Here is a 55,202-nt window from a genome sequence, read left to right as displayed (position 1 = left end):
TCTTGCATATCCTAAGTTTGGGTAAATTGATCTGTTTTTTTCATTTTTTAATGAAAACCCCATGATTATTAGTCTTTTGTTTTGATTTTTGTCAAAAAATAGCTTTACATGGTCAATTCCGGAAAAGATGCTTTTGTCAATAGGTTCGATAGCATAGAATTCCTCTTTTTTGAAATCGAAGTTGTTTTTGGAGGAATAATCAAAGTCATCTCCTGTAATTTGAAAAACAGTTTTTGGGGCAAAATCTTCTGTGCTTTTAAATTTAAGAGGCTGAAAATCGTTCTTTTGTAAATGACAGTCAATGCAGCAATATTTACTGTATGTATAACTCCCCAAGATTAAAGTTGTAATAATGCCTAAAATGTAAATCGTTCGTTTAGACATGGTTAGGTTGGTTTATGGTGAAATCAAATGTAATAAAAAAAAATGTTTTAACATTTTTTTTGTTACATTCGCAAAAAATATTCCAACACACACAACTAAAACAACCTATGAAACAAAATTATTTAGTTTTAATGTCGGCGTTAACACTGTCAGCATTAAGCATGGAAGCTCAAACGAGCAGGAAGTATGATCCGGGAGACGCGTATCAGAAAACAATGAGAATTGAAAGTCCAATTACCAAAATTCAAGCTCTTAAGGAGTTCGGAAAAAAATATGGACTTGATGAGAAAAACACATTTTTGGTTCAAACCGAAACTTCAGATTTATCAGGATTAACCCATCAAAGACACCAGCAGTTTTATAATGGATTGAGAGTTGAATTCGGAACTGTTATCACACACGAGAGAAATGGTAATGTGGAAAGTATCAACGGAGAACTTTATAATCCCTCAGGATTAAATCTGAAACCATCTTTAACGGCTGAGCAAGGTTTTGATATTGCCGTTAATTTCATTAATGCTGAAAAGTATTTATGGGAAGATGCTGTTTCATCTAAAATGATGGATTACAGCAAACCAAAAGGAGAATTGGTTATTTTTCCAGTTATTAATAAAGGAATATTGGTTCTGGCTTATAAATATGATATTTATGCTGCTACACCGGTTTCAAGAGATGAAATTTATGTTGATGCGGTTTCTGGAGATATTCTATATAAAAATCCTATAATAAAACATGCTGACCGATTAGTATCCAACGAGGAAATAAAAAGTAATGCAAAAAAAGTTGAAAGTATTTTGTCAAATCCATTGGCAACAGGTTCGGCAGCTACTCGCTACAGCGGAACTAAGAGCATAGAAACTACACTGGATGGCGGTTTGGCAAAGTATGTTTTGTTGGACAATACAAGAGGAGGAGGGATTGTAACTTATAATTCCGGAAAAACTAATACGTATCCGTCAACACATTTTACTGATACAGATAATACCTGGAATGACGGGAATTATACTTCAGGATCAGCTACGAAAGATAATGCAGCACTTGATGCACATTGGGGAGCAATGATGACGTATGATTTCTGGAAAAACATTTTCAACAGAAACAGTTTTGACGATAAAGGAACCCAAATTAAAAGTTATGTGCATTACGATGATACAGCATCACCACCAAACAGAGGAATGGAGAATGCTTTCTGGAACGGAAGTGTAATGTCATATGGAGACGGTTTCTCTACTTTTAATGGGCCTTTGACTTCGATTGATGTTTGTGGTCATGAAATTGGACATGCAGTTTGTACTTATACGGCTAATTTAGCTTATCAAAATCAATCGGGAGCCTTAAATGAAGGGTTTTCAGATATTTGGGGTGTTTGTATTGAACAGTATGGTAGAAACGGAAATTTAATTTCGCCTGTTGATACGGCATCACCTGGTTCTTCGGCAGTTTGGAGAATTGGAGAAGATATGACTACAAGTGGATATTTGAGATCAATGAGTTATCCCCGTACAAGATCGCAACCGGATACTTTTAAAGGAACTGGTTATGTAACGACTGCTGATGACGGTTCTTGTACGCCTACCGGTGGAAGTACTGGTAATGATTACTGTGGGGTACATACTAACAGTGGGGTTTTAAATCACTGGTTTTATATAGTTACGGCAGGGAAAACAGGAACAAATACTGCTCCGGTTCCTTTTGCTTATAATGTTACCGGGATTGGAATGACTAAATCTTCTCAAATTGCTTATTTGGCAGAACGTGATTATTTGACTCCTAACTCTACTTTTGTGGATGCGCGTAATGCGACTATTGCAGTGGCGAGTGCATTATATTGCAGTACCAGTAACGAGGTTAAAGCGGTAACGGATGCCTGGTATGCAGTTAATGTTGGTGCAGCTTTTTCATCACCAGCAAATGACGTAGCTTTAAAAAGTATTTCAGGTGGAAATATAAATGTTAACTGTGGAGCTGCTTATAGTCCTACAATTGTATTGGAAAACGGAGGAACGGCTAATTTAACAAGTGCTACCATTACTTATAATGTTGATGGTGGTACAAACTCAAACATTAACTGGACAGGAAATCTGGCAAATTGTTCTCAGGCAACGCAGGTAATTTCTGTTACTGGTTTGACCCGTGGATTTCATACAATTAATGTAACCATAACTACAGCAAGTGACGGAAATGCAACAAATAATACAAAATCTTTGGTGGTTGTTGTAAATGACAATGGTACAGTTGGTACTGTTAATACATTTGATAACTCTTCTGATGTTTTGGTTTCAATTGATTCAAATGGAAAAACAAATTCGGTTTGGGAAAGAGGTGCTGTTAATAAAACAGTATTGACTTCGACTGCAACAGGAAATTCAGCCGGATATGCAACAAAACTAGTGGGAGATTATCCTGATAAAACTACTTCTTATTTGGTATCTCAATGTTACAATTTATCAAATATAAGTAATGCAACTGTGAGTTTTGACATGGCTTTTGACTTGGAGTCGAACTGGGATATTATTTATTTTGAATATTCGACTGATTCAGGTGCTAACTGGAATGTTCTGGGAACATCTGCTGATGCGAACTGGTATAACAGTTCAAGAACGCCAAACGGAACTGATTGTTTTAACTGTATTGGTAAACAATGGACAGGAACTTATGCAGCAGCTCCTTCCGGAGGAACTGGAGTAAACGGAAATAAGAGAAATTATAGTCACAGCTTAACTTCTTTAGGAGCACCTGCAAATGCGATTTTCAGATTTACTTTTGTGTCTGATGATGCTGAAAATCTGGAAGGTGTGTTTGTTGATAATTTTGTGGTTCAGGGAACTTTAGGAAATAATGAAAACAGTTTTGAGCAGTTTGCGGTATATCCAAACCCTTCAAATGGTAAATTTAACGTTGTTTTATCGACATCAGATGTTGTAAATATCGGAATTTATGATCTTAGAGGACGCTCGGTTTATAACAAATCATTTGAAAGTACTGGATCAGTTTTCAATAAAGAAATTGACTTGAACTCACTTTCTTCAGGAGTTTATATTTTGAATGTGAACAGTGGCGGAAAGAGAGAAGCAAAGAGAATTATCATTGAATAATTGAAAGGCTTATAAATAAAAAAACTCCCAATTTGGGAGTTTTTTTATTTTCTGTGGAACCGGAGAGAATCGAACTCTCGTCCAAACAAGCAATCAAAAAGCTTTCTACATGTTTAGTTCCTGATTGGGTTTTCGACAAAAGGCGATGCCAGGAACAGCAACCTATTGCTTAGCTTTGTAAATGTCAGAAAGGGTTTAAAGCATTACCTTTCCTAGGTTTATTTTTACGGTTCTCCTTAATCAACCGCCACAAACCAAGGCTTTTGAGGAGAATCTAGCTTTTCCACCTTGTGGAAACTAGGCAAATCGTACTATAATTCGGATTAAGCAGCTAAAGCGTAATTATTTTCGCCGTGTAAAAGTTCGGGACATTATATTTATGAGCAACACCCCAATGCTCAACATGCTTACAGATTAATTCCACTCGCTGTCAAAACCAGTCGGCCCCAGTAAGACTGCAAATCTACATAATATTTATCAAATATTATTCCAAAAGTGCTTCTCCTTTTTTTCGGATATGAAAAGGATAATCTCCAAATAATCCGGTAGCTAATTTCATATAATATGTTTTTCGGGTGTATTTATTTGAAATACAGATCAATGTAGCTTTTTCTTTTTTCATTGTTACGTAAGCCGAGGTACTTCCATGCCACCATCCATTGTGGTAAAAAAGTTGTTTTCCGTCTTCCCATTCCAATAATCTGATACCCAAACCATAATTTCTGGTCCCACGGCTTTCATAACTATAGCCTTTATAGACTTCTTTTAATAAATTTTTGTTTAAAAATGACGGATTATAAGTTGCCATGTCAAACTTCAGTAAATCCCTGACAGTTGAATAAATGTTCTTATCTCCGTAAATGTCATCTAAATGGTTTAAAGGATATTGGATATAGTTTCCTTTATAAGAATTACTGCAGGTATCTCCATTCTTTTTCATGTCAAAAACAAAAGTATTTTTCATATCCAATGGTTTAAAAATAAGCTTTTTCATGGCTGTTCTGTAATCCATTTTGGTTATTTTCTCAATAATCAATGCTAAAATTGCATAATTGGTATTGCAATAACTGAAACGAGTACCGGTTTTAAATTCCAGTTGGATATTGTGTTTGTTGATGATTGGAATCAAATCACTGTTTTGCAGCGTATCTCTTTTGTTCCAGATTTCTTTTTTATCAACAAAATAGCTGTAATTACGTAATCCGGTTCTGTGATTCAATAAGGTTCTGATTGTTATATCTTCATAAGGAAAATCCGGAAGAATAGTATTCACTTTTTGATCTAATTGTATCTTTTTGGAATCAATTAGCAATAAGGTTGCTGTTGCTGTAAGCACTTTACTAACTGAAGCAATATGTAAGGGAGTATTTTGATCAATTGTTTTTTTATTTTTAAAATCGCTCATCCCATCGTATTTTTCATAGATGATTTCTCCGTTTTGTGCCACTAAAACAGCACCTGAGAATTTATTGGTTGCAAATTCCTTGTCATACAGGTATTGCATACTGTCTTTGATTTGTTGTTTTTTTGACTGGCTAAGTGTCGATTTATTTGAATCGTAAGGCTGAAGCGTGTAAATTCCGTTGATCTTAGTGTCTTCTTTTGTCTTGAGTGCTTCTTTCTTTTCTTTTGAACACGACAAAATAGTAATAGTTGCCGCTGCCATAGCGGTATATTTTAAAAAAGTTGAATAATTCATTGGTATTAGATAGAAAAGCAAATATAGTTAAAGTTATTTTTTTGATATAGTATTTGAATGCTAAATCTGTTGGTTTATGTCTTTTAAAAGTTATATTTGCAACAAAATCAAAGTAAATAGTGATTATTTATAAAGACTAATTAACCAAAACCAAATATGAAGTTCGGAATTATAAAAGAAAGAAAGAACCCACCAGACAGACGGGTGGTTTTTACTCCGGAAGAATTGGTGAAATTAAAAACACAATTCCCGCAGGCTGAAATTAAAGTTGAAAGTTCTGATATTAGAATCTTCCCAGACGAAACCTATTCAAATTTGGGTTTTGATGTTACAGAAGATGTTTCCGACTGTGATGTGTTAATTGGTGTTAAAGAAGTGCCTGTTGATGCTTTGATTCCTAACAAGAAATACTTTTTCTTTTCACATACGATAAAAAAACAACCTTATAATCGAAAGCTGTTGGTTGCCTGTCTAGAGAAAAATATTGAATTAATTGACCACGAAACAATTGTTAATAACACAAACCACCGTTTAATCGGTTTTGGGCGTTATGCTGGTATTGTTGGTGCTTACAACGGGTTTAGGGCTTTCGGTATTAAATTTGAATTATTCAATTTGCCAAAAGCTGAAACGTTACCAGATAAAGCAGCTTTGATTGAACGCTTGCGCCGTCCTGTGTTACCACCAATCAAAATTGTACTTACCGGTCATGGTAAAGTTGGAATGGGGGCCAAAGAAATTTTGGATGCCATGAAAATCAAAGAGGTTTCCATTGAAGATTACCTGGCAAAAACATATACCCAACCGGTTTATACCCAGATCGATGTAATGGATTACAACAAGCGTAAAGACGGACAATTATTGGGGAAAAAGGATTTTTATGATAATCCAACCGAATATACTTCCGATTTTGAACGCTTTACCAAAGTATCTGATATTTTTATGGCCGGGCATTTTTATGCAAACGAAGCTCCGGTTATTTTAACCCGTGAAATGCTGAAAGCAGCTGATAATAAAATTAAAGTTGTAGCAGACATATCATGTGATGTAGCAGGACCGATTGCCTGTACATTGCGTGCTTCGACTATAGCTGAACCTTTGTACGGATATTACCCAAGTGAAGATAAAGAAGTTGATATCAACCATCCGGCGGCAATCGTTGTAATGGCTGTTGATAATCTTCCTTGTGAATTACCTAAGGATGCAAGTGAAGGTTTTGGTGAAATGTTTTTAGAGCATGTTATCCCTGCTTTTTATAATGAAGATCAGGATGGTGTACTGGAAAGAGCTGCCATTTGTAAAAATGGTCAATTAACAGAAAGGTTCAAATACCTTCAGGATTATGTTGACGGTAAATAATAATAATTCTGATATTCATTCTTTGTAAAAAAGGATTTAAAAAAATAACGTATTGCAATTCTAAAGCCTCAATTTTTGAGGCTTTTTTATTTCTTTAATTTTGTATGAAAAATCGCATGCAAAAAATAGGTAATCCACTAAATCTGAATTAATTTTGGAAAAAATAAACAATCAAATGAAGAGAATAGCAATTTTATTTCTGTTCACATCTGTTTCTACATTTTCACAGTCTACAGATGAGGAACAATTGAAAGCCATTTACAATCAGGCTTTGACTAATTCAAAATGTTACGGCTGGTTGGATCATATGTCGAATAAAATAGGTCACCGTTTGTCAGGATCAACAGGAGCCGAAAAAGCGGTTGAATACACTAAAGCCCAAATGGAAGTTTTAGGAGCTTTTGATAAAGTATACCTGCAGGAAGTAATGGTTCCTAAATGGATAAGAGGTGAAAAAGAAACAGCCTATATTCAAAACGGAAAGAAAAAAACAGATGTGGCCATATGTGCATTGGGAGGTTCAGTGGCAACTTCTAAAAAAGGGGTTACTGCTGAAGTGATTGAAGTGCAAAGTCTGAAAGAACTGGAAACTTTAGGAACCGAAAAAATTAAAGGAAAAATTGTATTTTTCAACCGTCCGATGAATCCTGCTAATGTTGAGGCTTTCCTGTCTTACCGGGATGCAGGTGACCAAAGAAGATCAGGTGCTAAAGAAGCTGCTAAATATGGAGCTGTAGGTACAATTGTGAGGTCGTTGAATTTTAGATTGGATGATTTCCCGCATGCGGGTGCTACCAGTTATGGGGATTTGCCAAAAGAACAATATATTCCAACTGCTGCTATCAGCACAAATGGTGCAGAAATTTTGAGTAAGCAGTTAAAAGATAATCCGGGTCTGAAGTTTTTCTTTAAACAGTCCTGCTATCAGGAGGCAGATGTTTTGTCATATAATGTAATCGGAGAAATCAAAGGATCTAAAACACCGGATAATATTATGGTTGTGGGTGGACATTTGGATTCCTGGGATTTAGCAGATGGTTCACATGATGATGGTGCAGGCTGTGTACAAAGTATGGAAGTAGCTTCTATTTTTAAAAATATTGGCTATAAACCCAAAAACACTATTCGTGTTGTTTTATTCATGAATGAGGAAAATGGTGGAAAAGGAGGAGATAAGTACCAGGAATTGTCTCTTAAGAACAATGAAAACCACATATTTGCAATGGAAAGCGATTCGGGAGGATTCACACCTAGAGGTTTCTCGTTTGAGGCTGATGATAAAAGTTATGCTAAAATAGCTAAATGGAAATCTCTTTTTGAGCCTTATTTAATCCATGTTTTTGCAAAAGGGCATAGTGGTTCGGATATTCAGGATTTGAGCTCTAAACGTATTGTTAAAGCCGGATTGCGTCCTGATTCACAACGTTATTTTGATTACCATCATGCTGCCAATGATACTTTTGATGCGGTGAATAAAAGAGAACTGGAATTGGGTGCAGCGACTATGACCTCATTGATTTACCTGATTGACAAGTACGGAATATAATAAGTTTTGAAACTAAAAAAGAGAAGGCGTCTGATTTTAAAATTAGACGCCTTCTCTTTTAAGGTGTTACCAATATGTATTTTTCCACTAATTCATCTAAAAATTTAGTGCCTTTCGGATTTATTTTTTTGCATGATTCAACATTGTCATAAACTAATTTAGCATTGTTGGGGTTGTTAATTAAAATCATGTAAACTATTGATTGGACCCCTAAAGAATACTCGTCTTCTTCTGATTTTATCTGTCTGTATGCCTGATCAAGATAGAATTGCACCAAACTGTTTTCAAAACCTCCTTTCAAAGAATTCAAATGGGCGAGTAAACGAAGGGCATCAAAACTGTCAGAATCAATCTCACGTGCTTTATTGCACCATTTTTCAGCTTCATCCAATTCGTTTCTGTACAAATGAATGTAGGCCATATTTATGTAATCTGCTATTGATTTTTTATAATCTGAATTTTTCTGGATTTTTTCAATAATGTTTTTTTCTACATTGATTTCATCTTTTTTCATTAAATACAACGATGATAGTAATTCATAAGTTTCATTCGGATTATAATGTGCAGAACTTTTTGAATCAGGGAAAGCTGCTATTGCTTTTTTTGCATTTTCAATTGCTTTATCATAATCTTTAAGCAGGAAATTAAGCATTGCTATATTTTTGTTGGCGCTATATGGATTCAATTTCTTTTTAGCCATTAATTCCTGAAAATCCAGTTTTAACTGATTGATTTTTTCAATTTCAAAAGCGGTATAGTATGTCTTTATATTATTTTCTTCATCGAATTCAAATGTGAACATTTTTAAAGTTAAGCCTAAAACGTCAAGCATTTTTTTCATATGTTGGATTTCGATGTTTTTTTTGTGAAGTGTTGCATATTTTTCAATGTTTTTGTAATCAAATAATTCGTTATAATTTTTACTTCTGTTTTCAATTTTTTTTGACTCATCACCCAGATTGTCTAATTCTTCAAAGATGACACCCATGCCATAAAAAGTAAAAGCCAGTAATTGGTAGTCATTTTTCCCGTCATCCAAAACTGTTGAACATATTTTTTTTACTTTGGAATACCCCTTGTTCTGAACTAAAAAGATTGGGTAAAAAGATATTGCTAAAGAATCTTTTGGATTTATTTCCAAAGCTTTTTCGATATCAGCAATTGCATTATCTTTTTCCAGATTTGCTTTTAAAAGTCCACGGAATGAATAATAAAGGGCACTGTCTTTTTTTGTTTTGGATTTTAATACCAAATTATTGAAGGATTTTGTAAAATATTTCCGGGCAAGTCCTGCATTTCCTATATTGTTGTAATAGTTTCCCATATTGTTTAATAGGAATGCATTGAGAGAATCTTTGGCTAATTTTTTCTTAAGTTTTGCTAAATACTCATCATTATATTGAATAACGTTGAGATCTTCTAATTTAGCTACTGCATCATATGAAGATGCATTGTAAGAGAAATTTCTTGAGAGCGAAAACATTTTTTTTGTCAAACCAAGAAAAGCATTATGCTCACTTACCGGTACGCTTTTTTTAAATGTATAAGTTTGGCTTAAAAGGTTTTGATTAAAAAATGTGACAAGTAAAACCAGAAGAATTCTTTGGAGCATAAAAATAGGTATTTGTTGTTTTTACAAAGATGATGAAAAAACATGAAAATTCTTTTTCAAAATTGTGAGCCTTGAGCTGAATTGGTTTTTGTGGTTTTGTATATTAGATATATTGAATAAATAAAAAGGCCAAAAAGAGCCGAAAAAAATAAGGAATCCCTACTTGTAAGAAGTATTCCAATATCGAACAATAGTTTTTGCGGATTACTTAGGATATCCCAGCTATTGTATCTTAGAACCCTTCCTAAATAAATTCCAAAACCACATAAAAAACAAATTCCGGGAATTATCATAATTGTAATTTTTGGCGTAAAAAAATGTTTGATGATTTTTTCAAATTCCAGGATTGACAATATCCCCATAAAAAAGCCTGTAATGGAGAACGAACATAAAATAAGTATATCAAGCCATATGGTTGATTGGTCTGATTTGGTTAAGTGAACTAAATCGGTCACAATATAAAATGAATTGGGTAAGAAGAGAAGCCAGATGAATAAGGAAAAACCAATTTTGAACCCGATTTGTTTGTCTTGATTGTATTTCCTAGCAGCTAACAATAACACATATGGTATTCCAGCAAGAAACAGATTCCAAACAAGAAATAGCATATAAATACTTTGCGTAATTTTTACTCTTAGTAGTAAAAGAGTGATGCAATAGATGATAAAATAAGTTATTGAAATATTATAATTTCTGTTGGCGTTGAATAAGGTTATTATTGATTTCATATTAAGTGATATTAAAAGATTTGCGTAGTGTATTGGTAGGGACATTTAAAAGTTTTAAAAAATCGAGTTGGTGAAACATATGGGCATTTTTTCCTCTTCTGAATTCTTTTATGAAATTTTTTAAATTAAGAGGGTAGAAGAATGTCCCGGTTATAATGACTAAGTATAGGTACAGACTTTTTTTACCATTCCCAAGTAAATAATATTGCATACCAATCTCATCAATTACACAGACACCAGAATTAGTAAGCACATGGATGATATCATGATCTTCGAGTTTTTCCTGAATATCAAAAGCGTTGGATTCAAGGAATTTGCCTAATTCTGCTCCCAAAGAATCAGGAGGATAATTTAAAAGTTCAGTTTTTGTAATATTCCAGGGTTTATTCCTTTTGAATAGTTTTTGATACGGTTTTTTACTGATGTCGTACAATTTTTCGATTATCCGGTCTTTCATTTTAAAATTTAAAGTACTTTGAATTTCAAAGTTGATGATTAAAAAAATAGATTATCCTTTTGTGATTAGTTTTTCAAGTGCTTCGATGTGATTTTGAAAAGCTTCTTTTCCTTCTTTTGTAGCTTTGTAGCTGGTATTCGGTTTCTTTCCTATGAATTGTTTTTCGATTAAAATATACTTTTCGGCTTCAAGTGCCTTTGAATGACTGGCAAGATTACCGTCAGTTACCCCCAAAAGTTCCTTAAGTGTCGTAAAATCAGCACTTTCATTAACCATCAGAATGGACATAATACCTAAGCGGATTCGATGGTCAAAAGCTTTGTTTATATTTTGGATGATACTTTTCAAAAGGTATAGGTGTCGATTATGGTTTCTAATAATTTTGAGTCGGCGAGTTGTGAAGGTGCCACTACTTTTTCGTTCAAAGGTATATTATTTCCGTAACGTTCTTTTAAAATTTCCTGAACCTTTTCATTTTTCAAATCAAATGATTGCAGGGTTTGCTGCTTGCACAATTCAATACCGGCTCCTTCTTTATAAATTTTCCAGACTAATTCTGAACAATAAATTCTGTCGTCACTCCATTCAAAATAAAGGTCATAGTTTTTACCAATAAATTGGGTTCCAACATGCTTCATGTTAACCATTTTCTGATTATTGATTTGTAAAGTGTCTTTTAAACGTTTTACAAGATAGCAATTATCTTTTCCATGTTGGATCCAATCTTCGAAAGGTGTTATTTTGACCGGTTGAACCGCTTCAAGGACAAATTTTTTGTTGTCTCTGGTGAAAATGATTCCGCAGTGTGAAAATTTTGAACGTGTTGCAATACGTACAGCCTCACATTGTGCTGATTGTGAAGTCTGGAAAATAATATCACCGTCTTTTAAAGTTTCAACACTTTGTTTTTTAGTGTCGGGATTACTACCGCTTTTGGCACAACTGTACAAACCGGCAAATGTAATTAATCCGGCAACGATGAATCCGTATAGTATTTTTTTAGTCATTACTTTCTGTCGTATTTTAAGTACATTATTGTACCGTAAACAATGTGGCATAAACCGAAGCCAATCATCCAGAAATATAGCCCGAATCCCGAAAACTCAACCGCCAATAAACCTAAAATGATTTCAGTGATTCCCAAATAACGCACATCTCTTAAAGTATATTTACTTGCGTTCAGACAAGCCAGGCCGTAGAACAATAAAGTCATCGGGCCAATTAAAGCATAATATTCTTTTCGGATAAGAAGCATGGCTAAAATTCCGCCAGAAAATAACGGAATGGCAAAATTAATTAAAAGCCTTCTTGAAGTTGGGTTCCAGATTTTTTCACCCATTCTTTTCGCTTTTCGCGCGGTCATAATGTATGCAGTAACTAATGATGCTAACAAGACGATAACAGCGGTAAGGAAAATATTTCTGAAAGTTTCTGATTCAAATGTGATGTATCCTCTTCCGTGGTTAAAAATTAGCTGATTTACATACAATCCGCCTAAAATGGCATATATTCCTGCCAAAACTCCTGATAATCCGCTCAGGGAAATGAATTGGGAAGACTGTGACATCATTTGTTTGATATCTTTAATGTCCTGCAAATAATTTTTAGCTTCATCCATTTTTAAAGTGCTTTGAAAAACAAAGTAAAATATAAATTCGGGTATGACCAAATAAATAATCAATTATTTTTTTCCAAAAAAACATTTTATTTCCTGAAAAGTATCTTAAAGTATCCGGTTTGTCAGGTTTGGTTACTATAAAACAGTGTTGATTATCAATGGATAAATGATAAATACTCATTATGACGTGTCAGTTACAGCAGGAGAGGTGTCATAAAATTAGGGAAAAGTTGTGACAAGTTACTTTACAGGACTTAAAAGTCTTTTGGCTGAAACAAAAAGTCTTTTGGCAGGAATAAGAAGTCTTTTAACAGATACGAAAAGTTTATATTCAGAAAAGAAAAAACTATTGACAGAACTGAAAAATTTAAAAGCAGAAGGAAAAAGTCTTTTTACAGATAAAAAAAGTCTAATGAAAGGAAGAAAAAGTCTAATGAAAGGAAGGTAAAGTATGGTGGTAGAAGCTAAAAGTCTTTTGGTCTGAGTTTACTGTGTTAGTAAAAAAACAGCTTTCTTATATTCACTACTAAACCGTTGAATATAAGGAAGCTGTTTCAGAGGGGAAGGATATTAGTTATAAAACTTTCCTGAATCTTATTCCTTTGATCATTTCAAATTCGGGGCTTCTGGTGCCATAAACAGATTTAACGTACTTTTTAACTTCGGTGGCGACATCTACTAGCCCGATTTCGCTGTCATAAAGCGTTCTGTCTCTCATGATTCTGGAGTTACTGACATTAACATATGCGACTGAAACTTCCCTGTTTTTTGCCTCTAAATCAGATTGTTTAGAGGTCAAGGCAGTAATTTTCAATTCGGATTCGTTTGGTTTATAGCTGATTTCAGATTGTAGTACTGAAATAAGTCCATTAAAGTGCTGGACCTGCATGTCAAATGATTGTTGGCTTGTGCTGATCTTTACCGGGGCAGGTGTGTTAAGATCCGGAATTATCGTTGCGCTTAAAGCTCTTTTTCCCTGAAGTTTACGGTTGTAACCCTTGGCATCTTTGATGGTTTCCTTTGAGGCATGTGTAGCCTGTAAAGCATTTATGAGTCGGGTTGAAAGGGTTCTGAGATTTTGAAAGGCAAGAATCCTGTCGTTGACAGTATTGTTGTAATCGGTGTTTTTCTGGGTGACATCTGACAATTTAGCATGGGCATTTGTTGCGATGAGGTTTAGTTGTGGGATCTTCAGGGTTTCTTTGGAAGGGTTGTAGGTATTTCCATAACCTGAAACGAATTCGATAAGTGTCTGGAAATTAGCAAGATTTTTTGCGTGTCCTGTTTCTGCAGATGATGACATACTTTTTTCTTTTTTTAGTTTGTGTTTTTTTATTCTGTTTATATTATTTGAAAGAATTTTATTACAAATTGTATGCCGTTTTTTTTAGATGATTAGATTCTTAGATTATTAGATTGTTGGAATTAGGAATTTTCCTCCTGTATAAGTCATACTTTCTTTTAAGATGGGCGTTCGCGTGAGCGGGTGCAGCGGCATCCTTTTATGCAGCGCAGCGGAGTAAAAGATTGCTTCGCCAGTTCGCTTCGCTCGTGTTAGCGGAACACGCGGCCCGGAGGGACACGCCATTATTTGTCTATTAGAATTTTTAGATTTGCTATAAAAAATGGGCTGGGCCGAGATTTCAATCAGAAACCGGGCCCAACCCAAAACCAAGGATTAGTTAGTAATTTATTGTGTTTGCGCTATTTTATATATGCGATTTAATGAAATCGATGATTTTTTGGATGATTTCGTCGATTGCATTTTGTTCAGGACTGAAAAGCGTTCCGTCAAAATAGCGTGCATTTGTGCCGTCACCAGTTGGCGAGCCATGATGGGCATCGATAGATTTCCGCCAGAAGTCTGCATGGTTTTTCCATTCAGGAATATTAACCAGACCAGGTTCGGTAAACCAAAGGTTCCATGATAAGATATTGCCGGGTTGCAGCATATTACCGGAACCCAGATTGAAAGCGTCCATGACTAATTTGTTGAATCCGTCGACAATTGGGTCTTTGGTTAATTTGATATCACCAATCTCCACGGCGATGTTTCCGGTTGCAAAGGCTTGTGGATGTAAAGCAAAATCAGGATTAGGAAAAAGTGTGGATATACCACCTCTTACCGGGAAAATGGGTTGGTCAGGATTCCCCGGGAGATGGGTTTGAACCCTAATTGCATTTTCTTTGTCTAAAGGAAACTTCGGTAATGAATATTGAAGAAGTGGCCATATTTCGTTTATTTTATCGCCTTGTTTCTCACTTGGTGTGAACCATATTTTGCCTTCCACGGTCATATCGGCAGCCAGGTATTCATTTTTATTTGAAGGTTGTTCGTTTACCCAGCCTCTCTGTCCGGTAACGGTAACTTCAACATTTAGGCAAAGTTCGTCCTTAAGCCAGATACCCTGTTGCGGGCAAATAATCGAGTATACCCTTCCTTCATCTGTATAACCGATTCTGGAAATGTAAGGCGCGAACTGCTGGTAACATCTTTTGGGATCGGCACTTCCTTTTTGGGTTTCCCAACTGAATTCAGGCCATCTGACACCCATTTGGCGCTGAAGGAAATTAATATTGTCCATATTGCCGAGCATTGGCAATGAGGAAAGATCTGCTGTTGGATACTGCATAGGTGAGCCTTGAGGCGGAAAACCGCCAACCCATCCTGCCGGAATACCCGAATCTTGATTTGTTTGCATAGTATTTAGTTTATAGTTTATTTGAGTTTAAACTTCAAACTTAATACGATGTATTGTCTTACAAAAGAGTAGAAGTACGTGTTTTTTACTGAATAAGGCCGGTTTTAATGTTAATTATAAATGTATCAGTCTGAGATTAAGTTCCCGTGATGTAGTATCAATGGAAAGGTAAATGGATTCGGATTTGAAGCCTTTCGGTTTTTGGATGTATTCCAGAAATACCGAATCAGAATGCCAGACTCCTTTTATTTTAGAGGTGTCAATTGAAAACCATTTTTTATCATATTCATTGGTAATGGTATTGAAGTTGGCCGAAGAACGGATAGTTTTTTTGACATTTTCAAAATAGTCTTTGTCAAATCTGATATTGGCATACCAGGTATAATCCAGGTCAAAAGCTCCTTCTGTGTTGTGTACAGAGTCGGTTAAAACAACAAATTTTGAGGTATCAAGTTCAAGATTGACCAGATGTTTTAATTCGGAATGGATTGCCTGCTTTGAATTGTGAGGCTTAGAGCACGAGGTTAATGCTATAAGCCCAAGTAGGGTTACGATTAGTTTTGGGGTAAATTTCATGGGGCTTTGGGGAGTAGTTTTGGTTACATTTTCGATTTAATTAATGATGAAACAGTTGATAAAAATACTGATATTGAGGCAATAGTACGAATTGTATGGTAATTATTCCAAGGTTTTTCGAAAAGTTTTCGCATGAAAATGATTTCTTCCACTGTGGCTGTGCTGATTTGGAAATTATCGGGTTGATTGTTGAGAGGTATATTGCAGAAAATGGCTACACCAAAAAAGGCGGTGAGCTAGATGGTGATTGCAGCCGCCAGAGAATCAAAAGTGTACTTATATTTGTTTTCATGTTTATATAAAAGTGACTGTGATTATCTGAAGTATTGCAGCAGTATCATAGCTAATCCCAATATAATTTCAAAAAGCATGATAAAATTGAAATAACTACCGGCTGAGCCTACCTTGATGCGGGAATAGAACCGGCCCAAACCAGAAAAAATCACTACAACTCCGATGTAATAGATTAAATCACCGACTTCTTCAAAATGTAAAGTTACCCATGCCATAAGAAAAGTGAGTCCGAAATAAATACCGGCCAGAAAGCGGAAGAGGTTATCAAGAACGGGTAGCGGAGGACTATTTTCAGGTAAGAAAGAAGTACTTCCCTTGATGAGAAGGTTAAGTCCGCCCAGAAAGCAGATCAATGAAACGAGTCCGAGTAAGATTTGCAGTACCAGTTGCATATTTCAACGATTTAATGTTCAGAGACATAAATATACAAAGTTTTTAAAATTAGTGATTGGTAAAGAGTGATTAGTGAAGAGGAAGTTGGTAATTACAAAAAAAGACCCACATAAAAGCAGGTCTTTTTTACTTATCCAATCAATGGTAAGAAATATTTATTGAGTAAATTATTTATTTATTATAATTTCACTAAATGGTCTTTCCATTCCTGCGGAATTTCATTGATACCGTACACTTTAAGTTGTTCTTGGTTTTCAGCACTTGCTGTTGTGTTATTTTTAACCAAAGTCTCGTTAAGGTAATTCGTCTCAAGACGGTACATTGCTCCTGTAGCTGGGTCAATGATCAAAAATCCTAAAAGTCCGCCGAAAACTAAGTTACCGATATACCAGCCGTTTAATTTGAATTCAACCGGTAATGTTCTTGACTGGTAACCTTCTTTTTCGAATTTTACCTGATAACGTGCTTTTCCGAAGAAACCGCTTCCGGATTTAAGTTTTAATGTAGCAGGTGTCTGCCCGTTGTAAATTTCAATTCCTTTTTTGTCTGTAATTGAGATTTTGGCGTTATCAGGCACACTGTTGATGGTAATGGGCCAACTACTTTTACTGACAATTGAGGCACAACCTGTAGTCATTAAGAATACTGCTGAAAGAGCGATTGTGGAAATTTGTTTCATTCCTTTCATTTTAAATTTTTCAATAATTTTACCTACTTCTGTTTAAGGTCTTTTTTCGGTTTGTTCCGACCGTTTTTTTTCATTTATGATTCACACATCAATGTACTAAACAATGAAGTGGGAATGTATTTTTTTAATAAGTTTGAGAATCAGTGTATTGGAAAGATGGTGGTATTGTAAGATAATTGAGATAGTAATGTTTTCTTCATGTACTTATAGATTAATTTGAAGAGCTTTATTGTGAAATTCACCTAAAGGCTTGTAAATTCAGGGCTGCAAAATTATAGTAAAATGTAATATTGAGCAAATTCTCCGTACTGTTTATAAGAATAAAAGAAGTATTAATACAAAGTTTAGATTTGGATTCGTTGTTTTATATACTTTGAAAATGAAAAAAGGATAAGCTTTTACACTTATCCCTTTTACTTACCAAATTAATGGTAAGAAACAACTATGGCGTAAATCAATGGTTTATAATTTTACTAAATGATTTTTCCAATCTTGTGGAATCTCGTTTATTCCGTACACTTTAAGTTCTTCCTGATTTTCAACTTCGGCAGTGGCGTTGTTTTTAATCAAAGTTTCGTTAAGGTATTTATTCTCCAATTTGTACATGGCCCCGGTTGCCGGATCGATAACCAATAAACCTAAAACCCCACCTACCAATAAGTTACCAAAATACCATTTGTTTAATTTGAATTCTACTGGAAGCGTTCTTGACTGGTACCCTTCTTTTTCAAATTTTACCTGATAGCGTGCTCTGCTGAAAAAGCCGCTTCCGGATCTTAGTTTCAATGTAGCCGGTGTTTGTCCGGTGTAGATTTCAATTCCTTTTTTGTCGGTTATTGAAATTCTTGAGTTTTCCGGCACACTGTTGATTGTGATAGGCCAACTGCTTTTGCTTACAACCGATGCACAACCTGTTGTCATTAAGAACACTGCTGAAAGAGCAACTGCGGAAATTTGTTTCATTTGTTTCATTTTTAATTTGTTTTATGATTTTACCTACTTCTGTTTAGGGTCTTTTTTCGGCTTATTCCGACCATGTCGTGAAATTTTAATCTTTTGGGATTACATAAGGCCGAAAAGCCAGAGGATAAACTTGATGTAGAAATGGGGCTGTGTCTGTTACAGGTAAGTAGGCAGTTCAGCAGATTTAAATGAAATTAACGGGGCGTCAGAAATTGCATTCTTTGTTTTGTGTAATTTGTGTTTTTGTTCAGTGTAGTGTAATTTTTTACTCATGGTTTACAATTTTATATCAGTTTTTTATTACGTTTTGGTTCCTGACAGAATTTGTTTACAAAGTGCGTGCCAAAGTGTAAATAACCAGAGTGTTAAGGTTTTGTTATTTTGGATTTTATATAACCTTATCCCTTGTTTTATGGGAGTTTTTATGAAGTGATTTTTTTGATTTTGATTGAAATTTAATTCAAACCAGAATTAAAAATTACCGAATCCGGAAACTTTTAGTAGTTTTAAGATATGAAACCTGCAGAAGAATATATTATCAACCAACCTGAAGTTTATCAGGAGATTATTTTTTACCTATGTGATGTGGTACAACAAATTGTGCCCGAAGCACAGCTATTGTATAAGTGGAAACTTCCTTTTTTTTACATTGGGAAAATGCCTTTATGTTATATTAATGTAGTGCCAAAGAAAAAGTATGTAGATCTTGGCTTTTTTTACGGAAAGCATTTGCAATTGCATCCTGAGTTTTTAACCGTCGAAGGCAGGACTCTTGTCAAATCATTGCGATATTTTGGTATGGATACTATCCCAGATGAAGTGTTGCGGGATTTGCTTAAAGAAGCAGCTGTGATTTCAAGTTAAGAGTCCCGGGGTTTTGCTTAATCTTTAGTTTCTTTTTCTTTTTTTAATTCGAAATAAGCTTCTCTTTCAAATTCGTTATAGTCTTCGGTCAGGATTTCACCGTTTTTTAAATAAAAATATACTGTATCTGAGCCTTTTCTTTTACTTACAGAATCACTGATGCTTATTTTTTCATAAGTTGCTTTCTGTATTCTTTTTTCATCATAATTACTCAGAATAATTGACCTCCCTGCTGTAGGATGATCTCCTTTTTGCTTCTTTTGGATTACCTTACCGTTAAATTCAAGGTTGTGGCTTTCATAATACCTTTTCTTTTGGTAGTTAAGTGAATTATCCCGGAAATAAAAGATTACGGATAAAACTATTCCAATGGATAAAAAGACCAGAAATACATTCTTTCTGATTACTGATTCCTGCTGTTTTAACTCTTCTTTGGAATAGCTCATTTAATTTTTAAATTTGATAGCATTAAGGTCAATGATTTCTCCTTTATGCCCTGAATATTCGGTATAGCGTATTTCAATGGTATTTTCAGATACGAATTTTATTTCTTTGTTGCATCCGGTTGCACAGCTTTCGACAAAAACTGGGAAATAAAGCTTTTTGTTTTTATCATATGCTATAATACTGTTGCGGAAATAGCTGACTATTATATAATTGTTGTTTTCAATTGCTTCATTCTCTGAATAATCTCCTGTGAATTCAAAAAGGTTTTCTTTGTAGTATGTGCTGTATAGTACATCAGGGAGAGGTGAATTCCCATTGGCTAAATTATTTTCGGTATTATTATCTGCATTCCATTTTTGCACATAGTTTTTGTAATGGGAAAGGTCTTTTTCTTTTCCCTTCGGAGTATAAATCCATTTACTTGTATTAGCATATTGATAAAGAACGTCTTTAATTTCGGGATTTGATTCCAACGTTTTATTTTTAATGAATTCTCCATCGATACATTCATCACATCTTAAACTTTCCTCTCCTTTGTATTGTAATGAATAAGACTTAAGATTTTTTAGATCAATCATAAAGAAAGTCACATATCTTTCAGGATCTCCATTTCCCATTGGTGTTTCCAATACTGACATAAGAAGGTTATTTCTATTGTTGATTGTCTTTTTTACAAAGTTTTTTGCATCAACATGAACATATTGAAACTCATCTGAAAGTAAAGTATCCTGTTGGATCAGTTTCATACTTCCGTCCATTTTTTTAAGTATGGAAGCAATAATGAAGTTTTTGTTTCCCGTGAGGAAATATTTATCATTTTCATGTGACTCAGAAGCTGAAATCTGAATTGATCCGGAACCGTTATCACTATCTTCACTATAGAGGAGGGAAAGATTTTTGCTCTCAGGATTATCAACTGCTTTTTCCAAATCTTCTTTTTGTGGTATAACTTCAGATTTTAATTTGTTATTATCATTTTTACACGATATAAAAAGGATGGAAGACAAGATTAAAAAAAGAGAGGATGTTTTAATTTTTTTCATTTATCAGTTATGGCTAAGTCTTCTTTCAGTATTATAAAAGTATACCGAAAAGTTAAGAATAGCAATGTTTTTAAAAGCGTTTATAAAAGAAAAAGCCGGAAGATAATTTCCGGCTTTTGTTTTATTCAGTTTTCAGGATTAAGTTTCTTCCGTCTGCAGACATCATACTTATTTTAGTTTTTGTAAGCTCCAGGATTTTGTATTTTTTATCCGGTTTGCCTTCTGCTTTTGTGGTTAATTCTTTACCGTCTTCACTTACTGACCAAGTTCCGGTAACTGATCCGGTTGGATCATTTCTCAACATAACACCATCGGCTTTGTATTCAACTTTTAAAGTGGCAAGCTGTGCCATTGTTTGTTCAATTGCAGATGCTTTTGTCGCTTCGTCCAATGCCAGGAACTGAGGGTTTGTAGCCATCAGTGTCATAACAACCGGCTTCATGGCTTCTAAATCCATTACCCATTTGTTCACGATTAATTTTTTTGATTCGGCAGTTTGTGCTGAAGCCGTTGCGAATGTGAAAGCAACTAAAAATACAGCTGCTAAGTTTTTAAGTAGTTTCATGATTGATTATTTTAATTCTGTAGTAAGACGTATGGATGTATCTTTTGTTACAGTTTTGTAAAATAAACCTGATTTATTTTTTATGAGACTGCATTGTATGGCTTTGTAACCTTTTCTTTATAAGTGTTTTGTAAACCGAATAATGGTCTGATGAGTAACCATCTTCTGATGAAAAATTCATAGATTATCCATGATATGAGGAAAGTTCCTGCCGAAAGAAATATGAATTTTGATGAAAATCCCCATTCGAGATGCATTACAAAATAGGCTAAAATTACAGTTACTGTTTGATGCAGGATGTAAAACGGATACACGGCCTGATTGCAATAGTTTAAAAGATTGCTTGGTTTGTTCAGGTATTTTGAGGCATATCCGAAGAGCGTCAGTATCCACGACCAAAATGATGCAACATAAATGAATGCTTCGATAAAATGTCTGGTATAGCCGTCTTCAAAAACGGTAATGATGAACAACAGTATGCTGAAAGCGGTTAATCCGCAGTATAAATAAGTTCTTCTGTATTTTTCGACTGTGTTCCAGAACGTTTCCTTAACCGAAATAAGTAAGAAACCATAAAAGAATAGAGTCATGCTGTTGATGATTATAAACCAGTCGCCAATTAAAGCGTGAGTTTCTTCAAAGAAAGGTTCTATGAATGATTCTATTAAATATAAAGGCACGATGAACCAGTAGAGATTCCATTTGCTTTGACAGATTCTTTTTGTCAGTCTTAAAATGCTACAATCCGGATTTTTTCTCAGGTAAATAAATACCGGGATGAGTACTAATGAGAATAATAGGAGGTAGGGGATGAACCATAAATGGTGCCAGCTTAAGTTTCCTTCCGGGTATTCACCGATAAAAGCCTGCGACGGCCAGAAGTCAAAGTAACTTCCTTTGATAAGTCCTTTTGAGAGCTTTTCAATATACACTTGTGGTGGTACGATAACCAGCATTCCGAAGATAAGCGGGAGCAAGAGCCTTTTGATTCTTTCCCAGGCAAACATTCCGGCGCTTCTTTTAGACAAAGCATACGAAGTTCCCATTCCCGAGATTACGAAAAGGATGGGAAGTCTCCATTGATTTAAAAACTTCATTGGATATTTAATCCATTCGTAAGTTACATTGTTTTTGATGTGCCATTCCCAATCCGGGGCTACAAAAAACATGGATACATGATAAAAAATGAGTAACATGAAAACAATTACCCTAAGCCAGTCTAAGTCATATCTGCGCATAATTCTAAAATTTTTATGCAAAGTTGGCCGAAGCTAAATTCCTTTACAAATTATTGTTTTGAAAGGCATTGATATGGGATGAATTACATTGTTTTGGGATGTTATGCTATGTTTTGGGATGAACAGCAAAGCAGTTTACCGTGTTTGCATGACTATATTAAAGGTCTGGATATAGTTTCTTGAAACCGGGACCGGTTCCAAACAGTCTTTCATGGTCACTTTATATCCTTGTGCATTCCCGCTTACATTTTCGATTTGGTTCAGGTTGAGTAAAACTGAACGGTGTGTTTTGACAATAAAAGGGAAAGCGTTAAGTTGTGTTTCCAGGTTTTTAATCGGGATGCGTTTGATCAGTTTGTTAGTTTTCCCGTCTTCATTCAGGAAAATTTCGGCGTAATTGCCTTCTGCTTTGGCGTAGATGAAAGAATTGATGTCGAACGAAAACTTCTCTGATTTGACTTCGGTTTCGATTGTTACGGTTGTATCGGCCGGAACTTCTTCGACATGGGGTAATGTGGCCGCGATACGGTTTGCATTCTCACTGTTTTTATGCTGTTGGCGGTTTAGGTTGATGAAAATAATCAGCGGACCGATGAAAAGTCCGGCGAGAAAAGAATTTGATACTTCTTCCCTTAAATAATGCCAGGACCAGTTATCTGGATTATTGTAAATAATATCCCGGATCAGAAATTGGGAGATACCGGTACACAACACCAGAAAAAAGATAAGAACTATTTCCTTTTTGATGGTCCAGTTATCGGTAGTTTCAGGTAAAAAGCGACAAATGAAGGCAATGCCAAAGAATAATACAATAGGTGTAGTGGAATGAACAACACATATCCAGAAATTAGGTATTTTATGTTCGCTGAAATTAACATCAAAAGGCTGTAACAGATAATTGAAAATCAAACAAATGACGAAAGCGATGCTTATTATCTGTAATAGTTTTTTGCCCTCATAATAAAAAGGGTAAGGTTGCTTTAAAAAAGAGAAGATAGAGCTTTCTGCATTCATGTTTTTTTGGTGGCGGACTTATATCACCAAGCCAAATATACGAAAGTTGGCTCTGAATGTTTATTTCAGTACTTTTTATCGGGACAGATTATTGAAATGATAACATTATTCCCTGCAACCGCATTCATGGTGTTCTTCTATGTATGCAATTGATTCTTTGCAGAGTTTTTCAAGTATTTCCAGGTTGATATCCGAAAGTTTTTTGACGTAGATGCAAGCTTTACCCATCTTGAATTTCCCTAAGATATCCAATAAAACCTTGCTTTCATCAGTAGGAGAGTAGACATAAAGTGAAAATTCGGCTTTGCGTGGAGAGAATCCCAGAAGCGGCATATCACCTTCGTGACCGCTGGCGTATTTGTAATGGTAGCTTCCGAAACCGATGATCGTTGGTCCCCACATTTTAGGTTTGAATCCCGACCATTGCGTTATTAATTCAATTAATTGAAAGCTGTCAGTCTTTTTTTGATCATTATCAACGTATGAATTGATAAAATCAGCTGGATTTACTTCTGTTTCGGTGGTTTTGTTTTTTGCCATACCAGTCTTGTTTATTTACTGTCTTAAAATCTTCTCCATGGCTTTTCCTTTCGCCAGTTCGTCGACCAGTTTATCCAGGTAACGGATTTGCTGCATGAGTTTATCTTCGATGTCTTCTACGCGGTAACCGCATATTACGCCTGTTATTTTCGAAACATTGGGGTTGATTTGCGGCGCTTCGGCGAAGAAAGTTTCAAAATCTGTCTTCCTGTCAATTTGCTGTTGTAATGTATCCTTGTTGTATCCTGTTAGCCAGAATATAACCGTATCCAATTCCTCTTTCGTTCTTCCTTTTTTCTCTACTTTTTGAATGTATAAAGGATACACGCTTGAGAACAACATTTTATATACGCGGGTATAGTCCATAGTGAGTTGGTATTACTGTTTCAGATTTTGGAAAACAGATTAAGCCGGTTCCCAAAGTTCAATTTTATTCCCGTCGGCGTCCATGATGTGGACAAATTTGCCGTAATCATAACTTGTAATTTCATCGACGATTGTCACACCGTTTTCCTTTAATTGTGCTACCAGACCTTCAATATTCTGGACTGTGTAATTGATCATGAAATCCTTTTTGGAAGGAGCGAAGTATTCACTGCCGTTTTTGAACGGACTCCATTGCAATTGGGTAATTTCTTCCGGGTTATCGATATTTCTCGATTCGAAAGTCGAACCCCAGTCATTCACATTAAAGCCTAAGTTTTTAGCATACCATTCCCTTGTATCCTTTGGATTATCAGTGAAGAAGAAAATTCCGCCGATTCCGGTTACTTTCGGGGTTTTGTTGTTAGATTCTGCCATGGTTTTTGGTTATACGTTTTATGATTGTTAAACCGAATATACATTTTTATTGTGAAGTTCCATCCATTTAGAAGCATCGGCAATATCTGTCCATCCATATTGACGGTATAAACCGTGTGCATCGCCGGTTAACAGTATCCATCTTCTGAGTCCTTGTAAATCAGGATGATTCATTATGGTGTCCATTAACCATTTGGATAAACCTTTTCCCCTGTATTCTTCCAAAACATATACATCACCCAGGTAAGCAATGGTTGCCCTGTCAGAAATTACCCTTGCGAAGCCAATTTGCTTATTGTTTTCGTATACTCCGAAGCACAATGAATTATCGATGGCCGTTTGTACTGTTTCTTTTGGGATATTAAGAGACCAATAGGCTTTTACCGACAGAAAATCATGGATTGCGTTTACGTCCAGTTTTGCTTTATCGGTTGAGATGGAGAATTCCTCTTTAGTTATGTTTATTTGTGTCATGAAAATATTGTTTAAATGATTTTTATTCTTCCTCTTCACCATCTTCAGGCAGAAGTAAAACAAAGAAATCGATTACCAGAGAAACGATTTCATTATCATTTGTCATTCCCCAATATGCAGGATACATTCCGTCTCCATAACCGGAAGAAAACATTGTAATGTTTAAGTCTGTACCCGGTAGTGCATAGTTTACCCAGTCTCCGCACTCATATTCGTTGTCCGGATTTTTGGCACTCTTTTTAAATTCGTAAGCAAAAAGATCATCATAAATATTTCCGTCAGGGTTATCCTTTATGAATTGCAGAACAAACCGGTTATATTCAAGAGCAGTTTCATAATCCATGAAGCCTCCCAGTCCGGCATCGACAGGAAATCCGAAGAAGTCGCTATCTTCCGTGAGATCAGCCAGGTTTTCATCATCGCGTAGTGCCAGTACCCATTTATCTGCTTTTTTGGAACTGAATTCCAATTTGGCCACCGTGATCCGGTCGCCCATATCTTCCGTTTTAGCCTGATACAATTTAACCGGATATTTTCCCGGTTTTACTTTGTTTTTGAATGGAGGTATATCAGGATAAGCCAGAGGATCACACACACTGATTTTTCCTGTTGGGAGATTTAATTTACCAATTTCAATCACTTCAATTTGGGTGTTTTCAACAATTTGATTGTCGAAAATGATATTATAATCGGCGTGGGATAACTTTTCGGTTGGTTTGTCTTTCTTTTTGAAGAAGTTGAACATTTTGTATTGGTTTTTAGTATTGTTTAGAAGCGTTTAGTTTTTCCGAGAGAATTGAAAGAAGTTCGTCGAAAGAAATGTCCAGTGCGTTAGCCGTTATGCTTAAAGGCGTACCGTACATTTGATGGTTCATGGCCATCAGTTTGCGTTTGAAACCGTTTGTTTGTCTGTTGATGTATACCTCCGGATTGTTTACCTGCAGCATGATTAGTTTTTGGCGTCCCATTTCGAAAATGGAAATATTCTCGATGTCCTTCCATAGTATCTGTCCTCCCGAAACACCACTTGAGTTATCGATGAAACCTTCGTTGTCGATTATTAAGCCCGGTTTGTTATCAGGCAGTTTCCGGATGCAGAAGAACATACAAATTACGGAGAAGATTATTGAAGCATACCCCAGAATTGTGATCATCAGCGGGTTTCCGAAAACAGGATTTTTGATAATTGGCGGATTGATTACAAACCAAAAACCGATTGCGGTAAAGAGAATTGAGATGAGAAGGATTAAAAAGATCTTTTTCTTGCTGAGCGGAATTTCGATTTGGTTTCCGGATGTTGTCATGGTTTGTTTACTTTATAAAATAATACAGATTGATTGTTGACGTAAATGTATAAATAAGGTTTGTATGTATCGAATGTATAGTCAAATTTTACTTCACCGTTTTCCTGGGTGAAATTGAGTATGGGCGATTTGTTTGCGCCCGAAGGATTTGCCAAAACCTGTTTTACATCGATATCTGCCTTGAATTTAAATTTGACAACAGCCCCTTTTTTAAAGTTTAATGTTCCGTTTTCAGGCGTTAAATTGCGGGTATTCATTTTTACGGTGAGCGGATAGAAATGCGGACGGTTATTGAATTTCTCTTTTGATAATTCTTCTCCAAAAAGCCATTCCTTTTGTTGCGGGAAATGATTGAATGAAAATAATTCAGGCGGCGTACAGAAGTATGAGTCGTTAAATTCGAAAGTAAAGCCGGTTGTACCTTCGTAAATAGATCCTGCGCCCCATGTCACATCACAGAGATACCATTGATTTTTGAGTTTTATGGCGTTCCAGGCGTGGTTTGGGATGTTTCCCAAATTTTTTCCGATGTTTTCCTTTATGTGGCTCCATCCGATGATTGTGGTGCATTCCAGATTAGCCAGTTCACACATTTTCCGGAATAAGCCGGTGTAACCTTCACAGATTGTTTTTTTGCTCCGGAGCACTTTAACCGGTTCGACAACCGCCTGTGACGGATTTTTCAATGCATTGTAATCGTATGCGATGTTGTGTGCTATCCATGTGAAGATTGAGCGGTATTTATCTAAATCGGCCGTGTACTTTTCGGTAAGTTTTAGAGTCAGTTGGTTGAGGTCGGCCGTAGATTTTACGGTTTTGGCGTATGCATCGATTTTTGCATAATCTTTCTTCCAATATTCGTTCGCCTGCATGAAATTGGAACAGAAGAAAGAGAGTAGCAGAATGATTATCCGTGTTTTCATTTGTTCTTATTTTACCAATGTTAGGATTGTTTGGGAGATGGTGAGTTGTTACACAAATTTATCCAAAAGAATAAGTGGTAAAAAGAGAATTAACGCAGTTTTAAGGATTGATAATCTTGTTCCAAGCCTTACTTCAGTTGTTCCAAGGTATTCTTCGGTTCTTCCGAGGCATTCTTCACATCTTCCAAGGCGTTCTTCGGTTCTTCCGAGTCGTTCTTCGGTTCTTCCAAGGCATTCTTCGGTTCTTCCGAGGCATTCTTCGGTTCTTCCGAGTCGTTCTTCGGTTCTTCCGAGTCGTTCTTCGGTTCTTCCAAGGCATTCTTCGGTTCTTCCAAGGCATTCTTCAGTCGACCTAAGCCTTACTTCAGTTCTTCCGAGGCTTACTTTACTTGACAGATACTAACCGTTCAGTATATTTAATTTGTCTTCGGCTTCTTTGATTTTTTCAAGCCAGTATTGCTTTTCTTTTTCGGTGTTATTACCCGGCTCTTTTTTTAATTGCCAATACTTAAGATGGCCGTGGTATTCATTTAGGATTTCATTGAAGTGAGCGATTAAGCTCTCTTTGGAATTTGGTATATACCCTGGGCCTGAGCATCCGCAGGAATGAAAATTGATACCCACCGAATATATGCTTTTAAGGAGTTCCCATTGTTTTATATTGTCTTTTTTGGGAGCGGCAAAATCTTTACCCATATTAGCCATGAGTGTACTGCATTGTGGGCATTTTGCTTGAATTTCCTGATCCTCATCGCTCCGGTTGATATCCCACAATAATCTCCGTTTGAAAGTTTTTCGGCAATCGAAACAGGCATAGTGGGGTTTGTATGTTTTTGCGGCGTATCGGCACATGTTTTTATTGTATTTGTTGTTTCATCAGGTTTATTCTGATTGGTTTATACCCAAAAGTAAGCATTAAAAGACTTATTCAGCATAACTACCGGCTAAAGCAATTATGATGTAAATCCACGAACTGTAAAGGAAAGTGTAAGTGATTCCGTATGCAAGGCTTTTACCAAGATTGCCATTACAGCTTGGTGACTTTTTGAAAATGAGCCTCAAGGCTCTGAAAAATACCCAGTACAGCATGCCCAGAAACGTTAAAACCGAAAACCAGATTACGGTTCCCAGTATGAAAAACAGATAACTGATTAGAATCATTACTATAATCCAGAGTATTATACTCAGTATAACCCCGAAAATACCTTCATCAGCATCTCCGAAATCTAAATCAGGTAAATCACCGATAGATGTTGATTTTTTTAAATTTGATGTGTCGAAGTTATCGTTAATTTTTCCCAGATTATCTTTCAGCTTTGTTCCGTTGAAAAGATTTATTGAGATGAAAAGAAAAAAAGCTACTGAGAGGATTAACGTTGACAGCAACGAGTTTTCAATTACCGTGCGGTGTTTCCCTAAACCATGAATCCATACACTTAAAATGGTTAACGTGATTACGATAATGGAGATCGTAAACAGGTTTTTAGTGTTTAAGAGTGTTCTTTTATTTGGGATTTTCATTTTTGCAAGATTGGAGGAGATAGGTTGTTTGTTTTTGGACTCATTTTTGAAGTCAATCCGAAGCCTTTATAATGTTACAGTAAACTATCCGATATGGCATAACTTGCGGAGTAGAGTAGCGGTTTGTTTTGCTTTTTAAACATTTCAAATGCCTGTTTGTACCAATTTGCGTCATATGGGTCATTACCAAAATCTTTAAATCCGGCAAAATCATAAAATTCTTCGTTAAGCCAGGGTTCTATCCCATAGATTCCGATATTCAGTTTTTCTGTCCGGTCTAAAACTATCTGGAAATCTTCTTCCGAGAAATAATATATAGCTTCACTGTCAAAACCGGAATTTCTGTTTTTTAATCCGTAAAAGACTTTTTGATTCAAATAATCGGTTTTTTTATCCTCTTTATTTTTCTGAAACTTTTCTATGTTGGCTTTTGCCTTATTCCCATACTTTACTACATAAAATGCCCCAATTAATATGGCGGTAAAAAATAAGATTTGTTGTGTCATCAGATTATCATTGGATTTTATGGAAAAAAAAAGCCTTCATTTAAAGTTGGTTATTTTTAAAATTTAATAGCATCCCGTTTGCAGAAGAACTTTGCACTAATTTCTGAAGAATTGCAGCCGCCGTCATATACTTCTTCCTTGCCGTATCCTTCATAAGTGGTGTAGGGAGGCTGGTTTTCGGCGTATATGACAATTGATTTAAATCCGTATGCGATTGTGATGGTTTTATCTTGTTTGTTGCATTTTGGGCAAATTGCTTTTCCGGCTTTCTTTTGATACTCCTTCGGGATTTTGAAGGAAAGGAAAACCGAATCCTTGTCAGTTGGTTTTACCGTTTGCAGGTACGTATCACCGATTCCCATTCCGGTATAGTAAATGTCCAGCTCTTTGTTTGCTTTTGTTGTAATCCTAAATGAGCAATCCTGTTGAAGCATGTTACCGGCAACCGCTTTTTTGTGATCCCTGAATTCGATGTTGAGGTAAGCTATTTCGTCTTTGTATTTAGGATCGATTGTTACAGTTCCGGTGTAAACCGTTCTCTTTTCGGGTTTGTAAAAACCTAAAAAAAGAAGTGAGAGTAGCATCAGGATACATTTGAATGGAGTACTCATTTTCTTTTTTCAAGATTTTCGTTTAGGCGTTTCAATTCTTTCAAGATAGAGTCGTTAGTGTCTTTTCCGGTGATATCGTTGATTACCTTTTGCATTTTAGTTGGCAATGAATCGCCTGAAAAAGTTTCATTCTCTACTATTATCATGCTCCTTTCATTCAGTTCTTCTTTTTGGGTTCCGATTTTTACGGCTATGACTTTTGATCCGATAAAACCTTCGCTTTCGACTTTAAATTTAGAATCGGCCGGTAGTTTTACATCCGGTTTTACCGAAACATTCAGCAATAGCATTTCCCCACTTTCATCGAGTTTGACTGTGTTGACTTCACCAATTTCGAAACCGTTAACTTTTAGTTTCGTTTCAGTTGAAATTCCTTCACCGTTTTCAAGTCTCAGGTTTAGTGTTCTTGTTTTTGAACAGGAAATGAGCGAGAATATTATCGTGAGAAAGAGCAATTTTTTCATTGTATTTATTATCCAATTACTTCATTGCATAAAAACCAACCGAATAAACAGGTAATTATCAATTGAGTTATGATGTAATTGTTTGCCAGTTCAAACTCAGAAGCCTTTCTTTTCTTTATCCACATGTAAAAATTGAAAATTGCAGGTGGTAGTATCACTAACATAATAAAACATACTCCCATTATTGTAGCATCATTCAGGATGTTGCCATACAATAAGAGTAATAAACTAAAACTCCCTATAAGTCCTATGAAGTAAAGGAATTCTAAGGCAATCAGTGTTATTAAGTGAAAGAAATTTATTTTCATTTTGACTGATTACTTTTTATAAAGTTTGAATCCGTATAACCTATTGTCAGCTGTCTTTGCCCAAATTAAATAGACATCACCGGTTTTTTCATAAATTCCGTACTGGTAGATATCGTCTTTAACACTCAGGTTTTTTCTGGTTCCGTTATTGCTTTCTATGAATTTCAGGTCAAATTCACCGTTTTCTTTATGAATTAGTGTCAGTTTTGAAAAAGTTCCGTCGTGAAAAGTTTCCGACCATTTTTTTCCTTTAATTTCCACGTTAACGATCGTTCCGTTATGTTCTTTGTAATAGTAGCTGCCTCCTCTAGAAAAATCTTTATAGTCTTTTTGTGTTATTTTGGAAGAAGGTTTAGTGTCCAATACTTTCCAATCGCTTTTGTTTTCCTCAAGGGTTTCCAAAAGATCGCTGAAATAATTACAGTTTTTCTGAAGGCGGAAAAAGACTCTGTCACTGATTGAATCAGCTTCGGTTTGTGTTGAAACCTGGATTTTTTCAAAATATTCCGGAATGTGTTTTTGGAATACAAATTCGATTTTTTCCTTATTGTTCTTATCCGTTGCCATCGAAAGCGATTTACACATTTCTACGGTAAGTGAGTCAATTTGCGCAATATTTTGGGCGAATAAAGAGCCTGTTGTTAACCAAAAGAACAGGAATACGAATATTTTATTTTTCATGTTTTATGTTTTAGTATTTTAACCGTTTAGCTAAACTATAGATTTTTTTGGATTAGCGGTTTAATTGTTTTCATTATAGAGCCAATTCCTGTTGGCATCGTAAGTAAGGTTCCAATTGAGGGTATAGTCAACTGTTGGAGGACTTGCAATCGGTTCAAGACTGAAATTCTGGTCAGGGTAATAATAGCTGCCGGTCTTAACACTATATCTTCTGTAGTTGTTCTTTGATAATGATCTGTAAAACGTTTCTTCAAATATCCCCAATTTTTTTAAAGGATTAAAGGAAGTGTCGTAGTTTTCAAAGATATGCACCTTTTTGGATTTCAGTATTTTATACGGTTCATCACTGTATTTTATAGATGTTATTGTGACTATACTGTCCAGATTATTCTTTTTATTGTAATAAAGCGAGGATTCTTCAAAAGTCCTGATATCAAAACGTGGTGTTTCCTGATTTGAAGTTTTGACGTAGCTTATAAGTTTGTCATTTTTGTATTTGAAGTTAATGGTATCGAATAAAACTTCTCCAACATTGATTTCAAACTTATTACACTTTTTAACCATTCTTTTTTGCCCATCAAGAGTAATTACGGCTTCTTTTATTGCCGGTGAAAGACCAGGTTCAGAAAGCCCTTTTGTAAGTTTTATTTGATTGTTGGAATATCCGACAGTTGTAAAATAAGAATGTGTAATTGTGGGGCCAAGTCCGGAGCCGGAAGCATAAGTCATTACATCACCAATTCTTTTGCTTACGCGTCCTTTTGTATCATATTCAAGCTTTACTAAATTTACGGAACGGACAACCGGGTATTGGTTCGAATCATATTGTCCGTAAACAGAGTTATAGCTTTCAATTTTAGTGTTGGTGATTGTATTAGAATCATCATTATCATCACAATTGCAAAATGCAATCAGAAAAGACAGGTAAAATAATTTTTTCATTTGGGGTGTTTTAGTGCATTACCTGTTTAGGTAATGTTTCAATTTTATTATGGTTTGCAAATATATTGAAGTTTGGCAGAAGCAGTTTGTTTATGGTTTAATTATTTTGTCACTCCGATGATCACTCCGAAATCACCGTCTGTTTGAACCCAGTTTTTTTCCGGCAGGTATGTTCTCGAAACAAATCCGTCGAGGTATAAAGCATTTTTACATCCCATTTTTTTAAAATAAGCAGCAAAATCATAGAAGTTGATTTCCTTTTTCGACATGGCGAAGAGGATTTCGTTGTTGGGCAGGATTCCAACCCCGTTCCGGATATTCAGATTGGTTGAGTTTTCCTTGAATGCGGAATGGATTTCGCCGTTTATGACCAGCATTGGGCCCGATTGTGTGGCATAGTTGACTTTTCCGTTGTTGATGAAATCTTCGGTTGTACAGATTTTAGCCGATTTACCGGTAGTGATGTAGAAGATACCATTCGGTTTCAGGTAAAAGTTGCCATTTCCTGAAGCTGTATCGATTTTACTTTTTTCCGTTTTATTTTCAATGTACAAACCCTGTGGTGAATGGTCTTTTTTGTACATGCCGCCATTGGTTGCAAACAGAAGTTCGTTGTTTTGTTTTTTTAACCAAGTCTTTAGATTCCCTGCATTCTGATAATTTTCACCGGTTTTGGTCTTCCAGAAAAAAGCAAGGTTTTGTTTTTTCGGATTAACGGTGTAGCTGACGAACCGGTTGTCCTCTTTTTCAGATTGTATGAAAAAACCAACCGAAACAGTTGCAATCAGGATGAGGAACAATATTTTTTTCATGGAATTTTAGATAATTATCAATTTTATTGAAACAATTTATTGATTTGCTTTTCGTTTGTTTCAGTCAATGTCAGGTTGATCGTCTGGTTTTTTGTTATGATCAGATCTGATTTAAAGGAATAGGTTTTTCCGTCTTTAATTGAAATAGCGATAAGTTGTGTTTTGGCTCCAACTGGAATATCAATAAATGCTGAATTGTATTTTTTGTTTTTAATGGTGAAATAGGGTTCAGTCATTACACTGTTGATGTCTTTGAAAACCAGATACACATTTGCATAATCGACATTATCTTTTTCGTTAAAAGCAAAATTTAAATTGGTTTTATTTTCAACCTCATAAAACCGGTCACAGTTGATCCACCCGAACTGCTTTAATTGGATTGTTTCATAGACTTTGTCTTCAATTATCTGATTTTGATCTGGTTTTGCATCGCCGCGCTGTTTAGAGGTTCTATCACTTGCATCTTCTGTATAGTCAAGAATAGCATCGATATCGTTTACAACAATACTGTCAAGTATTTGTGGTTTCCCGGCTTCCGGTTTCGGTTTGTTTTCAAATTTTTGGTTGGCCAGTTGCCAGTCAAGTTGTCCCAAAGAATCACGTTGTGCATAAAACAGTTGCATTTCTTTGTTGGTCAGTTTTGGAAACGCAACTGATAACGTTTTGTTTTTTTTCAGTTTTAACTGTTGGCCGCCGGAAGTTAAATTGATAAAATAAGCACCACCGGAAACCAGTTGCTTTCCGTTTGAAACTGTTTGTGCGTTTGTGCGTAACAGATCACTTTGATTCGTAAGTTCTTTTAATTCAACTTCAATGGTTTTACCGGGTTGTTGACCGTTTTCTGTTATAAGATCAGCCGGATTGATGGAAATTACGGTTCCTTTTTTACCTTTTACGGTTGAAGGTTTGTTTGAAGCAACTTTAAACAGTTGAGATGGTTCTTCGTACTTTTTTAATAGGTTGTTGATTTTACCGACTTCGGTTTTTAGATCGGGTTCAGCATCATTGTTCAGGCTGATTTGATTGTTGTTATTGTCTTTGGTATTGCAACTTACCGATACTAATGCTAAAGTTGCGGTAAGTAAGAGTTTTGTGATGTATTTCATTATATGTGTTTCATTGTATTGATTGCAAATTATCGATGGCAGTTGTGTCGAAGGTCAATTGGCTTCCACTGTATTTATTAATGATTTTTGAAATGTCTTTATCTGATAATTTAATCCTGTTGGTTTTCTTCAGTTTCAGGTTTTTCAGATGGGCTTCAATTCCGTTTCCGTTTGGGTAATTGTTGATTTCCAGTTCATCTGTTTTATTGAGTTTGCTTTTGTTCCAGGTATAATCTGAGATTATCATTTCGTTGAATGCACAGCAACCACTAAATCCACGTACAATTTTCTTTCTTGGGATCAGGATTGGGTTTCCTATTTCTGCAAATTCCGGAACATGTTTGAATGACTCACCGTCGGAAAGCCATAGGTGAAATGCCATAATGGCCGTGCCGTTTGAAACCTGGTTTTTAATCCCGATGTCTTTGATACCGTCAAAGTTGTAATCTGCAATAAAAGCTTCTATGCTATTTATCCTTACTATATCAACGTTGTTTTGCTGATACTTTTTCTCCCATTTACCATTTTTGAGATCATAGACTTTTAAATTTGTAATAGAATCAAGGCTGACCACGACAGCATTTGTTTTGTATGGATTTAAAAACTTCCCGATTTTAATGTATCCATATTCAGAATCTTCTTCGAAGTTTTTCGAAAACATTTCTGTATTCAATTTGTTTTCGAAGTATTGTTCGGCTTTGGACAGTTTTACGGGTTCTTTACAATTATAAAGAAAGACTGTTGTCAGGATTAAAACGAAACTTTTCATTTTCAGGATATGATAATCAGTTGTTATTCTAATTTATAGATTGAGGTGACGATGCGTTTTTTGTTTACCTTGAACAGATAATAATTTTCCGGATTATCTTTTAATTCATCATAAAACATAAGTTTTGCACCGTCAGCAGTTATCTCCATGTATCGCATTTCGTTACAGGCGTAATCGTAATCCGGAGATAATTTCAGTTCATGGTTTTGTGCTGAAGTACATTTTACATCATTTAATGCAGGAGGTCTTTTGTAAGTTAGCACATCATTTTTGACCGAAGCACAATTGAAGGTTAAGATTTGTTGATCAGCATTTGTTTCAATTGTAACATCCGAAGCAAAAAATATGGAATCATTATCTATTGTTTCTTCACAATCACAACTATCAGGTGACTTGCTTATTTTACTGTCGTTGCAGCTGATAAGAAGTAAAACAGGTAGTAAGAATATTAGTTTCATTAATTGTTGTCAGTGTTATAATTCCGGGACTGTTAAAAGTACATAATTTCCCGTTCCGGTTATAGTTCCGGGCTATTTTATTTAGAGTAAAAAAATACCGTTAAAAAAGATAGTTTCCCATATTTTTTAACGGTAAGTAATGATTGTTTTCAGATAGACTGTTAGGCTTTTCTTTCGGCGAAGCCCAGAATGTAGCCGTTGAGGTCTTTCAGGTAAAATTCCTGCATTCCGTACCAGGTCGTTTTTAAGTTGGTTACCTCCAGGTTGCGGGATTTCATTTCGTTGTGGAATTCGGTAATGCCTTCAATATCCATGTAAAATGAAACTGAAGCCCCGATAGGCAAACCCTCTGAAAAAACAACATCTTCCTTGAAAGTATCGGTACGCTGGAAGAAGATTTCGACATCATCCTTTTGGACCATGGCGAATACATATTCTTTGTTTTCTTCGAAGGATTGTTCGATTCCGTCCTGTGTTACCGGAACCGTCATAATTAGTTTAAAATCGAAGTTTTCTTCATAAAAAGCAACCGATTTTTTGACATCCGTTACTTCAAAGTTGGGCGTAAGTTTTGTGATTCTCATTTTAAGTCTGTTTTGAATTTGAGTGTAAAACTACTGCTATGATTTTGTTGATAATTGTAAAAAACGGTCGTTTTCATTTTTGAACAATTCCCCCGGAGTCGTTCCGGTATGTTTTTTAATTTCCTTTATGAAATGAGCCTGATCGAAATAGTCATCAGTAGGAGAGAGGTTGCCTCCGGAAATAAGTTCGTAAGAAGAATTACAGCGCACCACATTCAGAAAAGTTTTCAGTGAGCATCCGAATTGCTGATTGAAATAGCGGTTGATTTGCCGGGAGCTCCAGTGTATGTTTTCCGAAAGTCCGGTCACGGATAAATTATGATTACCGTAGATTAAATCAAAGAGTTTCAGTTTGCGGTTATCAATTTCTTTTAAATGACTGATAGCATTTTGGAGTTGGTTTGTGATATCCGAAGCAAATTTTTCAAAATCATCTGTTTGGTAAGAGTCAATGTTCCAGAATGATAAAGGCAACTCTTTTGACGTATTCAGAATAGATTTGATTTCCTGTTGGAACAAGTATTCGGCGGCGAGGAGTTTAAAGCGGACGGCAAATATCCTTGTCGATTCAGGGATTGAAACCGCTATTGGGCTCGTCCAGACCCCGGTGAGCTTTACAAGTTGGAGCGAATCGTTTTCATATTCGGCAATCAGGTCAAAATAACCGTCTGGTATGATGGTATGTTCAACGGTTTCGGTTGAATTGTACTCCCAGAAACTTTGGATGAAATGGTTTAAGAATCCGGTGGGTTTAATTTCCCTGTAAGTCATGTTTATTGGTTTAAAGTCCTGTTTTATTTTTTATAATAATCATATTTTCCAACAAAGCAGCGCACGGTATCGACTATTTCGTTGTTCCATTTTACATACCTGTCCCGTTCAGCCAGAAAATCAGCGTTGTCAAGTTTATCAGAAGTGATTGTTTTATCTTCATAACTAAAGTTTTCCGTTAAAAAGAGAGCAGGGAGGAATGTGTAATCATTTTCTTTTATAAACAGCTGTTTTATATTTTCATAACCAATTTTCCTTTCGGGAATATAGTCCAGTATTAATTTTTTCAGCTCGATTGCAGTATCCGGATGGTTTTTAACCAGGATGATTTCTGTAATTTGATTTTCAGCAGTGTCTATTCTTGTCATTTGATCAAGAACGATGAATTCGGGACTGCTGAAAAAAAAGGACTTCACGGGAAAATATAAAAAAGGTAGGAGTAAAAGTCCGGTGAATTTCTGTTTATGTTTGATGATATATTTCAAATTTTACTTTTAAGGTTTACAGATTCTGAGAAGATTTTATTTGGTGTATAAATTCCATAACGGCAATTTAAGAAAAGACCGTTAATAGAATATGCAGAGCGAAGGTAAAAAAGCAAATTGCGGAAAGTAAAAAGTATGCGTGCGTTAGCCATAATTCTCCGAGCAGTAACAATAATTCCCCGAGCAGTAGCTATAATTCCCCGAGCAGTAGCTATAATTCTCCGAGCAGTAGACATAATTCTCCGAGAAGTAGTCATAATTCTCCGAGTAGTAGCTATAATTCTCTGAGCAGTAGCCATAATTCTCCGAGCAGTAGCCATAATTCTCTGAGCAGTAACCATAATTTACCGAGCAGTAAGGAAAAGTATGCGTGCGGTAGGGTATATTATTTCATCTTTTTCAGTTTTTCGATTGCCGCTTCAAAATCATCAAAGAAGAATTTGTTGTCAACGATATCTTCTTCCGTGTCTATTCCGAGCATTAGGGTTGAGATGGCCCTTCTGTTATTTTCGCCGACAATCACAACCGTTTTTAAATGATCCGGAGCATCAAACAATAGTTCCATGTCGTCTCCCCATTCGTATGTTACATTTTGGATATCAATAGCTACTTTAAAAGGATCCCATACATTGATTCCCAGTTTAACCATCCCTGCCATATACCCCAAATCAGGTTTTCCCATGGATCCCGGGCGGTATTCACCATTGAATCTGACCAATAATATATCGGTCATGTAGGAATTCTGATAGCTAGTGGTTTCGTATTCACAACGCATCCCGTTGCATTCCTCTTCAAGGGTGACTTTTTTGAAGCCTTTATTATTTTGCTGCATAGGTTTTTTTTAGATGATGTCGTGTGGAGTGAGATTATTGTTTTTGTTTGTAGGCTTTAAAGATTTTTATCGCTTCTTCGGGGATGAAGGTTATATCTTCCGGATTCACAGCTATTTCGGTTGAAGCAAAAATCTTGAAGACCACATTATCAACCACGAATATAAAATAATGTTGTCTTTGTGAGACATTCAGGCTTTTCATTAGCATTTCAGCCTGTGGGCCTTCTTTGAAAACATGTAATTCAGCGGCACCTTCCAGTTTTCCGTTGAAATTAATTTCCGGTCCGCCCTCAGCATTTCTCCCCAGCATGGTAGTGTGGTATCTGAGCGCTTCTTCATGTGTTGTGAATACCCATCGGATATCTACCAACCGTTGGATTTTTTTATTCTTTTCGGAATTCCATACCCTGAATTCCTTTTCCACCTGTCCTTTTTTAAATCCGTGTTTCCCGAGAAAGTTTTCTGATAAAAAAAGAACTTCCGGAACTGTATCGGCAGGAGTAGGAATTACGTTTAATTTTTGAAAGATTTCAATTGTTTTTTCACAACCCGCCAATTGGTTGAAAACCTTTTTTTGAAGGGCATTCATTTTTTTGGGATCCGTTAAATAATCATTTGTCAATTCGCCCTTATTCAGATAAGTAACCATTGATTTTGTAAAACAGTCTTTCATGTTATTGAGGATGGCAACCCTTTCTTTATTGAGGGTGATGGTGTCCTGGCACTGGCAATTAAAATCTGCCATATTATGTATTGTTGTCTCAGTAGGAGTTTGGGCAAAACAATTATACGATAATATGACAAGGAAGGAGATGAGCAGTTTTTTCATGTAGATGGTTTTGTGGTGCTAATTTCAGCAGAATTTGGATTTATTCAAAATCTATATTTCCATAATTAAATTTTTCAGTCTCTTCTATGAGACCGTTATAAGAATCTGCCATCCATTTTCCGTTGCGGTAAATAAAAGAGAGATACTTACGGATGTATTTTTCCGGATTATAAATTCTCAGGTTATCACCTTCATTTGGGTTATAATCAAAATCAAAGCAGTTTTTGGAGTTGAGTTCTTCCAGAACCGTTTCTGTTGTCAGGTTTTCTGCTAAATCATGATCCGGGTAAATGAGCATTCCATCCATGGGATATTTTGCATATCCAATATATTTATCCAGTGTCCAGGTATACTTTTCCCTGTTGTGTTTGAATCTTCTTGATTTTTTATTGTGTACGATAGTGTTTGCGCCATTTGGCATACAAGTACAAAATTTAATTTCTTTTCCTGTTTCGCACATAGAAGTTAGTATCGGGTATTTTCAAAAGAATTATTAAGTGTTTTTTTTAATCAGTTTTTGATATTCCTTCACTTTTTTCATTAGTATTTCCCTATGCCTGAACGGGTTGAACAGCGATGGATTTTTAATCATCACCAGCAACATGATCTGTTCTTCCGTTGTTAGTTGGTTTAATTCTTTTGAAAAGTAAAATCTGGCGGCGTTTTTAATTCCGATATTTCCCATAGCAAAATCCGAATGTTGTAACTCAAATCTTTTGCATTGTGATTTTGTATAATCCTTTGCTATTTTCAATTCAAAAAGGGCTTTTGTAAAAACCGAGCTGAAAAGATAACTGTGTACATTATACAGGGCAGACCTGCAAGAATGATCATTTTTGTTTGTTGCCTTATTGATCTTCTCATAAAGAAGAATAATAGCGTCGAGTTCCGGACTTTCTTTTTCGAGTTCCGATTGGAGATGAATAAATCCCTCATCTTGGAAAGTAGGATTAAAGTCGCTTAACAGGAAGCTGAAGACAGCAACCAGCGTTACTATGAAAAGCGATATAAAACATATTATTTTCTTTTTTGTCATAGTTTATCAGATAGAAAGGACTTTACAATGAGGTTAATCTTCGGTGAAACATTTAATTTTGAAGCCTATTTAGTTGCAATACTGTTTAATTGCGATATCAGCTTCGTCATTTCCGTATTTTTGGGCATTGAGTAAATCAGTACAAAAATCAGTCTGACCCAATTTCTGTTTTGCCTGAGCCAATACCAAATAACCATAGGCATATTTAGGATTTATTTCAACCGATTTAGATGCATCTTCAAGAGACTGTCTGTATTGTCCAAGCTCCAGGAATAAAAAGGCCCGGTAACCATAAGCCCTGAAGAAATCAGGTTTGATGCTTAATGATTTATTAAAATCTTTTTCCGCTTCGTCGTATTTTTTCAATTTTCTGTAGTTGAGTCCGCGGTCGATATACGGCACATGATTTTTAGGGTTCAGTTCAATTCTTTTGCTTGAATATTCAATCGATTTAGTATAATTATCCTGGTCAAAGTATAATAAACTTAAATTGTCATAGAGTAAATCCTTTACGGGATTAGGGAGTTCCAATGCTTTTAGATAATCTTTTTCCGCATTAGCATACTCTTTCAGTTTATAGTAGCAGTAACCTCTGTTTAAAAAGATATCCGATTGGTACTCCTTTTTATCGATTAGGGCAGAGTAGGCCTTTATAGCCTGTTTGTACATATTACTGCCGGCACAATAATCTCCGGCGAATTTCATTTTTTGGATGAAAGAACCCTTACAGATGGTATCCGGGATTTGGAATACCCTCATATAACCCAAATCGTAAGCTGCTGATTTATCGGCACAGGCAGCGTCGACATTTAAAAGATATAAATGGTTTTTGGAACGCGTTGAGTAAGCCATTCCGTTTTTTTTATCCATTGCGACGGCTTTGTTGGCATGTATAAGGCTTTCCGTGAACTTTTCATTGATCATTAATATGTTTGTATAATTGTTGTGGAGTTCAGGTGTTTCAAATCCGTTTGCCAATGCCGATTTGTAATCTTCTTCGGCATCTTTAAGCTTATTCAATTGTTGGTTGACAATTCCCTTCCAATAATGATATTCTCCCTTAGGTTTTAATTCAACGGCACGTTGCAGCGCTATCAATGCGTTTTCCGGTTCACCAATTCGATTCAGCATCAGTCCTTTTTCAAAATGATACGCCGCATTTTGCGGAGCCAGTTTGATTGATTTATCAATTGCAGCCTTCGCGTTTTCGTATTTGTAAAGGGTGAAACTGGCTTTTGAATACCGTAGCCAGTATTCTGCATCCAGCGTATCTTTCTTGGGATTGTCTTTTAACTTTTCCAGAACGGTCATGGCATCAATCATTGAATTTTTATTGAGTAATGCATCAAGTTCTTTGTATTTGTTTTGTCCTGTTGAAGTGAAGCAAAAGGAGAACAGAATAAAAGCCAGCAGGATATTTTTTTTCATTTTGTGATGGGTTCTTGGGTTTTGGAGTTGTCTAAAGTAGTAAAAATAAGAAAGCGGAAGATTTTGAAAATAGAATCAATTGCAGTTATGTACTGTATTTTGAGGCTTTCTATTAAATAATTCACAGATTCCCACTCACTACGATATAATCGGCATAGTTTAGTTTATCATTAAACCAGTTGGTTACCTCTTTGATGAATTTTATAACTTCCGGATCGTTTATTTCCAATTGACTCATCTTTTTCAGAATTACACTGCAGATTTCCTTGTCAAAATAATTATCCCCGCAAACGTCAAAATGTTCTTCGATGGTATTGTTCCAACTGTCATGTAAAGGGAAAACCGATTGGAAAGCCTTTATGATATAGTCGAAATCGGATGCAGGTATAAAAGCATCATTCCGTTTTACGGTTTTATAAGGCGTACCGTTTTTATCCTCCGGCCAAAGGATGAAACCCGGTTCATTACGGGAAGTTGGATTTTCACCCGTTGTTATGATTACCTGCTTTGAATTGATTTTTTCAATGGTTTTAGTTTTGTCGTGCTTGCAAAGAGTATAACTTTCTTTAGCCGTTTCAAAATCGCATTCGGCTGCAACACTGATCTCATGTATGTTGTTGTGATGGAATTCCTGTTCACAGGCTTGTATATCACCATTGTTCTTTTTCAACAGTGTGAGGGCAATGTCGAGTGGAACAGCTATTTTGCTGCGTAATATTTTTATTTGTTCATTATCCATTTGTTCAGTTCAGGATTGTTCCATTGGAGTTCGATGTATTGGGTACAGTCGTTTTTTATATCGCCAAAATAGTCCAAAAAAATGGCAGCGCCACCTTTCTTCACTATTTCTTTCACTATCATATAAGTCTCTTCAGCACCTTTTTTATCCAACCCGGACAAATCAAAGATAATGTTATTTGTTTTTGTAAGTGAGGCAAATAAACTCAATTGTTTTCTGGGAGTTCCCGGAAGCCAGTTTATTTTTGTTTTTGGTGTAATCCAATCGGTTTCATAAATTTTTGTGGCGTATGGACTATTTGAATTGGCATTCTTTTTTAAATAATTTCCAACATTAAATGGACGGAAAAGGGATTTGAATTTAGGTTCAAAAATATAATCAACAAAAGTCAGGGCAGTGTATACAATTACATTTTTGTCTTTTAGTTTACCCGTGAAGATATCTTTAAGTACCATTTCCGCATTATGGGAACGTTCATCATTAAACAAATGAAGGATTATAATTTCCCCTTTTTTCAATGTGAACGGAGGGACATAAAAGGCATCGGTTTGTATTCCTTTGTTTTCGATTAGCATGTTGTTATTTCGCTTATTTGATATAGAGCTTTAAATTTTCTATTTCTTCTTTACTGAGTTTAAAATTATGCCTGAAACCGTTAGGGAACTCTTCCTGTAATTTGGTTGCCCGCGGGTGTTTTGCTTTCAGGAGCGAATCTTCATTTGTGATAAACAGATCAAAGTATTGTTCGTTAGGTATTTTTTCAAAAACATTTTTAATGAAATCAGGAGTAGTCATTGCATTTATTTTATGGCAGGCTGCGCAATTCGTATTAAAGATTTCCTTTCCTCTTAGTTTTTCGGGAGAAGAAGGTCCGTTTCCGCATACCGGGAGCGGTTCTTCATCAGTTCCGCACCCCGGAATTTTCCGTTGCGGATTGAAATAGCAATAAAAAAACAAACTGGCTGCAGCCACTAGGATTAGTCCGGAAAGCAGTAAGAGGCGATTTAAAAATTTCCGTTCCATGTATTGTTTTAAATAGTCCGGCTTGAAGCAATGCACAATTTACGGAATTATTTTATAGTGAAAATTGTTACGTTATTATCTTTAACTTCAAAATAACCTTTGGTTTTATAATCAGAAGAATGAAAGAAAACTAATTCAGTATTATTTTTTGTTTTTTTAATTTCCGTTTGATGGTCCCAGACACCAATATCCATTATTTTCTGGAGTATTTTAAAATCATTGTTTTCGATTTCGGCAATATATGTTTTTTTATAATCTGAAATGATGTGATACATTTTAGTATTGTAAATAAAGGTGAAGAGAGTTGAAAAAGAATATTTGTCAATTAATACCTTGGCACCTTTTTTTTCTTGTGAGTCATCAATATTTCTACCTTTAATTTTTTTCTTCCCGTCATGTATTTTCTTCAGCAGTTCCGGATTAGCAATTTCAAGTATTTCCGTCCATCCAGACATATGGTTTAAAGTGTTTGTTACAATATAACGTCCTTTAAATTTATCTATTTTGACTGCACAGGTTGATCCGCAAGTGAATTCGGCTTTTGTAAATTTATTTTTAAAAATAATTGTGCCTCCAAATTCTCCGTTACAGGTTTTGCTGACAACATATTTTTCATCCTCATAAAATGGATTGCCGATTGATGAGGAATCTATCTTTTTAAAAATTTCTGAAGTTGATGCATCAACTTTAATCACATTAAAGAGATTTTTTGACTGTCCTAAAGCAGATAAGTTTATCAGTAATATTAAAATTTTGACTTTCAATATTTTTGTTTTGTTGTGATGGAAATAATTAACTATGTTTTGTTGGTTCCGATAACACTTATTTCAAATATAAAGAATCATTTAATTGATTTCTCTTTTCCGGTCCAGTTTTTCCTTAAGGAAAGCCGACAGTTTTTTGATTAAGAAAGCCAGTATCATCCCGGTTATAAGTCCGCTTACCAAACCGGCGCCCATTCCAATAAGTATGGCTTTTATTTCGCTCCACCAATGTACGATCCGGTTGAAAACCCAAAACGAACCGGTACCGATTACGGTCATTCCGAGTGTTGAAAATACGAGTATAAAGGTCCGGAATCCTGATGTAAAAGATTTTTGGTGTATCCCGACAAGGACTGATGTTGATAATGCTCCGATGGTAATGCAGGCAAAAATAAGTAAGAGCAGCACTGCGGCTACAACAATTGCAAGTAAAACACTCAGGCAAACGAAAATAAGCCCTGCGATAAGCATGGCAAATAAGAATAAATTGAACTCCTTGTCTTCTGGAGCGTCCTGGAGTAAGGCAATAAGAAAGTGTGTCAAAGCGAAAGCTGTTTTTGGTTTTATTGATATTGTTGTCCTTTACTATTCCCGGATAAATTTATTTTTACCGTTAATTTTCAGGTAATTATCAGGGTTGGTATACCATTCTACAAAAGCATCATATTTTTCAGTGTTAGCGTTTTTCCACGTTGCAAATTCATCGCCGGCTCCCACTTGTAAGATGTATTTGTTGTAAGCGTCAAAAACTCCCTGGTCAAGCATGGTTTTATGGTATTCAAATAAAACATTCGGGTATTTTTTATAATCTTCCATGAAAAAGTTTTTGATGAAACCGATTCTGATTTCGGATAGTGTTGTCAGATTAATTTCTTTTTGGCCTATGATACTCAAGAGGAAATTTTTTCCGAAGGATGCACAAAGAGGGAGTTTTATATCATTACCTTTTATATTTTTTGCATCAATTACAATTTCACAAAAATCAATTTTAGTTTCATCTCCGTTAAACTGGATGGATTGTTTGTAGGTGTCAAAAAGTAATTCACTTATTTCCTGGGTTCTAGTTGAGGTACGTTCTAAATTCATGAATATCTCTCCATAGATTAAGCCTGATAATTTATCGGTTGAGCCAAGGTATAAAAGAGCCAGACGGTAATAATTTGATGGAAATTCCGGGTCAGCCTGAATTCCTCTTTCGTAATTTTCCACAGCCTCATTGTATTTTTTTTGCTGTAAAAAAATATTTCCTTTTTCCAGGTGAAGATTTCCGGCATCGGGGAACTTTTTCATTCCTTCTTCATATTCTTTGATGGCTAATTCCGGTTTTTCCAGATAACTGTAGCAATTTCCTGATAACTGGTAAATCTGGCTGGAGGCGTTTTTATATTTTTTGGTCTTGTCCAAAATTGCTATCGCCGTTTTGTAGTCTTTTTTTAAAGCGTGGGCATAAGCAATTTCGTAAGGATAGGTGTGGTCTTTTCCGTCTAATTTCTCGCATTCCTTTAATAGCGCAATACTTTCATCTATTTTTCCTTCATCCATCAATTTGATGGCTTCTTTTGCCTTATTCCAGGCTACTTCATTTCTTTGGGAAAATGCGCTTAACGACATTACGGTTAAAACGATCAGGAACAGATTTTTCATATGGTTTGTTTTAGGGATGGTGTTTTGGTTTCAGGGATGTGGTAAAATGCGGTTAATATATTGCAGCTTGGCGGTTTTACCACAAAAACAAATATACTGAAAAGGAGGGAAGCAAAATCAATTATTTTCCACTTGATGTAATCAATTTATTAGTGTTGATTTGTATCGTATTGTTAATTTATTAACCCTTGGATGTTGTTATAAGAGAGCCCACTCCATAGATCATGATCATGGAAGCTTTTCCTGTTTCAATGAAGTATTTTAATTCATCACCGTTTTGAAGCTGAATGACTCCATACGTGAAATCTTTGTCTTTGTAACCTTTAAAATCTCCGTATAGTTTGTCAACCGCACCTTGGATATCCCCGGAACTTTTTTGGCCGTTTTCTTGGGTCAATATCCGTCTCGTTGTCAGTATACTGAAATTATCCCCATCAATCACAGTCGAGCAAATAATCAGCTCATCTTCGGCCAGGTTAAGTCCAAGTTCTGAATAGGGAAAATCTGAATTATTTTCATAAAATTTAGTCCATTTAAAGTCATACGGTTTCATTGTCTTTCTTTTAATGGAGGCAATGCAGATGTTATGAAGGGATTTGTCGGTTTTAGTCATTTTGAATTATGGGAAATTAACGCCTGCATAATTTATAATCAATAGTTTTCCTTCTCATTTTGATACCATGCAAAGGCTTTAAAACTTTCTGAAAACCCAAAAAAATGTATAGCAAAAGAGTAAATAAATACCATTACAAATAAAGGGGTTTTTAAAAGAATATCCTGGTTGATGGTGAAAATTCCGATAAGACCTGATAGAACACCTATTGAAAATAATATCAGAGCAGCTATCCGGGCCCAATTTTTCCCCTTGTAAATAAACAGCAGTAACACTACAGTCAGAAAAAAACGGATGACTTGCTGGGTTATTTTTTTTGTCTCTATTTCAGGAGTTGTTGAAATGTAAAAATAGATGGAGTGTAAGGAAATGATCAGTATGCTGATTGAAATCAGGATAGTCCTTTTTTTACCTAATTTTTCTAAAAAATCCATTTCCATAGTGTTCTTTGTTTTAATGTTTATAAACGAATGATCCGCTTTATGCAATGGTTTATTTCACCAACAGCCTGATTAGTATTTAGCCAAATATATTGAATTACCGGTCAATTTAGCCTGAAATGTGTTTTTCTTGAAACAGTTCCTAAATTATTTTTTTATCACTTTCGCCATTGCCCTGACCGGAAATGTACCAACGCCTTTAAATTTTGGCGGAATGGCACTGAAAGTGAAGCCGTCTTCGGGTAATGAATCCAGGTTGCAAAGATGTTCAACAATCAATATTTCGGCTCCCAGAAGTGTTGTATGGACGGGTCTTGTTTTTCCCAGTGTACTGTCAATGTTATGGGAGTCGATACCAACCAACTTAACACCGGAATCTCTTAGATATTGGGCAGCTCTTTCTGTCAGATAAGGATGGTTTTCATAATATCTTTCGGTATTCCAATTGAGGTCCCAGCCCGTATGAACCAAAACAGCCTTATTTTTGATTTCCAGATTTTTAAAATGTTCTTCGGTTATTTCCAGTGTCTCGGTAAACGGAATGCGTATGATAACTGCATCAAGATCGGTAAAGGCTTCCAAACCGATTTCCGAAAGGTCTTTTCCGTTTTCAAACCGGTGAAACGGACAATCGATATAGGTTCCGGTGTTTGCCACCATCTCAATTTTTCCAATTTGAAATTCGGTTCCTTCGGCATAAAAATTTCTGGAGTTTTCCCGACTTAAATAATCACAAATAATTGGCGCCGGTAAACCTTTGTATGTGACAAGACCATGTTCGATTGTATGGCTTAAATCAATTAAGGAACTTTTATCATGATTCAAGGGAGTTACTTTTTTATCCATTTTGATGATAATTTAAAGTTTGTTGTACAAGGAACGCTAAAATCCCGTAGCCAGGTTTTGCTACGGGATTTATGATTGATTTGTTACTGCTAATATAGTGATTTTCCGGCAGATTTAGCTGGTAATTGCGAAGAGATGAAATCAACCGGGGTGGTGTCAGATACTAATGTCTGAATTCTTTAACCAGTTTTGTTAACTCTATATTTTTATCCTTTAAAATTTTTAAAGCCCTACTATTTTCCCAAAAAACTCTTTCTCTTCCGTTACCAATTTCTATTCCTTGAATTTCTGTTTCAGATTCTACATATTGAAGATATAGATTCATTGATTTTTTATGTAATTCTTTAATTGATTTATAGTCTGTTATATACTCTAACGTCACACTGTGTTTGTCTTTTTTGGCAATGGCTATATCATTATTCTGCCAAACGATTAAAGAATCATATATTTTCAGGAGTTTTTTATTTAGGTTATCAAATCTGTTTCTTTCAATACATAATTCAACTCCTGAGCAGTAATTTATTTCTAAATTTGAAAATGCTGAATCGCAATTACAGGTTTCATTCTCAGCGTATTTTACAACAAGAGGATTTAAGGAAACAATATCTTTTGAACAATCTTGATCTAATTCACTTAATTCGATATTTAGTAATTCACCCTCTTTTTTTTGCTTTTCAGTTTTAACTGTTTGGTTTGTTTTTTCTTTAGTTTTGAAGTTTCCTGAATCAGTTTCAGTTAATTTTATATTAGCAAACCATCCTAAAAGACTGCCAATTATTATCGAAATCAAAATAATTGGAATATTGCGAAAATTCATTTGAAACATTTTTTTAATTACTACTAAAGTTCCGTCGGCTTTAAGATATTTTTTTTCTTTCTTTCTAAAGCACTGAAGTCAAATATATAAAAATGCTTTAAATTTTATCTGAATCCTGATGAGCATATAACAGTTGTTGGCTACAGTTTGCAATTGGTTTAAAATATCTGATTTAACTCCTTTTTCAAATCATCTGATATTCCGGTTAATGGCAATCTTAATTCAGGTGTATCAATCAACTCTAATTTATTTAAAATATATTTTAGAGGCATTGGATTGGATTCCTTGAACAACAGCGGAATGTTTTTTTCAATTTCTTTCCATGTTTTTAAGGCAGATTTCAGGTCATTATTTTGAATGTCTTTAAAAACGGAAACATATTGCTCTGTCTGTAAATGGGAAGCAGCAAGTATTCCGCCGTCTCCTCCCAATGAAGCTGTTAAGTAAAACATGTGGTCTTCTCCGGTTAAAACGGAAAAACCTTCGGGACGGTTAAAAATCAAATCCATGGATTGCATGATATCACCGCCCGAATCTTTGACTCCAACAATATTTTTGATTTCAGAAAGCTCAAAGATTGTCGGGTTCTCAATATTTCTTCCGGTTCTGTGCGGAACATTGTAAACGATAATGTTTTTATCCGTTGAACTGGCTATTGCTTTGAAATGCTCACTGATTCCTTTTTGGTCCGGTTTACTGTAATAGGGAGAAACCGATAAAATTCCGTCAACACTATATTTTTCAACAATTTTGAGTTTTTTGATTATGTTGTTGGTGTGATTTCCTCCAAGTCCGAAATAAACCGGTAAATCCTTGGTATTGAATTCGATGGTTTTGTCAATTAGTTCTTCAAATTCATCTTCCTCAATTGTTGGTGATTCCCCTGTTGTTCCGTTTGGAATTATTCCGGAAATTCCTTTTGTGCTGTAAAACTCAATTAATCTTTTATAAGATTCAAAATCAATTTTTCCATTTTTAAATGGGGTTATAATGGGTAGCCAGATTCCGTTTAACTTGCTCATATCTTTTTTTTTATGTGATTAATGATGCAATATTATTTAATTATTAGTTGGCTTTTTTATTAATTTTGGGGTATAAAACGCAATTTTGTTTCATTATGATGGATGATTTGGACTATAGGATTTTAGCGATACTGCAAAAAGACAATTTAACGCCACAACGTGATATTGGTGATAAAATCGGACTTTCTGCTCCGGCCGTTCAAAGACGTATAAAAAAAATGCGGGAAGAAGGTATTATTGAAAAAGATATTGCTGTAGTCGACAGGGATAAAGTAGGCAGTAACGTAACGATAATTGTTGAGATATTTCTGGAACGGAAAAAGATTAATGAAATTGACGCCATTAGGAAAGAATTTTCTTCAGTTCCTGAAATCCAGCAGTGTTTTCATATAACGGGCGAATCTGATTTTCTTCTTATAATGGTTGTTCCGTCAATGTCCTATTATGAAAATCTTACCCGTAAAATATTTTTCGGAAACGAAAGTATCAAACGTTTCCGGACAAGTGTCGTAATGGGAATTAGTAAAAACAGTCTGGAAATACCGTTGAATAATTTTTTGTAGGATGCAGTATCCGTGCGCAGCGAAAGGATGAAATAAATTACTGTTAGTCGTTCGTTTTTTTATCTGGTTCGAATGTATAATTTCTTTTTGCCCACATTTTGCTTGGTTCTATCCATTCTTTTAGTGGTTTGAATAAAAATCCGTGTTTAAGATTTGTATTCAGTTCTATTTCTTTAAATGTATTGATTTTTAATTTTGATGTTTTCATTCTGTCAATTGCCGATACTCCAAAAGCATCAGATTTTTCATAAATGGTCAGGATATTTCCGCAAAAATTTATTTCAGGATAATTTTTTACATCCGTTTCCTGATAACAACCCACGAAGACAAAGTTGATGTCAGGATTTGCAATATAAGTAGAAACATATTGAGCAATATAGCCGCCTTTTGAGGTTCCGATTACACTAATATGATTGGGTTTAATTCCTTTTTTTAGTAAACTGTCGATTTGCGAAACAATTTTTCGGGCATATTCCTCTACATCTGTATTGGTTTTTCTTTTTTCACTTAAAACGATAAAGCCATCTTTTTGAAATGATTTAATGATCTCCTTGTATTCGGCTTTTCCATATTCAGGATGTTCAGTTTCTAAATCATTTTCTTCCACGAATTTATTATGAAGGAAAAATATATAGTTTCTTTCTTCTGTTTCTTTTTTAGGCTTATTGCAACTAATTACAAGATAAAAACTCAGTATGAAAAGTAAAATATAGTTTAGTTTTTTCATTTTTTTATTTTGGTTTTTTGTGGTTTGAGATTGGTGGTTAAGGTTACAGATTTTTATGAATTGTTTTTATTTCCATTTCCAGTTTAATTCAATATTTTCTGCTAAACCGTACTTCCTTGAAATCTTCTTAATTTCTTCTTTTACTTCTTCAATAGTATCAACTTTTGCTTTTGGAATTATTAAACTTCCTCCCGAAGTTAATTTTAAAAAAATATAATCTCCAATTTCGTTTATTTCTTCCAAAGCGGTATAATTTATTTTAGACTCTGAATTGGAATCACTTGTTTGAAGGTATTCTTCATGGAAGTTTACTTTAGCAATTTCTCCAAATCTGCTTTTATAAGTATCTGTTATAAATTTTTGGTAGTGCTTTTTGTAGTGATTTCTCAGATAAAAAGGATAAAAAATCAGCGTGATGATTCCGAACCCAAAAAAGTAATAACTCAAAAAGTTATTCTCTTCTTTTAAAAACAGTAATCCCAGAATAAAAAATAGGGAAGAAACGATTATCCAGCTTTTTCTTCTCTGTTTTTTTGTTCTTTTACTTTTGGATGCTGTGTAGAGTTGATGTGTTAAATAATCATTTTCGTCTAAACTATATTCTAAAACCATTTATAAATAAATTTTTTGTGAATTTGCGGTTAACATTCTATCGATGTGATTTTTTTGCTTTCAGGCTATTCCGGCAGGAGTGAAGCTAAATACATTAAAAGCCTGACTCATTATGTATTAAGGTCCAACACGCGTGTTACGGACAGACAAAGTGATTTTTTTAAAACCGTTTACGGCAATAGTTATTATTTTAACTGAACTTCTATTTTTTTGTCTTCCATAAATAGTTTTATCCAACCCGGGTTTTCATTATTTCTCGGGATACATTCATCCAGACTTTTGTTATTCTTATAATTTTCCAATGATTGTTCTCCGAACTTTATTTTCATTTCATAAATTTCATCGCCTCCAGAACCAATCCAGGCTTTGGTTATTATTTCCTTATGTTTTTCTATGTTTTTATAAAGTAATGAATTTATGTCATAGGGTAAATGTTGAACGCCATCACACCAAAATTCCTTGACAGAATATTTTATAGTTTCATTTTCGACATTTTGAAAATCCAGTGACCATTCTAATTGACTGCAAAAATTGATATTGAATACGGGTTCATTTAGATTATAATTGAAAGCTCCACAGTTTGGACAGTCTGTGTTTTCTTCATTCAATTCATCAAATTCACATTCTGAACATTTTCCGTTTCTGTTATTCAAATGTTTTGCAATTATACGGGCCTCATTTTGGGTTAATGTGCAATAATCGATTAACTTTTTTTCGGCAAATATTCTTAGATCGTTTTGCATTAAAACGTAAATGTCAAGTTTTTGTTCTTCCGATAAGTTTAGTCTAACTAATTCCTCATTGCATTTTTTACACTTAAATTTCATTCTGATTTTTTCGTTTATTTGAATTTAGACTTTATTCTGTTCCAAAAAGTTTGTTTTTCCTTTGCATTATCTTTTTTTGTCAAATCGAAAGTTATTGATGCAATTTGTCCGTTAACAATTTCAACTTTGTCAGCATCTTCAGCGCCAATATTTAAAAATTCCTGGGTGAGTATATCTGATTGTTCTCTTAATCCTTCCCAAACAGGCGAATCGAATACATGATTTTTGGCATCTTTGTGCTCAAATCCGAAATCATTGATTAAAGTCAGGATTGTTTGCATTGGAGAGATCCCGATGAGTTTTAAATCGGAAATCAATTTGTCATAATTGATTTTTTCTCCAGAACTTTTTAATTGACTTATCAATTCATTTTTTAGATAGTTTTTGGCAACTTCTTCAGCTCTTTTCCTTGCATTTTCTCCTCCAATAACACTTTCATCATAGTTATTTGAGCTGTCAATTTGGTTTTCGCTATCTAACATATCATAGACACACCACCACCAATACTCTTTGTCCATCCATTCGGCCCGAAGCATTAATCCGGCCCAATTTGCAGTACAATCGTCATTCAAATCACCTTTCCAAATGATGGAGTGGCGAAAATCTCTGTTTAATATGTTTGGTTTCATGGTTTTGTAAAATGATGCACAATCTGTTGGTTTTAAGAAGTTGGGTGTATTCCTCAATCGGTCTGTTAAAAGTGGAATCAAATATACGAAAGATCGTTCTAAGCCCCACTTTCACAACCCAAGGCTGCAAGCCGAACAGAGCGTAGCTAAACCACTGTTAGCCGTTCGGGCTTTTCAGTTTGTCAATTTCACCTTTAGGTTTTATTCAATATTTTATATTTTGAAGTGTCTATGCCTTTTATAAGTAACCATAGACACAATGATAATTCCCCAATAAAAATCGGGATTGCTAGATAAGTAAACAAAGGGTTTGTAAATCCTTTGGAAAGAAACATGGTAAAACTGTTTATTAGATAGCCCAATCCTGCAATAAAATAAAGTATTCCAATAATTTTTGGCAGCATTTGAGACTTGTAAATTATGTAACCGATTATCAAACAATAGAAAGCGAAAAATACTAATCCAATTGCATATCCCTGTGACTGAACATTGAGAGATAATAATGATAATGTCGCAAGTTGATCCGGTTGAAATGTATTGAGGTAAGTCTCATTGCTCAATACTAATAATGGGAAAATTTGATTTAAAAGATTTACCGCAATGATTGCTGTTTGAATTATTACAAATGTCAAAGCAATTTGTAGCAACAGTTTGTTTACTCTTTTGAATAAAAAGTAAATAATTAGGACACATGGTATACCAATGACAAAGTTAACAAGGTCAGCTACAAAACCCCATCGATAAAGCATCTCGTGTGATTGTATGTTGTGAGCAGTAGTTAATGCGTCATTTGACACTCTCAGCGTTTGCCTTACAAATACCTCTGAAAACAAGCCTGCCGCAATCACAATAAAATAACATAAGCCTGCTATTCGGGCTAAATTTTTATCTGAAATCATTTTTTTGTTACTTTCTTTTTAAGGTATCTCGTAGCTTGATACTAACGTTTAGTGGCTTGACGCCGTTGCAGTAAATTTAGGAAAAATATTCTGTGTGAATAAGGATTTCCGGAAACCATTAGGAGCTATGGCGCAAAACCACTGCTAACAGTAGTCTTTTATTTTTACCAAATAGTTTCAAAATATTCGCATACAATTTTCATTTCTTCATTGGGTTTTTCACCAAATTTATGCATTTCGTTAGTATAATAAGCCCAATGAACCTTTTTCCAATATTCTAATGTTTTATTTCCTTCGCCTTCTATAAAAGCATATTCGGGTGTTATATTTTTAAATTTTACAATTTCTACTTTTTGAGTTCTAATAATTGCTTTAGGTTCTTTATTCCAATTTGTAACTATTGCTATATCTCCAATTTTTGGAATCTCTTCTTTGTTTTTTTCAAACCACCAGACTGAAGGTGAAGTAGCTTGTTTTATTTTTTTCATTACTAATTCTGCACATTCGTCAGCTTCTTCTTTATTATCGCAAAAATAAAATGATTGAGGTTCATTCATATTCTTATATTTTGGATTTTTTAATTGAAAATCTTTCCAATAAATAGAAATTAGACTCATTTCCTGATTGTTTTTAGAATTATTGATATTTAAGTCTAAACTATTCTCTTTTTGTTTAGTACAAGAAAAAGAAATTAATAATAAAAATATGAATTTGTTTTTTAGCATGTTTTTAAGGTTACTGCTAACGTCCCGCCAGCTTGGCGCAGTAGCGGCAATTTAAGAAAAATACTGTTATGAAAACGGTGAGTTGAAAATCCGCAGGATTTTCCAATGAAAAGGAGTGGAGCTATTGCGCAACTGCTGTTATCTGCTGTTTTTTGTTATCAATTTATACTTTTAGATTAAACTCAACTGAAGAATCAAGAGTGTCATCTATTGTTGTGTTTTCTTTCAGTTTTCGTTTTAATTTCAAAAGAAATTTCGTTTGAATAATCATAACTAGTTTTGATTTTACATTTCTCCACCAAAACTCCGTTTGCGTATTTCTTTTCAGTTTTGGTTTTATAATCGATAACATAAATTGTATCTGTTTCAATTTTCCATCGATCGGGATTCTGGTAACATTCGGTCCTGGAAATGAGCAACAAAATAGAGTCGCTCTTGGTGTCAAAAATATAGCAACTTTCACTGTCACACATTTCTCCACTACTTTGTAAAATCAGCAGTTTTAATTTTGAGTTGACAAAATAGGATTTTTGTGGATGTAAAACTAAATCAGTGTAGTCAAATTCCTGAGCATTGTAAGCTTCAATCGAATCTTTTAGATCACTCTCGAAATTGGAGTATATCCTATCATTCGGATTGGAGCAGCCTGCAAAAATCAAGGTCAAAAATATAATTGGAAAGTTACGTTTAAGCATAGTATTGTTAAAATAGCAGATAACGTTCCGCCTTTAGTTTGTATTACTAAAAATAATTAATTTTCCGAAGAGGAAACGGGTGAACTAAAACGTTCCGTAGGGTTGAGACCTATAAGCCGCATAAGTCCCGTTTCCACTTTCGGTCTT

General features: G+C 35.1%; 71 protein-coding genes and 1 other RNA gene (1 of these 72 running past the window's edge). 7 read left to right on the top strand and 65 right to left on the bottom strand.

Annotation, left to right across the window (positions count from 1 at the left end; translation table 11 throughout):
• Nucleotides 1-384 carry the 5' portion of an OmpA family protein gene (locus tag NAT51_RS13825; RefSeq protein WP_250599608.1) on the bottom strand. 525 nt of this gene lie to the left of the window's left edge, so only the first 384 of its 909 coding nucleotides appear in the window; its start codon is at nt 382-384; the stop codon falls past the left edge of the window.
• A gap of 107 nt (nt 385-491) precedes the next feature.
• Between NAT51_RS13825 and NAT51_RS13820 the strand changes: the two genes are divergently transcribed.
• Complete coding sequence (locus tag NAT51_RS13820) at nt 492-3,479, top strand: M4 family metallopeptidase (RefSeq protein WP_250599606.1); 2,988 nt, start codon at nt 492-494, stop codon at nt 3,477-3,479.
• Nucleotides 3,480-3,530: 51 nt separating this feature from the next.
• Here the strand turns inward: NAT51_RS13820 and ssrA are convergent.
• Both ssrA and NAT51_RS13810 read right to left on the bottom strand, forming a co-directional pair.
• Nucleotides 3,531-3,927, bottom strand: a transfer-messenger RNA (tmRNA) gene (gene ssrA, locus NAT51_RS13815).
• 36 nt (nt 3,928-3,963) lie between these two features.
• Nucleotides 3,964-5,145, bottom strand: coding sequence for a serine hydrolase domain-containing protein (locus NAT51_RS13810; RefSeq protein ID WP_250599604.1), 1,182 nt, complete (start codon nt 5,143-5,145; stop codon nt 3,964-3,966).
• 189 nt (nt 5,146-5,334) lie between these two features.
• Between NAT51_RS13810 and NAT51_RS13805 the strand changes: the two genes are divergently transcribed.
• A complete protein-coding gene (locus tag NAT51_RS13805; protein WP_250599602.1) occupies nt 5,335-6,537 on the top strand; it encodes an NAD(P)-dependent oxidoreductase in 1,203 nt (400 codons plus the stop codon).
• 175 nt (nt 6,538-6,712) lie between these two features.
• Nucleotides 6,713-8,083, top strand: a complete 1,371-nt coding sequence (locus NAT51_RS13800; RefSeq protein WP_250599600.1) for a M28 family peptidase — start codon at nt 6,713-6,715, stop codon at nt 8,081-8,083.
• A 58-nt stretch (nt 8,084-8,141) separates the two neighbouring features.
• Here the strand turns inward: NAT51_RS13800 and NAT51_RS13795 are convergent, their stop codons facing one another.
• The 6 genes from NAT51_RS13795 to NAT51_RS13775 form a co-directional block, all read right to left on the bottom strand.
• The gene (locus NAT51_RS13795; protein ID WP_250599599.1) at nt 8,142-9,566 is read right to left on the bottom strand and encodes a tetratricopeptide repeat protein; all 1,425 of its coding nucleotides are present in this window, start codon (nt 9,564-9,566) and stop codon (nt 8,142-8,144) included.
• Between the two features lie 185 nt (nt 9,567-9,751).
• Nucleotides 9,752-10,303 carry a DUF1361 domain-containing protein gene (locus NAT51_RS19810; RefSeq protein ID WP_394799703.1) on the bottom strand — a complete coding sequence of 184 codons (552 nt, stop codon included), beginning with the start codon at nt 10,301-10,303 and terminating at the stop codon, nt 9,752-9,754.
• Between the two features lie 121 nt (nt 10,304-10,424).
• Nucleotides 10,425-10,880 carry a ubiquinone biosynthesis protein COQ4 gene (locus tag NAT51_RS13790; protein ID WP_250599597.1) on the bottom strand — a complete coding sequence of 152 codons (456 nt, stop codon included), beginning with the start codon at nt 10,878-10,880 and terminating at the stop codon, nt 10,425-10,427.
• Nucleotides 10,881-10,931: 51 nt separating this feature from the next.
• Entirely contained in the window at nt 10,932-11,228 is a 297-nt protein-coding gene (locus tag NAT51_RS13785) for a winged helix-turn-helix domain-containing protein (protein WP_250599595.1), read from the bottom strand.
• On the bottom strand, nt 11,225-11,887 hold the full coding sequence (locus NAT51_RS13780; protein ID WP_250599593.1) for a YiiX family permuted papain-like enzyme: 663 nt from the start codon (nt 11,885-11,887) through the stop codon (nt 11,225-11,227). The genes NAT51_RS13785 and NAT51_RS13780 overlap by 4 nt, the downstream gene beginning before the upstream one ends.
• On the bottom strand, nt 11,887-12,498 hold the full coding sequence (locus NAT51_RS13775) for a hypothetical protein (RefSeq protein WP_250599591.1): 612 nt from the start codon (nt 12,496-12,498) through the stop codon (nt 11,887-11,889). Before NAT51_RS13775 ends, NAT51_RS13780 begins: the two co-directional genes overlap by 1 nt.
• Before the next feature lie 265 nt (nt 12,499-12,763).
• Here NAT51_RS13775 and NAT51_RS13770 point away from each other — a divergent pair, with 265 nt between their 5' ends.
• On the top strand, nt 12,764-12,946 hold the full coding sequence (locus NAT51_RS13770) for a hypothetical protein (protein ID WP_250599589.1): 183 nt from the start codon (nt 12,764-12,766) through the stop codon (nt 12,944-12,946).
• A gap of 126 nt (nt 12,947-13,072) precedes the next feature.
• On the opposite strand, the gene NAT51_RS13765 is transcribed toward NAT51_RS13770, so the two are convergent.
• The 3 genes from NAT51_RS13765 to NAT51_RS13755 form a co-directional block, all read right to left on the bottom strand.
• Nucleotides 13,073-13,801, bottom strand: coding sequence for a hypothetical protein (locus NAT51_RS13765; RefSeq protein WP_250599588.1), 729 nt, complete (start codon nt 13,799-13,801; stop codon nt 13,073-13,075).
• 406 nt (nt 13,802-14,207) lie between these two features.
• Nucleotides 14,208-15,200 (bottom strand): hypothetical protein, encoded by a 993-nt coding sequence (locus tag NAT51_RS13760; RefSeq protein ID WP_250599586.1) that lies wholly within the window; start codon nt 15,198-15,200, stop codon nt 14,208-14,210.
• A 114-nt stretch (nt 15,201-15,314) separates the two neighbouring features.
• The gene (locus NAT51_RS13755; protein WP_250599584.1) at nt 15,315-15,776 is read right to left on the bottom strand and encodes a hypothetical protein; all 462 of its coding nucleotides are present in this window, start codon (nt 15,774-15,776) and stop codon (nt 15,315-15,317) included.
• Nucleotides 15,777-15,871: 95 nt separating this feature from the next.
• On the opposite strand from NAT51_RS13755, the gene NAT51_RS13750 reads away from it, so the two are divergent.
• Nucleotides 15,872-16,078 (top strand): hypothetical protein, encoded by a 207-nt coding sequence (locus NAT51_RS13750; protein ID WP_250599582.1) that lies wholly within the window; start codon nt 15,872-15,874, stop codon nt 16,076-16,078.
• Nucleotides 16,079-16,090: 12 nt separating this feature from the next.
• Here NAT51_RS13750 and NAT51_RS13745 read toward each other — a convergent pair whose 3' ends face one another.
• The 3 genes from NAT51_RS13745 to NAT51_RS13735 form a co-directional block, all read right to left on the bottom strand.
• Nucleotides 16,091-16,462, bottom strand: coding sequence for a DUF4345 domain-containing protein (locus NAT51_RS13745; protein ID WP_250599580.1), 372 nt, complete (start codon nt 16,460-16,462; stop codon nt 16,091-16,093).
• A gap of 179 nt (nt 16,463-16,641) precedes the next feature.
• Nucleotides 16,642-17,142, bottom strand: coding sequence for a peptidase associated/transthyretin-like domain-containing protein (locus tag NAT51_RS13740; protein WP_250599578.1), 501 nt, complete (start codon nt 17,140-17,142; stop codon nt 16,642-16,644).
• A 471-nt stretch (nt 17,143-17,613) separates the two neighbouring features.
• On the bottom strand, nt 17,614-18,114 hold the full coding sequence (locus tag NAT51_RS13735; RefSeq protein WP_250599575.1) for a PEGA domain-containing protein: 501 nt from the start codon (nt 18,112-18,114) through the stop codon (nt 17,614-17,616).
• 513 nt (nt 18,115-18,627) lie between these two features.
• On the opposite strand from NAT51_RS13735, the gene NAT51_RS13730 reads away from it, so the two are divergent.
• Nucleotides 18,628-18,978 (top strand): DUF1801 domain-containing protein, encoded by a 351-nt coding sequence (locus NAT51_RS13730; protein WP_250599573.1) that lies wholly within the window; start codon nt 18,628-18,630, stop codon nt 18,976-18,978.
• 17 nt (nt 18,979-18,995) lie between these two features.
• Here NAT51_RS13730 and NAT51_RS13725 read toward each other — a convergent pair whose 3' ends face one another.
• The 43 genes from NAT51_RS13725 to dapA form a co-directional block, all read right to left on the bottom strand.
• Nucleotides 18,996-19,424, bottom strand: coding sequence for a hypothetical protein (locus NAT51_RS13725; protein ID WP_250599571.1), 429 nt, complete (start codon nt 19,422-19,424; stop codon nt 18,996-18,998).
• Nucleotides 19,425-20,468, bottom strand: coding sequence for a hypothetical protein (locus NAT51_RS13720; RefSeq protein ID WP_250599569.1), 1,044 nt, complete (start codon nt 20,466-20,468; stop codon nt 19,425-19,427).
• A 121-nt stretch (nt 20,469-20,589) separates the two neighbouring features.
• Complete coding sequence (locus NAT51_RS13715) at nt 20,590-21,033, bottom strand: hypothetical protein (protein ID WP_250599567.1); 444 nt, start codon at nt 21,031-21,033, stop codon at nt 20,590-20,592.
• Nucleotides 21,034-21,113: 80 nt separating this feature from the next.
• Nucleotides 21,114-22,271: an acyltransferase family protein gene (locus NAT51_RS13710; protein WP_250599565.1), complete on the bottom strand. Its 1,158-nt coding sequence runs from the start codon at nt 22,269-22,271 to the stop codon at nt 21,114-21,116.
• 135 nt (nt 22,272-22,406) lie between these two features.
• Nucleotides 22,407-23,285 (bottom strand): LytR/AlgR family response regulator transcription factor, encoded by an 879-nt coding sequence (locus NAT51_RS13705; protein WP_250599563.1) that lies wholly within the window; start codon nt 23,283-23,285, stop codon nt 22,407-22,409.
• 105 nt (nt 23,286-23,390) lie between these two features.
• A complete protein-coding gene (locus tag NAT51_RS13700; RefSeq protein ID WP_250599561.1) occupies nt 23,391-23,825 on the bottom strand; it encodes a DUF1801 domain-containing protein in 435 nt (144 codons plus the stop codon).
• A gap of 15 nt (nt 23,826-23,840) precedes the next feature.
• Nucleotides 23,841-24,191, bottom strand: a complete 351-nt coding sequence (locus tag NAT51_RS13695; RefSeq protein ID WP_250599559.1) for a DUF2200 domain-containing protein — start codon at nt 24,189-24,191, stop codon at nt 23,841-23,843.
• A gap of 39 nt (nt 24,192-24,230) precedes the next feature.
• Nucleotides 24,231-24,626, bottom strand: coding sequence for a VOC family protein (locus NAT51_RS13690; protein WP_250599557.1), 396 nt, complete (start codon nt 24,624-24,626; stop codon nt 24,231-24,233).
• Nucleotides 24,627-24,653: 27 nt separating this feature from the next.
• Nucleotides 24,654-25,100 (bottom strand): GNAT family N-acetyltransferase, encoded by a 447-nt coding sequence (locus NAT51_RS13685; RefSeq protein WP_250599555.1) that lies wholly within the window; start codon nt 25,098-25,100, stop codon nt 24,654-24,656.
• A gap of 22 nt (nt 25,101-25,122) precedes the next feature.
• Entirely contained in the window at nt 25,123-25,845 is a 723-nt protein-coding gene (locus tag NAT51_RS13680; RefSeq protein WP_250599553.1) for a DUF4241 domain-containing protein, read from the bottom strand.
• Nucleotides 25,846-25,858: 13 nt separating this feature from the next.
• Nucleotides 25,859-26,404: an STM3941 family protein gene (locus tag NAT51_RS13675; RefSeq protein WP_250599551.1), complete on the bottom strand. Its 546-nt coding sequence runs from the start codon at nt 26,402-26,404 to the stop codon at nt 25,859-25,861.
• A complete protein-coding gene (locus NAT51_RS13670; protein WP_250599549.1) occupies nt 26,401-27,327 on the bottom strand; it encodes a transglutaminase domain-containing protein in 927 nt (308 codons plus the stop codon). Before NAT51_RS13670 ends, NAT51_RS13675 begins: the two co-directional genes overlap by 4 nt.
• Before the next feature lie 128 nt (nt 27,328-27,455).
• Nucleotides 27,456-27,662 (bottom strand): hypothetical protein, encoded by a 207-nt coding sequence (locus NAT51_RS13665; protein WP_250599547.1) that lies wholly within the window; start codon nt 27,660-27,662, stop codon nt 27,456-27,458.
• Between the two features lie 64 nt (nt 27,663-27,726).
• Nucleotides 27,727-28,101: a hypothetical protein gene (locus tag NAT51_RS13660; protein WP_250599545.1), complete on the bottom strand. Its 375-nt coding sequence runs from the start codon at nt 28,099-28,101 to the stop codon at nt 27,727-27,729.
• A gap of 150 nt (nt 28,102-28,251) precedes the next feature.
• Nucleotides 28,252-28,848 (bottom strand): hypothetical protein, encoded by a 597-nt coding sequence (locus tag NAT51_RS13655; RefSeq protein ID WP_250599543.1) that lies wholly within the window; start codon nt 28,846-28,848, stop codon nt 28,252-28,254.
• A 74-nt stretch (nt 28,849-28,922) separates the two neighbouring features.
• The gene (locus NAT51_RS13650; protein WP_250599541.1) at nt 28,923-29,354 is read right to left on the bottom strand and encodes a hypothetical protein; all 432 of its coding nucleotides are present in this window, start codon (nt 29,352-29,354) and stop codon (nt 28,923-28,925) included.
• Between the two features lie 56 nt (nt 29,355-29,410).
• On the bottom strand, nt 29,411-29,965 hold the full coding sequence (locus NAT51_RS13645; protein WP_250599539.1) for a hypothetical protein: 555 nt from the start codon (nt 29,963-29,965) through the stop codon (nt 29,411-29,413).
• Nucleotides 29,962-30,429 (bottom strand): MlaD family protein, encoded by a 468-nt coding sequence (locus NAT51_RS13640; protein ID WP_250599537.1) that lies wholly within the window; start codon nt 30,427-30,429, stop codon nt 29,962-29,964. The genes NAT51_RS13645 and NAT51_RS13640 overlap by 4 nt, the downstream gene beginning before the upstream one ends.
• Nucleotides 30,430-30,746: 317 nt before the next feature.
• Nucleotides 30,747-31,418, bottom strand: coding sequence for a hypothetical protein (locus NAT51_RS13635; protein WP_250599535.1), 672 nt, complete (start codon nt 31,416-31,418; stop codon nt 30,747-30,749).
• A 60-nt stretch (nt 31,419-31,478) separates the two neighbouring features.
• Nucleotides 31,479-32,360: a hypothetical protein gene (locus NAT51_RS13630; protein ID WP_250599533.1), complete on the bottom strand. Its 882-nt coding sequence runs from the start codon at nt 32,358-32,360 to the stop codon at nt 31,479-31,481.
• 101 nt (nt 32,361-32,461) lie between these two features.
• Nucleotides 32,462-33,172, bottom strand: coding sequence for a phosphodiester glycosidase family protein (locus tag NAT51_RS13625; RefSeq protein ID WP_250599531.1), 711 nt, complete (start codon nt 33,170-33,172; stop codon nt 32,462-32,464).
• Nucleotides 33,173-33,195: 23 nt separating this feature from the next.
• A complete protein-coding gene (locus tag NAT51_RS13620) occupies nt 33,196-34,278 on the bottom strand; it encodes a hypothetical protein (protein WP_250599529.1) in 1,083 nt (360 codons plus the stop codon).
• A gap of 10 nt (nt 34,279-34,288) precedes the next feature.
• Nucleotides 34,289-35,047, bottom strand: coding sequence for an XAC2610-related protein (locus tag NAT51_RS13615; RefSeq protein ID WP_250599527.1), 759 nt, complete (start codon nt 35,045-35,047; stop codon nt 34,289-34,291).
• 23 nt (nt 35,048-35,070) lie between these two features.
• Nucleotides 35,071-35,505, bottom strand: coding sequence for a hypothetical protein (locus tag NAT51_RS13610; protein ID WP_250599525.1), 435 nt, complete (start codon nt 35,503-35,505; stop codon nt 35,071-35,073).
• Between the two features lie 161 nt (nt 35,506-35,666).
• A complete protein-coding gene (locus NAT51_RS13605; protein WP_250599524.1) occupies nt 35,667-36,089 on the bottom strand; it encodes a VOC family protein in 423 nt (140 codons plus the stop codon).
• Between the two features lie 36 nt (nt 36,090-36,125).
• Complete coding sequence (locus NAT51_RS13600) at nt 36,126-36,860, bottom strand: DUF6597 domain-containing transcriptional factor (RefSeq protein ID WP_250599522.1); 735 nt, start codon at nt 36,858-36,860, stop codon at nt 36,126-36,128.
• A 23-nt stretch (nt 36,861-36,883) separates the two neighbouring features.
• On the bottom strand, nt 36,884-37,228 hold the full coding sequence (locus NAT51_RS13595) for a hypothetical protein (RefSeq protein ID WP_250599521.1): 345 nt from the start codon (nt 37,226-37,228) through the stop codon (nt 36,884-36,886).
• A gap of 502 nt (nt 37,229-37,730) precedes the next feature.
• Nucleotides 37,731-38,177, bottom strand: coding sequence for a hypothetical protein (locus NAT51_RS13590; RefSeq protein ID WP_250599519.1), 447 nt, complete (start codon nt 38,175-38,177; stop codon nt 37,731-37,733).
• Between the two features lie 34 nt (nt 38,178-38,211).
• Nucleotides 38,212-39,006: a hypothetical protein gene (locus NAT51_RS13585; RefSeq protein ID WP_250599517.1), complete on the bottom strand. Its 795-nt coding sequence runs from the start codon at nt 39,004-39,006 to the stop codon at nt 38,212-38,214.
• A 40-nt stretch (nt 39,007-39,046) separates the two neighbouring features.
• Nucleotides 39,047-39,427 carry a hypothetical protein gene (locus NAT51_RS13580; RefSeq protein ID WP_250599515.1) on the bottom strand — a complete coding sequence of 127 codons (381 nt, stop codon included), beginning with the start codon at nt 39,425-39,427 and terminating at the stop codon, nt 39,047-39,049.
• 72 nt (nt 39,428-39,499) lie between these two features.
• Entirely contained in the window at nt 39,500-40,042 is a 543-nt protein-coding gene (locus NAT51_RS13575; RefSeq protein WP_250599512.1) for a transglycosylase domain-containing protein, read from the bottom strand.
• A 69-nt stretch (nt 40,043-40,111) separates the two neighbouring features.
• Nucleotides 40,112-41,470 carry a tetratricopeptide repeat protein gene (locus NAT51_RS13570; RefSeq protein ID WP_250599510.1) on the bottom strand — a complete coding sequence of 453 codons (1,359 nt, stop codon included), beginning with the start codon at nt 41,468-41,470 and terminating at the stop codon, nt 40,112-40,114.
• Between the two features lie 121 nt (nt 41,471-41,591).
• On the bottom strand, nt 41,592-42,209 hold the full coding sequence (locus NAT51_RS13565; protein ID WP_250599508.1) for a hypothetical protein: 618 nt from the start codon (nt 42,207-42,209) through the stop codon (nt 41,592-41,594).
• Nucleotides 42,191-42,784: a hypothetical protein gene (locus tag NAT51_RS13560; protein WP_250599506.1), complete on the bottom strand. Its 594-nt coding sequence runs from the start codon at nt 42,782-42,784 to the stop codon at nt 42,191-42,193. The genes NAT51_RS13565 and NAT51_RS13560 overlap by 19 nt, the downstream gene beginning before the upstream one ends.
• 13 nt (nt 42,785-42,797) lie before the next feature.
• Entirely contained in the window at nt 42,798-43,232 is a 435-nt protein-coding gene (locus NAT51_RS13555) for a c-type cytochrome (protein WP_250599504.1), read from the bottom strand.
• A gap of 47 nt (nt 43,233-43,279) precedes the next feature.
• Nucleotides 43,280-43,996 (bottom strand): hypothetical protein, encoded by a 717-nt coding sequence (locus tag NAT51_RS13550; RefSeq protein WP_250599502.1) that lies wholly within the window; start codon nt 43,994-43,996, stop codon nt 43,280-43,282.
• A gap of 81 nt (nt 43,997-44,077) precedes the next feature.
• Nucleotides 44,078-44,539 (bottom strand): hypothetical protein, encoded by a 462-nt coding sequence (locus NAT51_RS13545; RefSeq protein WP_250599500.1) that lies wholly within the window; start codon nt 44,537-44,539, stop codon nt 44,078-44,080.
• 42 nt (nt 44,540-44,581) lie between these two features.
• Nucleotides 44,582-45,640 carry a tetratricopeptide repeat protein gene (locus NAT51_RS13540; protein ID WP_250599498.1) on the bottom strand — a complete coding sequence of 353 codons (1,059 nt, stop codon included), beginning with the start codon at nt 45,638-45,640 and terminating at the stop codon, nt 44,582-44,584.
• A gap of 181 nt (nt 45,641-45,821) precedes the next feature.
• Nucleotides 45,822-46,193, bottom strand: coding sequence for a hypothetical protein (locus NAT51_RS13535; RefSeq protein WP_250599496.1), 372 nt, complete (start codon nt 46,191-46,193; stop codon nt 45,822-45,824).
• 98 nt (nt 46,194-46,291) lie between these two features.
• On the bottom strand, nt 46,292-46,693 hold the full coding sequence (locus NAT51_RS13530; RefSeq protein ID WP_250599494.1) for a hypothetical protein: 402 nt from the start codon (nt 46,691-46,693) through the stop codon (nt 46,292-46,294).
• A gap of 147 nt (nt 46,694-46,840) precedes the next feature.
• Nucleotides 46,841-47,539 carry a cyclase family protein gene (locus tag NAT51_RS13525; protein WP_250599492.1) on the bottom strand — a complete coding sequence of 233 codons (699 nt, stop codon included), beginning with the start codon at nt 47,537-47,539 and terminating at the stop codon, nt 46,841-46,843.
• A gap of 163 nt (nt 47,540-47,702) precedes the next feature.
• On the bottom strand, nt 47,703-48,356 hold the full coding sequence (locus NAT51_RS13520) for a hypothetical protein (RefSeq protein ID WP_250599490.1): 654 nt from the start codon (nt 48,354-48,356) through the stop codon (nt 47,703-47,705).
• 158 nt (nt 48,357-48,514) lie between these two features.
• Nucleotides 48,515-49,378, bottom strand: a complete 864-nt coding sequence (dapA, locus tag NAT51_RS13515) for a 4-hydroxy-tetrahydrodipicolinate synthase (protein ID WP_250599488.1) — start codon at nt 49,376-49,378, stop codon at nt 48,515-48,517.
• A 95-nt stretch (nt 49,379-49,473) separates the two neighbouring features.
• Between dapA and NAT51_RS13510 the strand changes: the two genes are divergently transcribed.
• Nucleotides 49,474-49,941 carry an Lrp/AsnC family transcriptional regulator gene (locus NAT51_RS13510; protein WP_250599486.1) on the top strand — a complete coding sequence of 156 codons (468 nt, stop codon included), beginning with the start codon at nt 49,474-49,476 and terminating at the stop codon, nt 49,939-49,941.
• Nucleotides 49,942-49,984: 43 nt separating this feature from the next.
• Here the strand turns inward: NAT51_RS13510 and NAT51_RS13505 are convergent, their stop codons facing one another.
• The 7 genes from NAT51_RS13505 to NAT51_RS13475 form a co-directional block, all read right to left on the bottom strand.
• Nucleotides 49,985-50,668 carry an alpha/beta hydrolase gene (locus NAT51_RS13505; protein WP_250599484.1) on the bottom strand — a complete coding sequence of 228 codons (684 nt, stop codon included), beginning with the start codon at nt 50,666-50,668 and terminating at the stop codon, nt 49,985-49,987.
• Between the two features lie 66 nt (nt 50,669-50,734).
• Nucleotides 50,735-51,280 (bottom strand): YcxB family protein, encoded by a 546-nt coding sequence (locus tag NAT51_RS13500; protein ID WP_250599482.1) that lies wholly within the window; start codon nt 51,278-51,280, stop codon nt 50,735-50,737.
• A 185-nt stretch (nt 51,281-51,465) separates the two neighbouring features.
• On the bottom strand, nt 51,466-52,023 hold the full coding sequence (locus tag NAT51_RS13495) for a hypothetical protein (RefSeq protein WP_250599480.1): 558 nt from the start codon (nt 52,021-52,023) through the stop codon (nt 51,466-51,468).
• 98 nt (nt 52,024-52,121) lie between these two features.
• Nucleotides 52,122-52,736, bottom strand: a complete 615-nt coding sequence (locus NAT51_RS13490; protein ID WP_250599478.1) for a hypothetical protein — start codon at nt 52,734-52,736, stop codon at nt 52,122-52,124.
• A gap of 194 nt (nt 52,737-52,930) precedes the next feature.
• Nucleotides 52,931-53,635, bottom strand: a complete 705-nt coding sequence (locus NAT51_RS13485; RefSeq protein ID WP_250599476.1) for a DUF4386 domain-containing protein — start codon at nt 53,633-53,635, stop codon at nt 52,931-52,933.
• A gap of 164 nt (nt 53,636-53,799) precedes the next feature.
• The gene (locus NAT51_RS13480) at nt 53,800-54,360 is read right to left on the bottom strand and encodes an ASCH domain-containing protein (protein WP_250599474.1); all 561 of its coding nucleotides are present in this window, start codon (nt 54,358-54,360) and stop codon (nt 53,800-53,802) included.
• Nucleotides 54,361-54,563: 203 nt separating this feature from the next.
• On the bottom strand, nt 54,564-55,055 hold the full coding sequence (locus tag NAT51_RS13475) for a hypothetical protein (RefSeq protein ID WP_250599472.1): 492 nt from the start codon (nt 55,053-55,055) through the stop codon (nt 54,564-54,566).
• Nucleotides 55,056-55,202 lie beyond the last annotated feature (147 nt).

Source organism: Flavobacterium amniphilum (assembly GCF_023634845.1).
GTDB classification, from domain to species: Bacteria; Bacteroidota; Bacteroidia; order Flavobacteriales; family Flavobacteriaceae; genus Flavobacterium; species Flavobacterium amniphilum.
Note: the sequence above shows the minus strand (reverse complement) of the source record. Positions and strands in the feature narration are given on the sequence as shown.

Excerpts from the sequence above, each read along its gene's own strand:
- NAT51_RS13635 (WP_250599535.1), bottom strand. The coding sequence starts at position 31,418 with ATGAAAAATAAAATATTCGTATTCCTGTTCTTTTGGTTAACAACAGGC.
- NAT51_RS19810 (WP_394799703.1), bottom strand. The coding sequence starts at position 10,303 with ATGCTATTTCTTGTTTGGAATCTGTTTCTTGCTGGAATACCATATGTG.
- NAT51_RS13495 (WP_250599480.1), bottom strand. The coding sequence starts at position 52,023 with ATGCAAAACGATCTAAGAATATTTGCCGAAAAAAAGTTAATCGATTAT.
- NAT51_RS13620 (WP_250599529.1), bottom strand. The coding sequence starts at position 34,278 with ATGAAATACATCACAAAACTCTTACTTACCGCAACTTTAGCATTAGTA.
- NAT51_RS13520 (WP_250599490.1), bottom strand. The coding sequence starts at position 48,356 with ATGAATTTTCGCAATATTCCAATTATTTTGATTTCGATAATAATTGGC.
- NAT51_RS13655 (WP_250599543.1), bottom strand. The coding sequence starts at position 28,848 with ATGAAAATCCCAAATAAAAGAACACTCTTAAACACTAAAAACCTGTTT.
- NAT51_RS13640 (WP_250599537.1), bottom strand. The coding sequence starts at position 30,429 with ATGAAAAAATTGCTCTTTCTCACGATAATATTCTCGCTCATTTCCTGT.
- NAT51_RS13735 (WP_250599575.1), bottom strand. The coding sequence starts at position 18,114 with ATGAAACAAATTTCCGCAGTTGCTCTTTCAGCAGTGTTCTTAATGACA.
- NAT51_RS13630 (WP_250599533.1), bottom strand. The coding sequence starts at position 32,360 with ATGAAAAAATTATTTTACCTGTCTTTTCTGATTGCATTTTGCAATTGT.
- NAT51_RS13530 (WP_250599494.1), bottom strand. The coding sequence starts at position 46,693 with ATGGAAATGGATTTTTTAGAAAAATTAGGTAAAAAAAGGACTATCCTG.
- NAT51_RS13800 (WP_250599600.1), top strand. The coding sequence starts at position 6,713 with ATGAAGAGAATAGCAATTTTATTTCTGTTCACATCTGTTTCTACATTT.
- NAT51_RS13570 (WP_250599510.1), bottom strand. The coding sequence starts at position 41,470 with ATGAAAAAAAATATCCTGCTGGCTTTTATTCTGTTCTCCTTTTGCTTC.
- NAT51_RS13805 (WP_250599602.1), top strand. The coding sequence starts at position 5,335 with ATGAAGTTCGGAATTATAAAAGAAAGAAAGAACCCACCAGACAGACGG.
- NAT51_RS13715 (WP_250599567.1), bottom strand. The coding sequence starts at position 21,033 with ATGAAACTACTTAAAAACTTAGCAGCTGTATTTTTAGTTGCTTTCACA.
- NAT51_RS13525 (WP_250599492.1), bottom strand. The coding sequence starts at position 47,539 with ATGGATAAAAAAGTAACTCCCTTGAATCATGATAAAAGTTCCTTAATT.
- NAT51_RS13755 (WP_250599584.1), bottom strand. The coding sequence starts at position 15,776 with ATGAAATTTACCCCAAAACTAATCGTAACCCTACTTGGGCTTATAGCA.
- NAT51_RS13475 (WP_250599472.1), bottom strand. The coding sequence starts at position 55,055 with ATGCTTAAACGTAACTTTCCAATTATATTTTTGACCTTGATTTTTGCA.
- NAT51_RS13650 (WP_250599541.1), bottom strand. The coding sequence starts at position 29,354 with ATGACACAACAAATCTTATTTTTTACCGCCATATTAATTGGGGCATTT.
- NAT51_RS13700 (WP_250599561.1), bottom strand. The coding sequence starts at position 23,825 with ATGGCAAAAAACAAAACCACCGAAACAGAAGTAAATCCAGCTGATTTT.
- NAT51_RS13730 (WP_250599573.1), top strand. The coding sequence starts at position 18,628 with ATGAAACCTGCAGAAGAATATATTATCAACCAACCTGAAGTTTATCAG.
- NAT51_RS13540 (WP_250599498.1), bottom strand. The coding sequence starts at position 45,640 with ATGAAAAATCTGTTCCTGATCGTTTTAACCGTAATGTCGTTAAGCGCA.
- NAT51_RS13605 (WP_250599524.1), bottom strand. The coding sequence starts at position 36,089 with ATGAGAATCACAAAACTTACGCCCAACTTTGAAGTAACGGATGTCAAA.
- NAT51_RS13555 (WP_250599504.1), bottom strand. The coding sequence starts at position 43,232 with ATGGAACGGAAATTTTTAAATCGCCTCTTACTGCTTTCCGGACTAATC.
- NAT51_RS13765 (WP_250599588.1), bottom strand. The coding sequence starts at position 13,801 with ATGTCATCATCTGCAGAAACAGGACACGCAAAAAATCTTGCTAATTTC.
- NAT51_RS13505 (WP_250599484.1), bottom strand. The coding sequence starts at position 50,668 with ATGAAAAAACTAAACTATATTTTACTTTTCATACTGAGTTTTTATCTT.
- NAT51_RS13705 (WP_250599563.1), bottom strand. The coding sequence starts at position 23,285 with ATGAATGCAGAAAGCTCTATCTTCTCTTTTTTAAAGCAACCTTACCCT.
- NAT51_RS13490 (WP_250599478.1), bottom strand. The coding sequence starts at position 52,736 with ATGAAACCAAACATATTAAACAGAGATTTTCGCCACTCCATCATTTGG.
- NAT51_RS13695 (WP_250599559.1), bottom strand. The coding sequence starts at position 24,191 with ATGGACTATACCCGCGTATATAAAATGTTGTTCTCAAGCGTGTATCCT.
- NAT51_RS13720 (WP_250599569.1), bottom strand. The coding sequence starts at position 20,468 with ATGAAAAAAATTAAAACATCCTCTCTTTTTTTAATCTTGTCTTCCATC.
- NAT51_RS13625 (WP_250599531.1), bottom strand. The coding sequence starts at position 33,172 with ATGAAAAAAATATTGTTCCTCATCCTGATTGCAACTGTTTCGGTTGGT.
- NAT51_RS13580 (WP_250599515.1), bottom strand. The coding sequence starts at position 39,427 with ATGCCAAATGGCGCAAACACTATCGTACACAATAAAAAATCAAGAAGA.
- NAT51_RS13595 (WP_250599521.1), bottom strand. The coding sequence starts at position 37,228 with ATGACAAGAATAGACACTGCTGAAAATCAAATTACAGAAATCATCCTG.
- NAT51_RS13760 (WP_250599586.1), bottom strand. The coding sequence starts at position 15,200 with ATGCAAACAAATCAAGATTCGGGTATTCCGGCAGGATGGGTTGGCGGT.
- NAT51_RS13645 (WP_250599539.1), bottom strand. The coding sequence starts at position 29,965 with ATGAGTACTCCATTCAAATGTATCCTGATGCTACTCTCACTTCTTTTT.
- NAT51_RS13725 (WP_250599571.1), bottom strand. The coding sequence starts at position 19,424 with ATGAGCTATTCCAAAGAAGAGTTAAAACAGCAGGAATCAGTAATCAGA.
- NAT51_RS13600 (WP_250599522.1), bottom strand. The coding sequence starts at position 36,860 with ATGACTTACAGGGAAATTAAACCCACCGGATTCTTAAACCATTTCATC.
- NAT51_RS13740 (WP_250599578.1), bottom strand. The coding sequence starts at position 17,142 with ATGAAACAAATTTCCACAATCGCTCTTTCAGCAGTATTCTTAATGACT.
- NAT51_RS13710 (WP_250599565.1), bottom strand. The coding sequence starts at position 22,271 with ATGCGCAGATATGACTTAGACTGGCTTAGGGTAATTGTTTTCATGTTA.
- NAT51_RS13745 (WP_250599580.1), bottom strand. The coding sequence starts at position 16,462 with ATGCAACTGGTACTGCAAATCTTACTCGGACTCGTTTCATTGATCTGC.
- NAT51_RS13590 (WP_250599519.1), bottom strand. The coding sequence starts at position 38,177 with ATGCAGCAAAATAATAAAGGCTTCAAAAAAGTCACCCTTGAAGAGGAA.
- NAT51_RS13820 (WP_250599606.1), top strand. The coding sequence starts at position 492 with ATGAAACAAAATTATTTAGTTTTAATGTCGGCGTTAACACTGTCAGCA.
- NAT51_RS13680 (WP_250599553.1), bottom strand. The coding sequence starts at position 25,845 with ATGTTCAACTTCTTCAAAAAGAAAGACAAACCAACCGAAAAGTTATCC.
- NAT51_RS13685 (WP_250599555.1), bottom strand. The coding sequence starts at position 25,100 with ATGACACAAATAAACATAACTAAAGAGGAATTCTCCATCTCAACCGAT.
- NAT51_RS13795 (WP_250599599.1), bottom strand. The coding sequence starts at position 9,566 with ATGTTTTCGCTCTCAAGAAATTTCTCTTACAATGCATCTTCATATGAT.
- NAT51_RS13610 (WP_250599525.1), bottom strand. The coding sequence starts at position 35,505 with ATGAAACTAATATTCTTACTACCTGTTTTACTTCTTATCAGCTGCAAC.
- NAT51_RS13780 (WP_250599593.1), bottom strand. The coding sequence starts at position 11,887 with ATGACTAAAAAAATACTATACGGATTCATCGTTGCCGGATTAATTACA.
- NAT51_RS13535 (WP_250599496.1), bottom strand. The coding sequence starts at position 46,193 with ATGAAACCGTATGACTTTAAATGGACTAAATTTTATGAAAATAATTCA.
- NAT51_RS13675 (WP_250599551.1), bottom strand. The coding sequence starts at position 26,404 with ATGACAACATCCGGAAACCAAATCGAAATTCCGCTCAGCAAGAAAAAG.
- NAT51_RS13790 (WP_250599597.1), bottom strand. The coding sequence starts at position 10,880 with ATGAAAGACCGGATAATCGAAAAATTGTACGACATCAGTAAAAAACCG.
- NAT51_RS13575 (WP_250599512.1), bottom strand. The coding sequence starts at position 40,042 with ATGACAAAAAAGAAAATAATATGTTTTATATCGCTTTTCATAGTAACG.
- NAT51_RS13480 (WP_250599474.1), bottom strand. The coding sequence starts at position 54,360 with ATGCTAAAAAACAAATTCATATTTTTATTATTAATTTCTTTTTCTTGT.
- NAT51_RS13485 (WP_250599476.1), bottom strand. The coding sequence starts at position 53,635 with ATGATTTCAGATAAAAATTTAGCCCGAATAGCAGGCTTATGTTATTTT.
- NAT51_RS13510 (WP_250599486.1), top strand. The coding sequence starts at position 49,474 with ATGATGGATGATTTGGACTATAGGATTTTAGCGATACTGCAAAAAGAC.
- NAT51_RS13750 (WP_250599582.1), top strand. The coding sequence starts at position 15,872 with ATGGTAATTATTCCAAGGTTTTTCGAAAAGTTTTCGCATGAAAATGAT.
- NAT51_RS13565 (WP_250599508.1), bottom strand. The coding sequence starts at position 42,209 with ATGGATAATGAACAAATAAAAATATTACGCAGCAAAATAGCTGTTCCA.
- NAT51_RS13690 (WP_250599557.1), bottom strand. The coding sequence starts at position 24,626 with ATGGCAGAATCTAACAACAAAACCCCGAAAGTAACCGGAATCGGCGGA.
- NAT51_RS13615 (WP_250599527.1), bottom strand. The coding sequence starts at position 35,047 with ATGAAAAGTTTCGTTTTAATCCTGACAACAGTCTTTCTTTATAATTGT.
- NAT51_RS13670 (WP_250599549.1), bottom strand. The coding sequence starts at position 27,327 with ATGAAAACACGGATAATCATTCTGCTACTCTCTTTCTTCTGTTCCAAT.
- NAT51_RS13585 (WP_250599517.1), bottom strand. The coding sequence starts at position 39,006 with ATGAAAAAACTGCTCATCTCCTTCCTTGTCATATTATCGTATAATTGT.
- NAT51_RS13500 (WP_250599482.1), bottom strand. The coding sequence starts at position 51,280 with ATGGTTTTAGAATATAGTTTAGACGAAAATGATTATTTAACACATCAA.
- NAT51_RS13775 (WP_250599591.1), bottom strand. The coding sequence starts at position 12,498 with ATGGATGAAGCTAAAAATTATTTGCAGGACATTAAAGATATCAAACAA.
- NAT51_RS13810 (WP_250599604.1), bottom strand. The coding sequence starts at position 5,145 with ATGGCAGCGGCAACTATTACTATTTTGTCGTGTTCAAAAGAAAAGAAA.
- NAT51_RS13560 (WP_250599506.1), bottom strand. The coding sequence starts at position 42,784 with ATGCTAATCGAAAACAAAGGAATACAAACCGATGCCTTTTATGTCCCT.
- dapA (WP_250599488.1), bottom strand. The coding sequence starts at position 49,378 with ATGAGCAAGTTAAACGGAATCTGGCTACCCATTATAACCCCATTTAAA.